The sequence below is a fragment of the Asticcacaulis aquaticus genome (assembly GCF_028550415.1).
In the GTDB taxonomy this organism is placed as follows: Bacteria; Pseudomonadota; Alphaproteobacteria; order Caulobacterales; family Caulobacteraceae; genus Asticcacaulis; species Asticcacaulis aquaticus.
The window spans coordinates 220,185-273,696 of sequence record NZ_JAQQKX010000002.1; the positions used below are offsets into that span (position 1 = coordinate 220,185).

The 53,512-nt window shown below is 62.3% G+C and carries 64 protein-coding genes and 1 riboswitch (2 of these 65 only partly in view); of the genes, 47 read left to right on the plus strand and 17 right to left on the minus strand.

Translation table 11 applies throughout. The features are described 5' to 3' along the window. From pheT to PQU92_RS04195, 6 genes are all read left to right on the plus strand, one after another. Positions 1–1,521, plus strand: the 3' portion of a protein-coding gene (gene pheT / locus PQU92_RS04170; RefSeq protein ID WP_272746944.1) for a phenylalanine--tRNA ligase subunit beta. 900 nt of this gene lie to the left of the window's left edge; only the last 1,521 of its 2,421 coding nucleotides appear in the window; its start codon lies beyond the left edge, outside the window; it ends in the stop codon at positions 1,519–1,521. A gap of 139 nt (positions 1,522–1,660) precedes the next feature. Further along, the gene (locus PQU92_RS04175; RefSeq protein ID WP_272746945.1) at positions 1,661–1,876 is read left to right on the plus strand and encodes a flagellar basal body rod C-terminal domain-containing protein; all 216 of its coding nucleotides are present in this window, start codon (positions 1,661–1,663) and stop codon (positions 1,874–1,876) included. Between the two features lie 106 nt (positions 1,877–1,982). After that, positions 1,983–2,351, plus strand: coding sequence for an EF-hand domain-containing protein (locus PQU92_RS04180; RefSeq protein ID WP_272746946.1), 369 nt, complete (start codon positions 1,983–1,985; stop codon positions 2,349–2,351). Between the two features lie 65 nt (positions 2,352–2,416). After that, a complete protein-coding gene (locus tag PQU92_RS04185) occupies positions 2,417–2,758 on the plus strand; it encodes an EF-hand domain-containing protein (RefSeq protein WP_272746947.1) in 342 nt (113 codons plus the stop codon). A gap of 12 nt (positions 2,759–2,770) precedes the next feature. Next, positions 2,771–3,325 carry a sigma-70 family RNA polymerase sigma factor gene (locus tag PQU92_RS04190; protein ID WP_272746948.1) on the plus strand — a complete coding sequence of 185 codons (555 nt, stop codon included), beginning with the start codon at positions 2,771–2,773 and terminating at the stop codon, positions 3,323–3,325. After that, positions 3,318–3,611, plus strand: a complete 294-nt coding sequence (locus tag PQU92_RS04195) for a hypothetical protein (RefSeq protein ID WP_272746949.1) — start codon at positions 3,318–3,320, stop codon at positions 3,609–3,611. The genes PQU92_RS04190 and PQU92_RS04195 overlap by 8 nt, the downstream gene beginning before the upstream one ends. A 6-nt stretch (positions 3,612–3,617) precedes the next feature. Here the strand turns inward: PQU92_RS04195 and PQU92_RS04200 are convergent, their stop codons facing one another. After that, a complete protein-coding gene (locus PQU92_RS04200) occupies positions 3,618–4,082 on the minus strand; it encodes an Lrp/AsnC family transcriptional regulator (RefSeq protein ID WP_272746950.1) in 465 nt (154 codons plus the stop codon). Between the two features lie 196 nt (positions 4,083–4,278). Between PQU92_RS04200 and PQU92_RS04205 the strand changes: the two genes are divergently transcribed. From PQU92_RS04205 to PQU92_RS04215, 3 genes are all read left to right on the plus strand, one after another. Then, positions 4,279–5,556 (plus strand): tetratricopeptide repeat protein, encoded by a 1,278-nt coding sequence (locus PQU92_RS04205; RefSeq protein ID WP_272746951.1) that lies wholly within the window; start codon positions 4,279–4,281, stop codon positions 5,554–5,556. An 89-nt stretch (positions 5,557–5,645) separates the two neighbouring features. Beyond that, positions 5,646–6,149, plus strand: a complete 504-nt coding sequence (locus tag PQU92_RS04210; protein ID WP_272746952.1) for a GNAT family N-acetyltransferase — start codon at positions 5,646–5,648, stop codon at positions 6,147–6,149. Positions 6,150–6,291: 142 nt separating this feature from the next. Continuing rightward, positions 6,292–6,798 (plus strand): GNAT family N-acetyltransferase, encoded by a 507-nt coding sequence (locus tag PQU92_RS04215; protein ID WP_272746953.1) that lies wholly within the window; start codon positions 6,292–6,294, stop codon positions 6,796–6,798. On the opposite strand, the gene PQU92_RS04220 is transcribed toward PQU92_RS04215, so the two are convergent. Then, positions 6,795–7,274 carry a CPBP family glutamic-type intramembrane protease gene (locus tag PQU92_RS04220; protein WP_272746954.1) on the minus strand — a complete coding sequence of 160 codons (480 nt, stop codon included), beginning with the start codon at positions 7,272–7,274 and terminating at the stop codon, positions 6,795–6,797. The genes PQU92_RS04215 and PQU92_RS04220 overlap by 4 nt on opposite strands. Before the next feature lie 197 nt (positions 7,275–7,471). Between PQU92_RS04220 and PQU92_RS04225 the strand changes: the two genes are divergently transcribed. Genes PQU92_RS04225 through PQU92_RS04235 form a run of 3 tightly spaced genes read left to right on the plus strand, consistent with a single transcriptional unit; the run spans position 7,472 to position 9,641 of the window. Then, positions 7,472–8,104 carry a LemA family protein gene (locus tag PQU92_RS04225; RefSeq protein ID WP_272746955.1) on the plus strand — a complete coding sequence of 211 codons (633 nt, stop codon included), beginning with the start codon at positions 7,472–7,474 and terminating at the stop codon, positions 8,102–8,104. A gap of 21 nt (positions 8,105–8,125) precedes the next feature. Further along, positions 8,126–8,944: a TPM domain-containing protein gene (locus PQU92_RS04230; RefSeq protein WP_272746956.1), complete on the plus strand. Its 819-nt coding sequence runs from the start codon at positions 8,126–8,128 to the stop codon at positions 8,942–8,944. Positions 8,945–8,948: 4 nt separating this feature from the next. After that, entirely contained in the window at positions 8,949–9,641 is a 693-nt protein-coding gene (locus tag PQU92_RS04235) for a TPM domain-containing protein (RefSeq protein WP_272746957.1), read from the plus strand. 32 nt (positions 9,642–9,673) lie between these two features. Here PQU92_RS04235 and PQU92_RS04240 read toward each other — a convergent pair whose 3' ends face one another. Continuing rightward, positions 9,674–9,949: a hypothetical protein gene (locus PQU92_RS04240; protein WP_272746958.1), complete on the minus strand. Its 276-nt coding sequence runs from the start codon at positions 9,947–9,949 to the stop codon at positions 9,674–9,676. 172 nt (positions 9,950–10,121) lie between these two features. Between PQU92_RS04240 and PQU92_RS04245 the strand changes: the two genes are divergently transcribed. Beyond that, positions 10,122–11,360, plus strand: coding sequence for an Hsp70 family protein (locus tag PQU92_RS04245; RefSeq protein ID WP_272746959.1), 1,239 nt, complete (start codon positions 10,122–10,124; stop codon positions 11,358–11,360). A gap of 3 nt (positions 11,361–11,363) precedes the next feature. Here PQU92_RS04245 and PQU92_RS04250 read toward each other — a convergent pair whose 3' ends face one another. Continuing rightward, complete coding sequence (locus PQU92_RS04250) at positions 11,364–11,651, minus strand: hypothetical protein (RefSeq protein ID WP_272746960.1); 288 nt, start codon at positions 11,649–11,651, stop codon at positions 11,364–11,366. Between the two features lie 150 nt (positions 11,652–11,801). Between PQU92_RS04250 and PQU92_RS04255 the strand changes: the two genes are divergently transcribed. The 12 genes from PQU92_RS04255 (at position 11,802) to PQU92_RS04310 (ending at position 20,818) form a co-directional block, all read left to right on the plus strand. Continuing rightward, complete coding sequence (locus PQU92_RS04255) at positions 11,802–12,107, plus strand: YerC/YecD family TrpR-related protein (protein ID WP_272746961.1); 306 nt, start codon at positions 11,802–11,804, stop codon at positions 12,105–12,107. Positions 12,108–12,119: 12 nt separating this feature from the next. Beyond that, complete coding sequence (gene hisG / locus PQU92_RS04260; RefSeq protein WP_272746962.1) at positions 12,120–12,998, plus strand: ATP phosphoribosyltransferase; 879 nt, start codon at positions 12,120–12,122, stop codon at positions 12,996–12,998. Between the two features lie 53 nt (positions 12,999–13,051). Continuing rightward, on the plus strand, positions 13,052–14,350 hold the full coding sequence (hisD, locus tag PQU92_RS04265) for a histidinol dehydrogenase (RefSeq protein ID WP_272746963.1): 1,299 nt from the start codon (positions 13,052–13,054) through the stop codon (positions 14,348–14,350). Between the two features lie 2 nt (positions 14,351–14,352). Beyond that, positions 14,353–15,855, plus strand: coding sequence for an imidazoleglycerol-phosphate dehydratase HisB (hisB, locus tag PQU92_RS04270; protein ID WP_272746964.1), 1,503 nt, complete (start codon positions 14,353–14,355; stop codon positions 15,853–15,855). Continuing rightward, positions 15,852–16,445, plus strand: a complete 594-nt coding sequence (gene hisH / locus PQU92_RS04275; protein WP_272746965.1) for an imidazole glycerol phosphate synthase subunit HisH — start codon at positions 15,852–15,854, stop codon at positions 16,443–16,445. The genes hisB and hisH overlap by 4 nt, the downstream gene beginning before the upstream one ends. A 130-nt stretch (positions 16,446–16,575) precedes the next feature. Continuing rightward, positions 16,576–17,307, plus strand: a complete 732-nt coding sequence (gene hisA, locus PQU92_RS04280) for a 1-(5-phosphoribosyl)-5-[(5-phosphoribosylamino)methylideneamino]imidazole-4-carboxamide isomerase (RefSeq protein ID WP_272746966.1) — start codon at positions 16,576–16,578, stop codon at positions 17,305–17,307. Positions 17,308–17,310: 3 nt separating this feature from the next. Further along, on the plus strand, positions 17,311–18,078 hold the full coding sequence (gene hisF / locus PQU92_RS04285; RefSeq protein ID WP_272746967.1) for an imidazole glycerol phosphate synthase subunit HisF: 768 nt from the start codon (positions 17,311–17,313) through the stop codon (positions 18,076–18,078). 180 nt (positions 18,079–18,258) lie between these two features. Then, positions 18,259–18,489 (plus strand): hypothetical protein, encoded by a 231-nt coding sequence (locus tag PQU92_RS04290; protein WP_272746968.1) that lies wholly within the window; start codon positions 18,259–18,261, stop codon positions 18,487–18,489. Further along, positions 18,489–19,136, plus strand: coding sequence for a bifunctional phosphoribosyl-AMP cyclohydrolase/phosphoribosyl-ATP diphosphatase HisIE (gene hisIE, locus PQU92_RS04295; protein WP_272746969.1), 648 nt, complete (start codon positions 18,489–18,491; stop codon positions 19,134–19,136). Before PQU92_RS04290 ends, hisIE begins: the two co-directional genes overlap by 1 nt. 71 nt (positions 19,137–19,207) lie before the next feature. After that, positions 19,208–19,732: a DUF805 domain-containing protein gene (locus PQU92_RS04300; protein WP_272746970.1), complete on the plus strand. Its 525-nt coding sequence runs from the start codon at positions 19,208–19,210 to the stop codon at positions 19,730–19,732. A 4-nt stretch (positions 19,733–19,736) separates the two neighbouring features. Beyond that, the gene (locus tag PQU92_RS04305) at positions 19,737–20,180 is read left to right on the plus strand and encodes a DUF805 domain-containing protein (RefSeq protein WP_272746971.1); all 444 of its coding nucleotides are present in this window, start codon (positions 19,737–19,739) and stop codon (positions 20,178–20,180) included. Positions 20,181–20,275: 95 nt separating this feature from the next. Continuing rightward, positions 20,276–20,818 (plus strand): DUF805 domain-containing protein, encoded by a 543-nt coding sequence (locus PQU92_RS04310; RefSeq protein ID WP_272746972.1) that lies wholly within the window; start codon positions 20,276–20,278, stop codon positions 20,816–20,818. Here PQU92_RS04310 and PQU92_RS04315 read toward each other — a convergent pair. Next, the gene (locus PQU92_RS04315; protein WP_272746973.1) at positions 20,815–22,221 is read right to left on the minus strand and encodes a hypothetical protein; all 1,407 of its coding nucleotides are present in this window, start codon (positions 22,219–22,221) and stop codon (positions 20,815–20,817) included. The two genes, PQU92_RS04310 and PQU92_RS04315, sit on opposite strands and share 4 nt — an antisense overlap. A gap of 308 nt (positions 22,222–22,529) precedes the next feature. Between PQU92_RS04315 and PQU92_RS04320 the strand changes: the two genes are divergently transcribed. The 3 genes from PQU92_RS04320 to dgcA all read left to right on the plus strand — a co-directional run bounded on the left by PQU92_RS04320 (position 22,530) and on the right by dgcA (position 27,222). After that, positions 22,530–23,225: a hypothetical protein gene (locus PQU92_RS04320; protein ID WP_272746974.1), complete on the plus strand. Its 696-nt coding sequence runs from the start codon at positions 22,530–22,532 to the stop codon at positions 23,223–23,225. Positions 23,226–23,449: 224 nt separating this feature from the next. Further along, on the plus strand, positions 23,450–26,260 hold the full coding sequence (locus tag PQU92_RS04325; protein ID WP_272746975.1) for a tipN: 2,811 nt from the start codon (positions 23,450–23,452) through the stop codon (positions 26,258–26,260). Continuing rightward, the gene (dgcA, locus tag PQU92_RS04330; protein WP_272746976.1) at positions 26,260–27,222 is read left to right on the plus strand and encodes an N-acetyl-D-Glu racemase DgcA; all 963 of its coding nucleotides are present in this window, start codon (positions 26,260–26,262) and stop codon (positions 27,220–27,222) included. Before PQU92_RS04325 ends, dgcA begins: the two co-directional genes overlap by 1 nt. Here the strand turns inward: dgcA and PQU92_RS04335 are convergent. The 3 genes from PQU92_RS04335 to PQU92_RS04345 are packed head-to-tail and all read right to left on the minus strand — an operon-like array spanning position 27,219 to position 29,065. Next, positions 27,219–27,563, minus strand: coding sequence for a type II toxin-antitoxin system RelE/ParE family toxin (locus PQU92_RS04335; protein ID WP_272746977.1), 345 nt, complete (start codon positions 27,561–27,563; stop codon positions 27,219–27,221). The genes dgcA and PQU92_RS04335 overlap by 4 nt on opposite strands. 3 nt (positions 27,564–27,566) lie before the next feature. Then, a complete protein-coding gene (locus PQU92_RS04340) occupies positions 27,567–27,788 on the minus strand; it encodes a ribbon-helix-helix domain-containing protein (RefSeq protein WP_272746978.1) in 222 nt (73 codons plus the stop codon). A gap of 59 nt (positions 27,789–27,847) precedes the next feature. After that, positions 27,848–29,065 carry an MFS transporter gene (locus PQU92_RS04345; protein WP_272746979.1) on the minus strand — a complete coding sequence of 406 codons (1,218 nt, stop codon included), beginning with the start codon at positions 29,063–29,065 and terminating at the stop codon, positions 27,848–27,850. Between the two features lie 108 nt (positions 29,066–29,173). On the opposite strand from PQU92_RS04345, the gene pip reads away from it, so the two are divergent. Continuing rightward, a complete protein-coding gene (gene pip, locus PQU92_RS04350) occupies positions 29,174–30,169 on the plus strand; it encodes a prolyl aminopeptidase (protein WP_272746980.1) in 996 nt (331 codons plus the stop codon). Between the two features lie 186 nt (positions 30,170–30,355). On the opposite strand, the gene PQU92_RS04355 is transcribed toward pip, so the two are convergent. Then, complete coding sequence (locus PQU92_RS04355) at positions 30,356–31,975, minus strand: sensor histidine kinase (protein WP_272746981.1); 1,620 nt, start codon at positions 31,973–31,975, stop codon at positions 30,356–30,358. Between the two features lie 222 nt (positions 31,976–32,197). On the opposite strand from PQU92_RS04355, the gene rpmH reads away from it, so the two are divergent. The 6 genes from rpmH to PQU92_RS04385 all read left to right on the plus strand — a co-directional run bounded on the left by rpmH (position 32,198) and on the right by PQU92_RS04385 (position 36,893). After that, positions 32,198–32,332: a 50S ribosomal protein L34 gene (gene rpmH, locus PQU92_RS04360; RefSeq protein ID WP_023461964.1), complete on the plus strand. Its 135-nt coding sequence runs from the start codon at positions 32,198–32,200 to the stop codon at positions 32,330–32,332. A 115-nt stretch (positions 32,333–32,447) separates the two neighbouring features. Beyond that, complete coding sequence (rnpA, locus tag PQU92_RS04365) at positions 32,448–32,786, plus strand: ribonuclease P protein component (RefSeq protein WP_272746982.1); 339 nt, start codon at positions 32,448–32,450, stop codon at positions 32,784–32,786. 24 nt (positions 32,787–32,810) lie between these two features. After that, positions 32,811–34,757, plus strand: coding sequence for a membrane protein insertase YidC (gene yidC / locus PQU92_RS04370; protein WP_272746983.1), 1,947 nt, complete (start codon positions 32,811–32,813; stop codon positions 34,755–34,757). Positions 34,758–34,954: 197 nt separating this feature from the next. Next, positions 34,955–35,617 carry a ribosome biogenesis GTP-binding protein YihA/YsxC gene (gene yihA, locus PQU92_RS04375; protein ID WP_272746984.1) on the plus strand — a complete coding sequence of 221 codons (663 nt, stop codon included), beginning with the start codon at positions 34,955–34,957 and terminating at the stop codon, positions 35,615–35,617. A 56-nt stretch (positions 35,618–35,673) separates the two neighbouring features. Further along, on the plus strand, positions 35,674–36,087 hold the full coding sequence (locus PQU92_RS04380) for a hypothetical protein (RefSeq protein ID WP_272746985.1): 414 nt from the start codon (positions 35,674–35,676) through the stop codon (positions 36,085–36,087). Beyond that, complete coding sequence (locus tag PQU92_RS04385) at positions 36,087–36,893, plus strand: heme-dependent oxidative N-demethylase family protein (protein WP_272746986.1); 807 nt, start codon at positions 36,087–36,089, stop codon at positions 36,891–36,893. The genes PQU92_RS04380 and PQU92_RS04385 overlap by 1 nt, the downstream gene beginning before the upstream one ends. A gap of 15 nt (positions 36,894–36,908) precedes the next feature. On the opposite strand, the gene PQU92_RS04390 is transcribed toward PQU92_RS04385, so the two are convergent. Together PQU92_RS04390 and PQU92_RS04395 are read right to left on the minus strand one after the other, a co-directional pair. Next, complete coding sequence (locus PQU92_RS04390) at positions 36,909–37,274, minus strand: hypothetical protein (RefSeq protein ID WP_272746987.1); 366 nt, start codon at positions 37,272–37,274, stop codon at positions 36,909–36,911. 81 nt (positions 37,275–37,355) lie between these two features. After that, positions 37,356–37,556, minus strand: coding sequence for a DUF3126 family protein (locus PQU92_RS04395; protein WP_272746988.1), 201 nt, complete (start codon positions 37,554–37,556; stop codon positions 37,356–37,358). A gap of 216 nt (positions 37,557–37,772) precedes the next feature. Between PQU92_RS04395 and PQU92_RS04400 the strand changes: the two genes are divergently transcribed. Next, positions 37,773–38,471, plus strand: a complete 699-nt coding sequence (locus PQU92_RS04400; protein WP_272746989.1) for a hypothetical protein — start codon at positions 37,773–37,775, stop codon at positions 38,469–38,471. Here PQU92_RS04400 and cysE read toward each other — a convergent pair. Then, entirely contained in the window at positions 38,468–39,295 is an 828-nt protein-coding gene (gene cysE, locus PQU92_RS04405) for a serine O-acetyltransferase (protein WP_272746990.1), read from the minus strand. The genes PQU92_RS04400 and cysE overlap by 4 nt on opposite strands. A 70-nt stretch (positions 39,296–39,365) precedes the next feature. Next, positions 39,366–39,992, minus strand: a complete 627-nt coding sequence (locus PQU92_RS04410; RefSeq protein ID WP_272746991.1) for an NUDIX domain-containing protein — start codon at positions 39,990–39,992, stop codon at positions 39,366–39,368. Between the two features lie 76 nt (positions 39,993–40,068). Between PQU92_RS04410 and PQU92_RS04415 the strand changes: the two genes are divergently transcribed. Beyond that, complete coding sequence (locus PQU92_RS04415) at positions 40,069–40,701, plus strand: nitroreductase family protein (protein ID WP_272746992.1); 633 nt, start codon at positions 40,069–40,071, stop codon at positions 40,699–40,701. Positions 40,702–40,778: 77 nt separating this feature from the next. Here the strand turns inward: PQU92_RS04415 and PQU92_RS04420 are convergent, their stop codons facing one another. Continuing rightward, positions 40,779–41,234, minus strand: a complete 456-nt coding sequence (locus PQU92_RS04420; protein WP_272746993.1) for a hypothetical protein — start codon at positions 41,232–41,234, stop codon at positions 40,779–40,781. 294 nt (positions 41,235–41,528) lie between these two features. Here PQU92_RS04420 and PQU92_RS04425 point away from each other — a divergent pair, with 294 nt between their 5' ends. Beyond that, positions 41,529–42,131, plus strand: coding sequence for a hypothetical protein (locus tag PQU92_RS04425; RefSeq protein ID WP_272746994.1), 603 nt, complete (start codon positions 41,529–41,531; stop codon positions 42,129–42,131). A 41-nt stretch (positions 42,132–42,172) separates the two neighbouring features. Here PQU92_RS04425 and queF read toward each other — a convergent pair whose 3' ends face one another. After that, on the minus strand, positions 42,173–42,634 hold the full coding sequence (queF, locus tag PQU92_RS04430; RefSeq protein ID WP_272746995.1) for a preQ(1) synthase: 462 nt from the start codon (positions 42,632–42,634) through the stop codon (positions 42,173–42,175). A 79-nt stretch (positions 42,635–42,713) separates the two neighbouring features. Between queF and PQU92_RS04435 the strand changes: the two genes are divergently transcribed. The 3 genes from PQU92_RS04435 to PQU92_RS04445 all read left to right on the plus strand — a co-directional run bounded on the left by PQU92_RS04435 (position 42,714) and on the right by PQU92_RS04445 (position 45,296). Next, entirely contained in the window at positions 42,714–43,658 is a 945-nt protein-coding gene (locus PQU92_RS04435; protein WP_272746996.1) for an NAD(P)H-dependent flavin oxidoreductase, read from the plus strand. A 136-nt stretch (positions 43,659–43,794) separates the two neighbouring features. After that, positions 43,795–44,529, plus strand: a complete 735-nt coding sequence (locus tag PQU92_RS04440; RefSeq protein WP_272746997.1) for a TorF family putative porin — start codon at positions 43,795–43,797, stop codon at positions 44,527–44,529. Between the two features lie 89 nt (positions 44,530–44,618). Then, a complete protein-coding gene (locus tag PQU92_RS04445) occupies positions 44,619–45,296 on the plus strand; it encodes a TorF family putative porin (protein WP_272746998.1) in 678 nt (225 codons plus the stop codon). Between the two features lie 47 nt (positions 45,297–45,343). Here PQU92_RS04445 and metC read toward each other — a convergent pair whose 3' ends face one another. Continuing rightward, on the minus strand, positions 45,344–46,510 hold the full coding sequence (gene metC / locus PQU92_RS04450; RefSeq protein WP_272746999.1) for a cystathionine beta-lyase: 1,167 nt from the start codon (positions 46,508–46,510) through the stop codon (positions 45,344–45,346). A 341-nt stretch (positions 46,511–46,851) separates the two neighbouring features. On the opposite strand from metC, the gene PQU92_RS04455 reads away from it, so the two are divergent. The 4 genes from PQU92_RS04455 to PQU92_RS04470 are packed head-to-tail and all read left to right on the plus strand — an operon-like array spanning position 46,852 to position 50,685. Continuing rightward, on the plus strand, positions 46,852–47,892 hold the full coding sequence (locus tag PQU92_RS04455) for a sulfate ABC transporter substrate-binding protein (RefSeq protein ID WP_272747000.1): 1,041 nt from the start codon (positions 46,852–46,854) through the stop codon (positions 47,890–47,892). Positions 47,893–47,904: 12 nt separating this feature from the next. Continuing rightward, the gene (gene cysT / locus PQU92_RS04460) at positions 47,905–48,798 is read left to right on the plus strand and encodes a sulfate ABC transporter permease subunit CysT (protein WP_272747001.1); all 894 of its coding nucleotides are present in this window, start codon (positions 47,905–47,907) and stop codon (positions 48,796–48,798) included. Beyond that, a complete protein-coding gene (cysW, locus tag PQU92_RS04465; protein WP_272747002.1) occupies positions 48,795–49,640 on the plus strand; it encodes a sulfate ABC transporter permease subunit CysW in 846 nt (281 codons plus the stop codon). The genes cysT and cysW overlap by 4 nt, the downstream gene beginning before the upstream one ends. A 10-nt stretch (positions 49,641–49,650) precedes the next feature. After that, positions 49,651–50,685 carry a sulfate/molybdate ABC transporter ATP-binding protein gene (locus PQU92_RS04470; protein WP_272747003.1) on the plus strand — a complete coding sequence of 345 codons (1,035 nt, stop codon included), beginning with the start codon at positions 49,651–49,653 and terminating at the stop codon, positions 50,683–50,685. Between the two features lie 39 nt (positions 50,686–50,724). Here PQU92_RS04470 and PQU92_RS04475 read toward each other — a convergent pair whose 3' ends face one another. Next, a complete protein-coding gene (locus tag PQU92_RS04475) occupies positions 50,725–51,444 on the minus strand; it encodes an SDR family NAD(P)-dependent oxidoreductase (protein WP_272747004.1) in 720 nt (239 codons plus the stop codon). A gap of 165 nt (positions 51,445–51,609) precedes the next feature. Between PQU92_RS04475 and PQU92_RS04480 the strand changes: the two genes are divergently transcribed. Beyond that, entirely contained in the window at positions 51,610–52,173 is a 564-nt protein-coding gene (locus PQU92_RS04480; protein WP_272747005.1) for a TetR/AcrR family transcriptional regulator, read from the plus strand. 183 nt (positions 52,174–52,356) lie between these two features. After that, positions 52,357–52,538: riboswitch (cobalamin riboswitch) on the plus strand. Between the two features lie 175 nt (positions 52,539–52,713). After that, on the plus strand, positions 52,714–53,512 hold the start of the coding sequence (locus PQU92_RS04485; RefSeq protein WP_272747006.1) for a TonB-dependent receptor plug domain-containing protein. 1,076 nt of this gene lie beyond the right edge of the window; 799 of the gene's 1,875 nt are visible here — the first part of the coding sequence; its start codon is at positions 52,714–52,716; its stop codon lies off the right edge, out of view.

Consider the following 53,512-nt stretch of genomic DNA (forward strand, 5'->3'; position numbering starts at 1 on the left):
GGCAAGACCTACAGCCTGACGCCCGACATGTGCGTCATCGCCGATGCCAATGGCGAGCGCCCCATCGGCCTCGGCGGCGTCATGGGCGGCGAATCCACCGGCGTCGATTTCGACACCGTGGATGTGTTCCTTGAAAGCGCATGGTTCGACCCGATCCGCACGGCGCAAACGGGCCGCACCACGACCATCACGTCGGACGCGCAGTACCGCTTCGCACGCGGCGTCGATCCGGACTTCGTCGTCCCCGGCCTTGAGCTGGCCACCCAACTGATCCTCGACCTGTGCGGCGGTGAAGCGTCCGAGATCGTGGTCGCCGGTGAGGCGCCGAAGGGCCGTCCGGACGTCAGCTTCGACCCGGCCTATGTGGGGCAACTGACCGGTCTCGTTGTTTCTGACGATGAGGTCGAGCGCATTCTGATCGCGCTCGGCTTCGGCGTCACGCGCGGTTCGCCGTGGACCGTTTCGGTGCCGTCCTTCCGCCGCGACGTGGACGGCAAGGCCGACCTCGTCGAAGAAGTCGCCCGCGTCTATGGCTTCAACCATATCCCCGCCACGCCACTGCCGGTGGTCGCCCCGAAAAACGGCGGCGTCCTGACCGCGCCGCAGGCCAAGGCCCGCGCCGCCCGCCGCGCGCTGGCCGCGTTCGGCTATTCCGAGGCCGTGACGTGGTCGTTCATGCGTCAGGACTGGGCCAAGCTGTTCGGCGGTGGCGATGACAAACTGCTGCTGGCCAATCCGATTGCCTCGGAACTGAACTGCATGCGCCCGTCGGCCTTGGCCAACCTGCTCGAAGCCGCCGGTCGTAATGCAGCCAAGGGCTTTGCCGGGTCGTGCCTGTTCGAAATCGGCCCGGTCTATCAGGGTCTTGAACCCAACGATCAGAAGACGGTTATCACGGCGCTCCGCGCGCCGGATAAGGCCCGTCACTGGTCCGCGACGGGCGAAGACGCCTTGTTCGGCCTGAAATCTGACCTGCTGCGCCTGCTCGAAGAAATCAATGTGCCTGTCGCCTCGCTGCAACTGGTGCAGGGCTCGAACGCATCACACTGGCACCCGGGCCGTTCGGCGCGCCTGCAACTGGGGCCGAAGCAGGTTCTGGCCGAGTTCGGCGAACTGCATCCGTCGGTGCTTAAGGCGATGGACCTTGATGGGGCTTATGTCGCGTTCGAGGTTCGCCTCGACCTGCTGCCGTCGCCCAAGGCGAAATCGGGCAAATCGAAGGGCGCACTGTCGCTATCCAACCTGATGCCGCTGACGCGCGACTTCGCTTTCCTCGTGGACGCCAACACCGTGTCGGGCGATCTGGTCAAGGCCGTCAAGGGCGCGGACAAGGCGCTGATCACCGACGCCAAGGTGTTCGACGTCTATCGCGGTCAGGGCGTGCCGGTAGGCCAGGTCTCGCTGGCAGTCGAGGTGACCCTGCAACCGACGGACAAGACCTTGACCGAGCCGGAAATCGATGCCGTCTCGCAGAAGATCGTTGCGGCGGCTCAGAAGGCCGGGGCGACGCTGCGCTCGTAACCTTTCCTCCCCCAGGCCTGCGGCTTGGGGGAGGAAAGAGGTTAACTTCGCTTAACCCTCTCTTTACGCACGCTTTTAAGCTTTGGCGCGCATTATCCACAGACCGGTCATCACAACCGGCTTTAGTGGAATGCGTACCATGATTGCTTTCAACACCGCCGCAATGGGCGCGATCAACGCCGCCCAGCGCTTCGACAAGGCTGCCGTCAAATCCGTGAGCGAGGCCAGCGCCGCCCGCGACGTGGTCAGCGCCTTTGTCGAGCAAAAGGACGCGCGTACCGCCTTCGAGGCCAGCCTTCAGGTTCTGAAAACCAGCGACGAGATGACCGGCCGCCTGCTGAATATAAAAGTATAAAAAAGCGATCCACCGTGCGCAGGGTAAACGATTGCATCCGCGTACAAATGAGTACCGTTGCCTGATGTGACGGGAACTCACTTTGGAAACACCCACGGAATCCCCCATGAAAACTCTGCTGATCGCTTCCGCGCTGCTGCTTGCCGTGCCTGTCGCCGCTCTCGCTCAGGACGCCCCCCCGCCCCCGCCGCCCGGGGGCGGCATGGGTCAGGGCGGTCCCGGCGGTCAGGGCCCCCGCATGACCCCCGAAGAACGCTTCGCCCAGATGGACGCCAACAAGGACGGCTTTATCGCCAAGGACGAATATAAGGGCCGCCGCCCCGAAATGTTCGACGAAATGGACGCCAACAAGGACGCTAAACTGACCAAGGACGAAATGGTCGCCTTCGCCAAGGCCCGCATGGGCCAAGGGGGCGGACAACGCGGCCAGGGCGGTCAACGGGGTCAGGGCGGCGAACAGCCGAAGACCAACTAAACACCTCCGGAAGGCGGGCGTTCCCACCCGCCTTCCCCCTGCCCCTTCTCCCCAAGGAATACGTCATGTCCCCTGCTTTTGTCAGGACCACCCTGATCGTCGCGGGCCTGCTGGTCGCGGCCGTCCCTGCCGTGGCGCAGAAACAAAACCCCGACCCGGTACAAACGACCGGCTACAAGGCCGATCGCAAGTCCGGCCCGCCCGAGGCCCTGCGCGAGCGCTTCGAACAGCGCTTTTTCGAGAAGCTCGACGCCAATCGCGATGGCGTGGTATCGCGCGAAGAGTTCCGCCGTCAGGCCGATGAACGCTTCGACCGGCTGGACGCCAACCGCGATGGCAAACTGTCGCGCGAGGAAATCCGCGCCGAGGTCGAGGGCCGCAAGGGTCCGGGCCCCAGAGCTCAGTAACCCGCCGCCCGGATGCTTGAGCGTACAGCCGACAACGAACTGGTCAGACGCATGGCCGCGGGAGATACCGCGGCCTTCCGCCACCTCGTTGACCTGCATATGCCCAAGGCGCATGCCGTCGCCTATCGCGTGCTGCTCAATCGCGAAGATGCCGAGGACGCGGTGCAGGCGGCCTTCACCAAGGTCTGGACCCATGCCAAACGGTTCGACCCGGCGAAGTCGGCCTTTTCGACCTGGCTCTATACCATCGTCACCCGGACCTGCCTCGACCGTCTGCGTCGGGCCAAACCCCTCAGTCAGCCGATCGACGACTGGTCCGAGCGCCTGAGCGACGACGCCCCCGACGCGCAGACAGGCCTGGAGACCCGGCAGCAGGCGCAAAAGGTGCGCGATGCCGTGGCGACCCTGCCGCCCAATCAGCGGATGGCCGTCGTCCTGTGTTATTTCGAAGGGTTCAGCAATGCCGAAGCGGCGCAGAGCCTCAAACTGAATGTAAAAGCGCTGGAATCTCTGCTGGTCAGGGCGCGCAAAAGTCTGAAAAACGTGTTAGGCTCCCCTCATGGATGACTTCTTAAAAACCCTGAAAGTATGGACCGCACCATCACCGTCCGCCGGTCTCAGCGACCGTATCGTGGCGCGCGCCATCGCTAAAACCGCGATCCGTCCGTCTATGCTCGCTGTCTGGCGCGAAGAACTGACTCTGTCCCTGACCGACTGGCGCTACGGCATGGCCTACAAGGCCGCGGCGCTGGCGGCCTGCGCCCTGATCGGCGTAGGCCTGACCCTGAACCTCGGGGAACCGGTGAACGAGGATACCAACCTCGAAGAAATCGCCTTTATCGTTGGGATATAGGCCGTCTCAGCCCATCTTCACGGTGCGGATCGAAAACTGCGACACCAGTTTCGACACGCCCGGCATGGACGACAGGACGTCGCGGTGGACGTCCTCATAGGACAGGCTTTCGCGCAGGACGATCTTGAGCAGATAATCCGCCTCGCCCGACATCAGATGGCATTCCTCGATGGCGGCGATCTGCACCACCGCCTTCTCGAACTTCTCGAAGGTCTCGCGCCGCTGATCCTGAAGCGTGACGTGGACGAAGACCATGCCCTGCTTGCCCTGCACGCTTTCGGCGATGACCGCGCGATAGCCGGCGATGACCCCGCGCTGCTCAAGCAGCTTCACGCGACGGTGCGCCGCCGACGGGCTCAGGCCGACCTTCTCCCCCAGTTCCGCCGCCGTGGCACGGGCGTCGTTGCGCAAAACCTTGATCAGTTCGCGGTCGAAGGAATCGAGATCGGAAAATTTATCGGAATTGACCATGGAATTGAGAATATATCCTGCAAACCACCGAGACAAGCCGCATAATTGCGAAAAAATCTTGTTTTAATTGATACAATTACCCTCCTTCCCTTCCGGGCAGGCCACCATTCACCGCGTGGGCTTCTCAGCTTGACTCGCTTTGAGTGCCGCGCTTAGCTGTCCCCAGCGGCAGGCGGGGCCGTACAGGGGGCGGATCATGCGGCATATCTGGGTAGCTTTAGGCGGATTGGCGCTGTTTTTGTGCGGGCCCGTCGGTGTGAGCCACGCGGCAGAGGTCAAACCCGCGACCAGGCCCGCCGCCATCGACTGGTCGAAAAAGTCATTCGACGAGATTCAGCAGGGCGCCTTTAACGGCGATGCCGAGGCCCAGTATCAGCTCGGCCTCCGTTATATGTATCAGGCCGAAATTCAGGACTATTTCACCGCCCTGCGCTGGTTCCAGAGCGCCGCCGATCAGGGCCACGGTCTGGCCACCTATTCCGCCGCCATCATGTACGCCCTGGGTCAGGGCACGCCGGTCGATTTCGCCCGCGCCATGGCCTTGTACAAGCTGGCCGCGGAACGCGGCATCGTGCGCGCCTATTCCGACATCGGCATTGCCTACCGCGAAGGCGAGGCGGTGGCAAAAGACCCGGCCGAAGCCGTCAAATGGTTCCGCAAGGGTGCCGAAGCCCGCGACCCGCAATCGGTCATGCTGCTGGGGCGTAGCTATATCGACGGGATGGGCGTTGAAAAGGACGTGGCCAGGGGCCTTGCCCTGATGGAAGAGGCAGCCGCGCTGGGGGATGTCCGCGCGCAACAATCGCTGGCCGCCTACTACTATCTGGGCACCCTCGTCACGACCGACTATGCAAAGGCTTTCCGATGGGCCGAAGCCGCTGCCAATGGCGGCAGCCTCTGGGGCCACTATTACGCCGGGATGATGCACGAACTGGGACGCGGCACGACCGTGGATTACATCGCGGCGCTTCAGCATTATTCCATTGCCGTCAAGCAAAAGCACGCCCAATCGCTGGTGCGCATGGCGGGGATGGCCTGCCGCGGTCAGGGCCTGAAACCGGACGTCCCCGGCTGCACGAAGATACTGTCAGGTCTGGCCGGTCAGGGGATGCCCGACGCCTTTTTCATGATGGGCGAACTGTACGAGACGGGCGGCGGTGTGGCAAAGGATCTGCCGCGTGCCTATGTGTGGAAACATTTCGGCATCATCCTGCGCGACGGCACGTCGAGCGAATGGCCGGACGAACTTAAATATCTTAGTGACGGCTTCACGCCAGAAGCGCGTGCGCGCCTACCCGGCCTGCGCATCGAGGTCGCCAAGGCCGTCGGTATTCGCATCGAAGGTGCCACAACCGGCAAGATATCGTGGAATGACCTGCGGCACCCTGCCGCACCCTCGGGCGCCTCTTTTTCCGTCGGCACGGACTGGAAATCTGAAAACGCGCCCCTACATACAGCTTACCAGCCGGGCTGACGTCCCCCCCCTGAACGGTCCGGCTGAAGACCAGACGCTTAAGGCCCTCCCCCTGGCCTTAGGCGTCTTTTTTTTGCTATGAGATCGGTATGACCTTCACCATTACCCGCATCGACACCGCCGAACGGCACCGGGTGACCGCCTTGGCCGAACGCATCTGGCCGGAGTGCTTTGCCGGGATCATTGACGCCGAGCGCATCCCGCATATGGTGGCCGAAATCTATGCGCCGGATACCCTGCGCGCCGATATCGAACAGCGTGGCCACGTCTACTGGCTGGCGCAGGTCGATGGCGAAGATGCCGGTTACGTGTCCGGCTTCATTGAGGGCGACCGCCTGTGGCTCAAGAAGCTCTATACGCTCGACAGCGTGCGCGGACGCGGTCTCGGCAAGGCCCTGATGCAAACCGTGCGCGACCATTTCAGCGGCGCGAAGACCCTGTCGCTCTATGTCTATTCGCTTAATGCCCCGGCCATCGCGTTTTACCAATCGCGCGGTTTCACCATCGAAGCCAAGGTTCCGGTACAGATGGGGCCTTACCGTTTCGAGGACTACATCATGAATCTGGACCTCACGAAAAGTGACAGGGCCTGAAATAAAAGATCGACTTTCGTGATTTCTGTGGCAAGTTATTAACAGGCCATGACCCGATGGCCCCTGAGGAAATGCCCCGGAAGACGCCAAAACGACGCTCCGGACCGACCATGCCGCCCCTTGCCCCACCCGGAGGTCCGCCATGTCCCATACCGCGAAAATCCGCCGCATCCGCGTCGACGAACTGCCGATCGTGCGTGAACTGGCCATGATCATCTGGCCGCGCCTGTACCGCAGCGTCGTATCGCCTGTACAGATGGACGCTATCCTCAGCGACCTCTTCGACCTCGATACGCTCGAAGAGGACATGGAAACGCGCGGCCACGTCTACTGGATCGCCGAAGTCCACGGCAAGCCGGTGGGATTCCTGTCGGCCAGCGCCGAAAGCCGTCACGTCAGCATCTACAAGGTCTATGTACTGGCCGACTATCGCGGCGCGGGGATCGGCAAGGCGATGATGCAGGCCGCGCTCGATCATTTCGACGACGCCCGCACCCTGTCGCTGATCGTCCCCAAGGACCACGACCACGGCATGGGCTTCTCGCTGAAATCAGGCTTCAGCTTCGACAAGGAGGTCCCCACCCGCGTCGGCGGTTATGACCTGACCAACTATGTGATGCAGAAGTCGCTGGTCGAGACAGTGGCCTAACCCATCAGTTCCGCCAGAGACGGCCCGCCGAGATACGCTTTCCATGCCCAGACCAGAACGGCATGGAACAGGACAGCGGGCCATAGCGATCCGGTGAGATATCGCATCAGCGCGCACCCCAGCCCGATCAGACCCGCACACAACAGAAAGGCGGGCTCAAGGAACAGGGTCGCGCCGGGCAGAAAGAGTTTCGCTTCGACCACGTGCCACAGGACGAACACCGCCAGACCGACGGCGATGATCAGGACCGGGCGTTGCGTCTCGCCGCGTTCCGGCACCAGCAGGCCGCGAAAGAACAGCTCTTCCGTAAAAGCCGGAACCACCAACACGCTCAGAAACAAAAGAGGCAGGTTACCACTTGCCGGTTCCCATTTCAGAATGCCTGACGCAAAACCGACACCGGCGACCGTCGTCGCTACGAGGCCGCCGATCAGGAGGCAAAAGCCCCACCCCCGAAGTCCGGGCCAGCGAAGCAAACACCGCCCCAGACTTCGAAATCGTTTGCGTGTCTCAGTAGCGACATTCATCCGGTACAATTCCCATTCTGTCGAATAAGTAATCCTCGCGACCTCTTTTGCACAGGCGGATTTTATCCTATGTATAGGGCCTGTGTGCGACCCTGAAGCGCCTGATGGCAGGCGACGGCGCACCCATTCGAGGGAGCTTCATTGCGATGAACCTTAAGCGTATTACCGGTCTGCTGGCCGTTGCCGGCGTGGCCCTGTCTCTGGTCGCCTGCGACGTCAACCGCATCCCGACCCAGGAAGAAGCCGCCAAGGCCTCGTGGTCCGAGGTCCAGAACCAGTATCAGCGCCGCAGCGATCTGGTCGGCAATCTGGTCGCCACGGTTCAGGGCGCCGCCATCGCCGAACGCGGCACGCTCACCGAAGTGGTCGAGGCCCGCGCCAAGGCGACCAGCGTCAATGTCGATGCCTCGACGATCAGCGATCCGGCCAAGTTCCAGCAGTTCCAGCAGGCGCAGGACGGCATGTCCTCGGCGCTGGGCCGCCTGATGGTCGTGGTCGAAAAGTACCCGGAACTGAAAAGCCAGCAGGGCTTCATCACCCTGCAATCACAGCTGGAAGGTACGGAAAACCGCATCGCCATCGCCCGCAAGGACTATAATGCCTCGGCGCAGACCTATAACACCACTCTGCGCTCGTTCCCGCAGAACATCCTGGCCGGCACGATCCATTCGGGTTCCAAGCCGATGGAGTATTTCAAGGCCGCACCGGGCTCGGATCAGGCGCCCAAGGTCGACTTTTCGGGCGTCGCACCCCAGAGCGACACCGCCGCGTCTCAATAACATCAACTGAAAAGACCGCCCATGTCCCTGCCTCTTCCCATCCTGAAGATCAGGTCCTTATGGGCGGTCTTTATCTTTGCGACGCTGTGTCTGTTCGCCTCGGCGGTTCAGGCCGCACCACAGTTTCCGGCTCTGACCGGGCGCGTCGTCGATCAGGCCAACCTGCTGACGCCCGAGGTCGAGGCCGACCTGACGGCCAAGCTCAAAGGGCTTGAGGACGCCACCACCGATCAGGTCGTCGTCGTGACGCTCAACAGCCTCGACGGTTACGAGATCGCCGACTACGGCTATCAGTTGCTCCGCCACTGGGGCATTGGTCAAAAAAGTGCGCAGGCTTCTGCTACGGCAGGGTCCGAAGCCCTAGGGCAGTTCAAGAACAATGGCGTCATCCTCATCGTCGCCCCGAACGAGCGCAAGGTGCGTATCGAGGTCGGCTACGGTCTGGAACCGGTCATAACCGACGCCTACAGTTCACTGATTATCAATAATGGTATCATCCCGTCGTTTCGGACCGGTGACTATCAGACCGGTATCGTCAACGGTACGGACCTGATCATCGCGCAACTGGCCCAGGATCGCGGCGTCGCCATACAAAAGGCTCAGGCGGCCGCCGAGCCCGTTCAACACGGCAGGCAGCAACGCATCCCGCTGTGGATCATCGTGGTCGTCGTGCTGTTCCTGCTGATTTTCGGACGCGGCTGGCTGCCGTTCTTCATCCTCGACGCCCTACTGCGAGGCGGCGGGGGTTGGAGTGGTGGCGGCGGTGGCGGCTTCGGCGGGGGTGGTTTCAGCGGCGGCGGGGGTTCCGGCGGCGGCGGCGGCGCATCGGGGAGTTGGTAAGCACATGGCCTTGAACATCGACCACGCGCGCATCAATGCCGCCATTGCCCGCGCCGAGACACATACCTCCGGCGAGATCACCTGCGTCATCAAGAAACGCGCTCTCGACTATCCCGAAACCCCGCTGATGTGGGCGGCGGCGGTCGCCTTTATCCTGCCGCTGGTCCTGCTGGGTCTGGGGGTGTGGCCGCACGACTGGCTGGGGCCGGCCTTAAGCGCCGTCGCCGGCTGGAACGCACCGAATGTCACCGGCGAATTGATGGCCGCCGAAGCCATCATCTTCTACGCCCTGATGCAACTTATTCTGTTCGCGGCGGTCTATCTGCTGGTGTCGCTGCCCAAGGTCAAACTGTGGCTGACGCCGCGGTTCATCACCCGTCGCCGCGCTCACAAAAAGGCGATGGAGCAGTTTCTGGCGCGCGGTCTGCACCTGACTGCCGGGCGCACCGGCGTCATGATCTTCTGCGCGCTGGAAGAACACTTCGTCGATGTCATCGCCGATGAAGGCATCTATTCGCGCGTCGACAAGAGCGTGTGGAACGAGACGGTCACCACCCTGATTGCGCATATCAAAAAGGACGATCTGACGACCGGTTTCGAAGAGGCTGTGGCCAAATGCGGCGCAGCCTTAAGCGCGCACTTTCCGCCGGATGCGATCAATCTCAACGAACTGCCCGATGTGCTGATCGAGATTTAACTCTCCTCCCTAGGAAGTGAGGAGGAGGGCGTCTAACGCCAGCGCGTCTTAAGCAATGACAAGGCAATCAGTAAAAAAAACATTCCGATGATACCGCCCCTGAGATATCCGTCCCACGGGGCCAGCAGGTGTTTGAACAGGTTGTTTTGATTCAACAGAATGAAAATACCAATCTGAACCAGAAGGACGAGATAACCCTGCCATTTCACAGGCACCCAATACCCCAGCGGCCCAAATTTAAAGACAAACCACGGATCGCCGAATACCGACGCCTCGCGCGCTTGCCATAGGGGTGTGCGTCCGTTCATCCCGCCCTCCGCTGATGTTCGCAACGTCTAAGAGTATGAGCCTCTGTCCTACGCGACACAAGCCCCTCTTCTACCTCCCCGGTGTGCCGGGGAGGTAGAAGAAATCCATAGCCATCTCCGTCATTCCCGTGTAAACGCGCCGATCCTTTTTTGTGTGCAACGCGGTAAAGTCATGTCTCCCCGTCCCTATTGCGGTATCGATTTCGGCACCTCCAACTCCGCCGTCTGCGTCGGGCGCGGCGACGACCTGCATCTGGTGCCGATCGAAGGCGCCTCTGTGACCCTGCCGTCGGCGTTGTTCTTCAATACCGAGACCGAGCGCCTGACCTTTGGCCGTGAAGCCATCGCCGAATATCTCGACGGCTACGAAGGCCGCCTGATGCGGGCGTTGAAGTCAGTGCTGGGCAGCCGCCTGATCGGCGAAACCACGCAGATCGGCTCGAAACGCAAAGACTTCCGCGAGATCATCGGCAACTATATCGCCCACCTCAAACGCGCCGCCGAAGCCCATATCGGCGAGTCGCTCGAAGACGTGGTGCTGGGCCGCCCGGTCCACTTTGTCGACGACGATATCGAGGCTGACAACCGCGCCGAGGCCGAACTGCGCGGCATCGCCGAAGCGCAGGGCTTCAAAAACATCAGCTTCGAATACGAGCCTCTGGCCGCCGCCCGCGATTACGCCAGCACGCTCACCAGCGAAGAAACCGTGCTGGTCGTCGATATCGGCGGCGGTACGTCGGACTTCTCCGTCCTGCGCCTGAGCCCCACCACATCCGAAATTCTGGCCAATGCCGGGGTCCATATCGGCGGCACCGACTTCGACCGTAGCTTAAGCCTCAATACGGCGATGGTCGATATGGGCTATCAGTCGAAGCTGAAAAGCGGGCTCGACATGCCGCTGCTCAACTACCATCAGCTTTCGACCTGGCACCTGATCAACTTCCTCTATACGCAGAAGGCGATGCTGGGCATCCGCGAACTGCACTATCTGGCCGAGCGCCGCGACCTGACCCAGCGCCTGATCACGGTGGTCGAGGAACGCAAGGGCCACAGCGTCGCCAACCGCATCGAAGCCGCCAAGATCGCCCTGTCCGAACACGACCTGACCTCGGTCGACTATACCGACATCGAAAAGGGCTGGGTGTCGGAAATCCACCGCGACACCCTGATGCGCTCAACCGGCAACGACGTGGAGAAGATCGTCACCACGGCAGGCGAAACCGTGGCGCAGGCGGGACTTAAGGGCGCCGACATCCATACCCTGTTCATGACCGGCGGCTCGACGGCCATGCCGGGGTTCGAAGCCGCCATGCGCGCGGCCTTCCCAGAAGCGCAGGTCAATTACGGCGACCGTTTCTCGTCAGTGGCCTCGGGTCTGGGGCTGGCGGCGAAGGCGCGGTTTGCGGCTTGAGGATTAGTCCCGGCGTGTCTTAAACAGGCCTATAATAAACAGCACGGCAAACACGGCAACACTACCCATGCGCACATATGGCCCGAGTGGATCGCCGCGTTCAGAAAGTATCTCGCCATATTCCAGCCCGCCAACAAGGCAAATGAGCTCCGCCATCAGCAAAATCAGGCCCTGCCAACGCACCGGATAGATATAGGGCAACGGGGCGAATTTGATCAGAAACCACGCGCCGGGTATTTTCGGGATCCGGCGTTTTTGATCCCATATGGGCTTGGGGGCGATCTCAGTCATAACGCAACCATCCGTTCAGGTTGCAACCCTGTCAAGCTGAACGCTTTACAGGACAGGCGGGTTGCGGCATGTGGATCACAAACCAAATAAAGCCTTGCCTTCCCTCCCGCGTCGCTGTATTAGCGCGCTAACACATTAAAACAGACCCCCATGACCGACACATCGCCCGAGAGATACGCCGCCGACGAGGCCGAACTGGTGAAAGCCCTGCTGACGCTGGAAACGGCCGAAGAGATGCGCGCCTTTCTCGACGACCTGTGCACCCCGTCGGAACTGAGGGCCTTTGCCGAACGGTTCAAGGTGGCGCGGCTGCTGGACGAAAACCAGTTGTCCTACCGTGACATCTCCGAAAAGACCGGGGCCTCGACCACCACGGTGACCCGCGTGGCGCGTTTCCTGCGCGACATGCCGCATAAGGGTTACCGACTGGTGATCGACCGCCTCAAAAGCCAATAAGAAAGTAAGACCATGACTTCCCGTCTCCGCATTGCCGTTCAGAAATCGGGCCGACTGGCCGACCGCTCGCTGGAACTGATCTCCGGCGCGGGCCTGCGCGTCATGAAGGGCGCCAACGAACTGCTCTATCGCATCGAGAACCAGCCGATCGACCTGCTGCGCGTGCGCGACGACGACATCCCGACCTTCGTCGCCGATGGCGTGGCCGAACTGGGCATCGTCGGTTACAACGTGCTGGCCGAACACTTCCCTGAAGACGACCTCGAAGAGCGCATCGTCATGCGCCTCGGTTTCGGCAAGTGCACGCTGAAAATCGCCGTGCCGGACACCGCCACTTATGAAGGCCCGCAAAGCCTCGAAGGCAAGCGCATCGCCACGTCTTATCCGAACATCCTCGGCAAGTGGCTGAAAGACAAGGGCGTCACCGCGACCATCGTCGAGATGCGTGGTGCGGTCGAGGTCGCGCCCCGCATGAAGATTGCCCACGCCATCTGCGATCTGGTCTCGACGGGTGCGACGCTGGAAGCCAATGGCATGAAGGCCGTCGATCTGGTGCTGGCCTCCGAAGCCGTGCTAATCAAGGCGCCGCATGCGCCGCCCGCCGATCTGGAACACGTCTATGACATGCTGCTGCGCCGTTTCGACGGGGTGACGGCCTCGACGGGGGCCAAGTACGTCATGCTCAACGCCCCGCGCGAGCATCTGGACGAGATCATCGAGCTGATCCCCGGCGCCGATTCCCCGACCATCATGCCGCTGGCACACCGCGAAGACACGGTCGCCGTCCATGCGGTGTGTCAGGAAAACGTGTTCTGGGACACGCTGGACAAGCTCAAGGCGGCAGGCGCTTCGGCGATCCTGGTCCTGCCGATCGAAAAGATGATGAAGTAGGTGTCGCGGACACCCTTGAAATTGGTCCGCGCGGCTGCGGACAGGTGCGTATCATGAAGACCTTTATCTGGAACGATCTCAGCGCGGCGGAACGCAAGACCGCGCTCGCGCGCCCCGAAAACCGGCGCGACGAGAGCGTGCTCGACACTGTGCGCACGATCTTCGACGACGTGGAATCGCGCGGCTTCACCGCCGTCAGCGACTGGGCCGTGCGTCTGGACGGTCACGCCCCGGTGCGCGTCGAGTTGAACCCGTCGCTGGTCGATGAGGCCCGTGCGCTCCTCACCGCCGACGATCTCGAAGCCATGGAACTGGCCGTCGAACACGTCCGCGCCTTCCACGCCGCCGAACTGCCCACCACAGGCCCCGTCATCGCGCCCGCCGAAGGCCTGAGCCTGCAACGCGTTTTCCGCCCGATCTCGACCGCCGGTCTCTACGTCCCCGGCGGCACTGCGCCGCTGTTTTCGACCCTGATCATGACCGCCGTTCCGGCCCTCGTCGCCGGTGTGCCTAACCGAGTCTGCGTCACCCCGCCTGCCAAGGACGGCTCGCTGCACCCGATGATGATTGCCGCCGGGGCCGCGGCCGGGCTCGACGCTATCTGGCGCGTCGGTGGGGCGCATGCCATTGCGGCCATGGCCTTGGGCGCCCTACCCGACGTTCCGGCGGCCGACAAGCTGTTCGGGCCGGGTAACAAGTACGTCGCCGAAGCCAAGCGCTACGCCACCGAGCGCCTGTCGGGCATTGCCATCGACATGCCCGCCGGGCCGTCCGAACTGATGGTCATCGCCGATGCGACCGCCAATGCGAAACTGATCGCCGCCGACCTGCTCAGTCAGGCCGAACACGACGCCGACGCGCAGGTCGTGCTGGTGACGCTCGACCGCGACCTGATCGAGGCCGTGGGCGCCGAACTGGAGGCGCAACTGTCGACCCTGCCGCGCGCGGCGATCGCCCGTGCCTCGCTGGAACAGGCGCGTTTGTTCGTTGTCGACAGCCTTGAGGCTGCCGCCGAAGTCGCCAATCTCTACGGTCCGGAGCACCTCGCCTTGCAGGTCGAAGACCTCGACGCCCTGATCCCGCAACTGACCGCCGCCGGCACCGTGTTTGCGGGCACCTATGCGGCGGAAACCTTCGGCGATTACGCCGCCGGCCCCAGCCACGTCCTGCCGACCGACGGCGCAGCGCGGGCCTGGGACGGCATCACTGTGCGGTCGTACCTGACCAGCTTCGTCGTTCAGCGCGCCACCCGTCAGGGCGCGGCCACCATTGCGCCCGCCGCCGCCCGTCTGGCTCGCCTCGAAGGTCTCGAAGCGCATGCGCTGGCGGCAGACTTCCGTTTAGAGGTGTAACCATGTTCGCGTCCCCTTTCACCGCCCTGAACGCTCAGGGCTCCGGCCTCGAAGCTTCGCCGCCGTCGTTAGAGCCGTTGCGCGAGCGCATGGCCGAGATCTATGGCGTCGAGCCCTATCAGCTGATGGTCACGCGCGGCGCTTCGCACGGGACCGAGATCCTGATGCGCCGCCTCAAGGTCAATGGCTATGAGAACGTCTTCACCAATCCCTGCTATTCCGAGCGGCAATATCACCTGCAAAGCCTCGCCGACGCCTACGGCCTGACGCTGAAACAGGCGACCAAGCCGCTGATGACGCTCAAAGGCGCGGGCATGTACCTGATCGATAACCCCAACATGCCCGACGGCAAGGTGTGGGATTTGATCGCCGCGCGGACTCTGGCCGTCGAAATCTTCCCGGCCCTGCTGGTCATCGATGAGAGCTATTTCGACGCCTGTGACGGGACAAGCCTCGTAGAACTCACCAAATCCGAGTCGAACGTCGTGGTCCTCAAAAGCCTGTCGTTCCTCTACGGCCTGTCGGGGGCGCGCGTCGGCGCGCTGATCTCGTCGCCCAAAACGCTCAACGGTCTCAGCCGCTTCTGCGAGCCCACCCCCTTGCCGACGCCCTCGATCAAGGCCGCCGAAGCCGCCCTGGCCCCGTCGCGCGCCCTGAACGTGCAGTCGCGCATCGACCTGATCCGTGGAGAGCAGGCCCGGGTGCGCGAGGCCCTGACCGACGCGCCGTCGACCCTGCAATTTCACCTCGCGGACGGGCCGTTCCTGTTCATCAAGCCGAAGGACCTGATCCGCACCCAGACCGCGCTCAAGCGTTTCGGCGTGGTGGCCAAGAACGCCTATGAAGGCCTGATCATGGCCATCGGCGACAAACCGTATAACGACCGCCTGCTCAACGCTCTGGGCGTCGCGACCGATGCCGGTCGCCCGGCGCGCCGCGGCGAAACCCTGCGCGACACCAAGGAAACCAAGATTTCGGCCATCGTCGATCTCGATAATCCGAAGCCTGTGAAAATCCACACCGGGGTCGGCTTCTTCGATCACATGCTCGATCAGGTCGCCACCCACGGCGGTTTCTCGCTGCAATTGTCGTGCGAAGGCGATCTGGAAATCGACGCCCACCACACGATCGAGGACTGCATGCTGGCCTTCGGTGCGGCGTTGAAAAGCGCTTTGGGCGACCGTATCGGTATGGCGCGCTTCGGCTTCGTCCTGCCGATGGATGAAACCGAAGCGAAGGTCAGCGTCGATATTTCCGGCCGCGCCTACTGCGTGTTCAAGGGCGAGTTCGATGCCTCGCACATCGGCGACTACCCGACCGAAATGACCGGTCACGCTTTCCGCTCGCTGTCCGAAGCCCTGGGGGCCTCGATCCATATCGAGGTCACCGGCGAAAACGACCACCACAAGGTCGAGGCCTGTTTCAAGGCTTTGGGCCGCGCGCTGCGCATAGCCACGCGCATCGAAGGCGACGCTTTGCCCTCGACCAAGGGGATGTTAGCGTGAGTAAAGTCGCCGTTATCGAAATCGGTTGCGCCAATACGGCATCGGTTCTGTTCGCGCTGGAACGTCTGGGCGCGGAAGCCGTGCTGTCGTCCGACGCCAATGAAATCGCCGCCGCCGAGCGCGTGGTGTTACCGGGCGTCGGCGCGGCGGGCTTCGCCATGAGCCGCATCCGTGAGCTTGGCCTCTACGATACGATCCGTGCGTTGACACAGCCGCTGCTTGGCGTCTGTCTGGGCCAGCAACTGCTGTTCGACTCGTCCGAAGAGGGCGATGTCGATTGCCTCGGCCTGATCCCCGGCAAAGTCGTGAAGATGGACGCGCCCAAGCCTCTGGTCGTGCCGCATATGGGCTGGAACCAGCTGGAGGCCGTCGCCGACGACCCGCTGACGGCAGGGCTGAACGCGGGTGACTACGCCTATTTCGTGCACAGCTTCGTCTGTCCGGTGACCGAACACACATTGGTGCAATCGACCTATGGTCACCCGTTCGCGGCCATGGTGCGCAAGGACAATGTCTGGGGGTGTCAGTTCCACCCGGAGCGCTCGTCCGCCGCCGGTGCGAAAATACTGGAGAATTTTCTCCGCATATAATTAAATCCCCTCGCCCCTTTGGGGAGAGGGTTAGGGTGAGGGGGAAAGCCCCGCGCTCTTCCGTTGACACCCCCTCACCCGGCCCTACGGGCCACCCTCTCCCCTCAGGGAGAGGGGGAGATTACCGACCATGATCCTCTACCCCGCCATCGACCTGATCAACGGAGAATGCGTCCGCCTCGCGCAGGGCCGTTTCGACGCCGTGACGAAATACGACTCCGATCCGTTCAAGCGCCTCAGCCTGTTCAATGACGAATTTGCCCAGTGGGTGCATATCGTCGATCTCGACGGGGCCAAGGCCGGTTCACCACAGCAGCACGAACTGATCGGCCGTCTGGCGCAGGCCTCGCGCGCCAAGATCCAGACCGGCGGCGGCGTGCGTACCCGCGAGCACGTACAAACCCTGCTCGCTCAGGGCGTCTCGGCCGTCGTGGTCGGCTCCGCTGCCGTCAAGAACCCCGAAGAGGTGCGCGGCTGGCTGCGCGACTTCGGCAAGGACAAGATCACGCTGGCGCTGGACGTCCTGCCGACCAAAGACGGCGATTTCGACGCCGCCCTGCACGGCTGGGTCGAAGGCTCCGGGATTTCGTTGTGGGACGTGCTTGACTACTATCCGGTCGGCGTGGCGCAGCGTATCCTCGTCACGGACGTGTCGCGCGACGGCATGCTGATGGGGCCGAACATGGACCTGATGCGCGCCCTGCGCCAGAAGCGTCCGGACCTTGAAATTCAGGCCTCGGGCGGTGTGAAGTCGATCGAAGACCTGTACGATCTGAAGGCGCTCGGCGTCCACGGCGCCATCGTCGGCAAGGCGATCTACGAAGGCCTGATCGACCTCAAAGCCGCTTTGAACGTAGGATAGACCATGCTCGCCAGACGCATCATTCCCTGTCTCGACGTCAAGGACGGCAAGGTCGTCAAGGGCGTGCAGTTCGTCGGTCACGAAGTGCTGGGCGACGCCGTCGACATGGCGCTCCGCTACCGTGACGAAGGTGCCGACGAGCTGGTCCTGTACGACATCACCGCCTCAGCGGAAGGCCGCACGGTCGATTACAACTGGGTGCGCGACATCGCCCGCGCCCTCGATATTCCGTTCTGCGTGGCCGGCGGCATCCGTTCCGGCGAACAGGCGGTCAAATGCCTCAATTCGGGCGCTGACAAGGTGTCGATCAACTCGCCGGCGCTGGAACGTCCCGACCTGATCAACGAACTGGCCGAAATGGCCGGATCGCAGTGCGTGGTCGTCGGGGTCGATTCGCGCGAACTGGACGGGGACTATTATGTTCATCAGTACAGTGGCGATCCGGACAAGATCCGCGCCGCCGGTCGCCGGACGCTCGACTGGGTGGTCGAAGCCCGCGACCGCGGGGCGGGTGAAATCGTGCTCAACTGCATGAATCAGGACGGCGTGCGCAAGGGCTACGATATCCGGCAACTGAAGCTGGTGCGCGACCTGATCGACATTCCGCTGGTCGCCTCAGGCGGCGCAGGCGCGGTCGAGCATTTCACCGAGGTCTTCGAGCAGGCCGACGTATCGGGGGCTCTGGCCGCCAGCGTCTTCCACAAGAAGATCATCCATATCCCCGACCTGAAACGCGACCTGCAAACGGCGGGAATCGCGGTTAGACTGTAAAGCAAGACACCCCACCACCATTCGCTCCGCGAACGGTCCCCCTCCCCGCCAAAGGCAGGGAGGTATAGGATAGAGCAATACCTTCATACCTCCCCAGTTTACTGGGGAGGGGGACCGCACGAGATCGCGAAGCGAGCGAGATGTGGTGGTGGGGGTTCTTACTTGCGCAGGAACGTAGACATGTGGCGAAAGCTGATATTCTGGCTGATCGGTCTGGCAGGTTTTCTGCTGTTTGCCGTAAGCGGATTAGTGCTTTATTCCGTTGTCCTCGACCGGTTAGCCGTCGGTGATCCCGAAGGCACCAACCGGCTGACCTTCCTGTCTCTTCTGGCCACCATGTGTCTTGGTGCGTTTATTGCCCGTCCCGCCTTCCTGAAACTGATCGCTCTCATAAAGTCACAGACCCGATAATGGCCCAATCTCATAAACTGCCCAACCCCCTCACCCTCGCCGACATCGACGCGCTCGATTTCACCAAGGGCGACGGCCTGATCCCCGCCATCGTGCAGGACGCCGATACGCTTCAGGTCCTGATGCTGGGTTATATGGACAAGGCCGCCCTGACCGAGACCCTGACCGCGCGTCAGGTGACCTTCTTCTCGCGCTCGAAGGGCGGGCGCTGGCGCAAGGGCGAGACCTCGGGCGACTTCCTCAATCTCGACCACATCCTGACCGATTGCGACGAAGACGCCCTGCTGGTCATGGCGCGTCCGGTCGGCCCGACCTGCCACACCAAGACCACCTCGTGCTTCGGGCATGAAACCGCGCCGGGGATCGGCTTTATGGGCCATCTGGCGCAGGTCGTGAGGGAGCGCGCCAAGGCCCCGCCCGCCGACAGCTATACCGCGCGCCTGATGCAGAAGGGCGTCGCCAAGATCGCCCAGAAGGTCGGTGAGGAAGGCCTGGAGACCGCGCTGGCCGGTCGCGCGGGCGACCTCGACGAACTGCATGCCGAAGCGGGCGACCTGCTCTATCACCTGTCGGTGCTGCTGATGGCGCGCGAAACCACGCTGGAAGCCGTACTGGAGGTTTTGCGCGCGCGTCACGCCGGGCGCTGAATCGCGTTTACATTGCTGCGCGCCTGTGCTCTGCTACCGGGACGATAATCGCCATTCCGGGGGGAAAAGCCGTGGCGGCAAAATCATACAGATGGCTGGGGGTACGCGAGTTCCTGTCGCCGAAGGGGCGGTTGAACCGCCTGACCTATTTCGCCAACAGCGCCGGTATCAACATCGCCGCCTTTGCGCTGCTCATGATCGTCGGCGCCTTTGCCGACAGCCTGTTCAACGACCTCACCGCGCCCGCGGGCATCGCCCTGACGATCGGCGTCATCCTGATCTACAGCCTGCTGAACTATCTGTGGTTCTGTCTGGTCGCCAAGCGGCTGCACGACCTCGGCCTGAGCGCCTGGCTGGGGCTGGTTCTGTTCATCGACTATGGGCCGTGGCTGCTGAGCATGACCATCGGCCTGTTCGACCTGCTGCCGCTCGCTTTCTATGAGTTTTACGAGAGCTTAAGTCAGGTCACGACCTGGTTCAATCTGGCGGCTGGCCTGTGCCTGCTGCTCATCCCCGGCAAGAAAGGCGATAATCGCTACGGCCCGGACCCGCTGGCCTATCTGCGCCCCTCAAAGCCCCATGTGCTGGAGGGATAGGCGCGTGATAACCGCACGGATTCATGAGCCTGATTTAGCGGACATCCTGTCACCACGCGGCCGCATCAATCGCGCCACCTACCTCCTCTATTCTCTGACGTTTTTACCACTGGAGCGTCTTTTTCAAGGCATTGCCAGCAGTGATACCTCGTGGCTTGAACTCTTGGGCATAGCCGTCGCGCTGCCCTTGATCTGGCTATGGGCCTGCCTGACGATCAAGCGCCTGCATGACCTGAACCTGAGCGGTTGGTGGTGTCTGGCGCTGCTTCTGTTTCCTGTCACGTCGGCAGGTGCAATGGTTCTGATTTATTTTCTTGAAGCCGGAAGCGTTATACCTGTCCTTCTGGCCGTCATTGCCGGGATTCCCGTTCTGCTGGCCTATATACTCCTGACCTTTGTTAAAGGCACCGTGGGCGATAACCGGTTCGGTCCCGATCCCCTAGCATAAAAGCCAAGATCGGCATTATTTGTCCGATTTACGGTTCGCCAAAGGCCAAAGCGGTGTTAACCTTTACGGACCTGCCCCGAAATAGAGCCTTTCCGATGACGACCGCCGACTCCCCGCTGCATACCGGACGCCTGACGCGGCGCGGTTTCATCCTCTGCGTCGTCGTTCTGCTGGTCCTGTCCTATGCGCCGGATGCGATTGCGCTGATGGTCGAGACGCCGCAGTGGCTGATCGAACTGCCGGTCTTCGCCGTTCTGGCCATCGTCCTTTTACTGTTCGCGTCGCGACGGCTGCGCGACAGCGGGAAATCGACCGGCCTTCTGTGGCTGGCCCTGATGGTGATTACGCCGGTTTATCTGTTGTTCGCCTCACCGCTGGCCGGATTTCTGCCGGTGCCGAGCCAGCTATCGACGCTGGCCCTGATCGGGGCCAACGGCATCGTCTTCGGCGGGCTGATCTATCTCGCCCTGCAACCGTCCTATGCCCCGCCCGCGCCAAAGGTTCTGGCGCCGGAACCCGATACCGGCCCGTCGGTTCCCGTCCTCACCGATCCGGAGGTCGGCCTCACGCCTGACGCCCCTGACGTATCGGCATCTGACGCGTCAGCGTCCGACTCTTCGTCATCGTCTTCGGATTAATAGATCGGACAGGCCTTCCACTCATAGGCCACCGCCATCAAGGCCCGACCGCGCCATTCGATCAGGTAGCCGCGGCCTTCCGCCGGACGGTTGGGCATATCGTTGCAGCGATTGAGCCAGATCGAACCGAAGACCTGCTGCCCCTTGCGCTCGGCGACGTATTTGCCGTTCTCAAAACGCACCTTGGCGGTCTCGTAATTCTGCCACACCGTCTCGCCGTCGCGCACCGGGCGCGTCAGCACCACCACGTCCAGCGCATTGTGGTTGAAGGCCTTCATATAGGCGACGACATCGGCAAAGCACGCCCCCGCCGTCAGCAGCAGGTCGGGCGGGCAGTCGCGGCGCACCGTCGCCACGGGCCGCGCCTCGCCATAGGCCTCATAGATATCGGTCGGCACGGGCGCCAAAGGCGCACCGCAGGTGGCCAGCACCTCTTCGGTGATCAGCAGGTCACGGTTCTGTTCGTGGACGCGGAATCCGACCGCGCCCGCCGCCCCGCATCCCGCCGGCAGGGTCAGCATCGACTTTTCGAACCAGCGTTTGTCGGCCTTGTAGCCCTTGGATTGCCGCTTGAGGACCAGTTGCTCGATATCGTCGTCGTGCAACAGATCGCCGTCCTGCGCCGGACGCTTGGCGGCGATCATGTCGACCTCCTTCTTGTCCGGCGCGCCGTCAAGATAGGCGATACCCGAACGCGCGCAATAAAGCTTGCGCACCAGATGGGTGTCCGGACAGCCCGGCTCCGGCACGGCCAGATAACGCCACGCCCCTTCGGCGCGAATCGTCCCCGTCCGCGCCCAGACCTCGCCGCCGATATTGACCGCCGCGCCGACCGAGGGCGGATCGAGCGGGATCGAAGCGCCCTCCGGCTGATAAGGTCCCTCCGGACGGGCGGGACCGCCACCGCAGACCACCGTCTGACGCTCCTGCGCCACGTCCTGATCGCCGCGACGCTCGACCGTGTAGAACACGCCCTCGCCTTTCAGGGCGTAGCAATCGCGCGGCACGGTCACGTCGGAGATCGGTAGTTCGACGGCGTCCCAGCGCACGTCCTTGCCACTCAGTTCGACGTCGTAAAGCCGCGCCTGTTGGCCGTAGGGCCCGCGAATCGCTTCGCCCGCCGCCGCCGGATGCCGAACCCCCAGCACCCGGGCGCGGGTCTGGCCCGCCGCCTTCAGCCGTGCCACCACACCGTCGAGGCAGGGACCGCCATCACCGGTCGCAAAGGCTTGAGGGCATTGGCTTTTCGGTTGCGCCAGATAGCGCGCCGCTCCCAGCACCTCGCGCACCGTGCCGATGCGGGCCTGTTCGATCAGACGCGGACTGCGGGTCTGGGCCTGAGCGGCCTCAGGACCCGCGAGCATGGCAAATATTACCGCAACCGTGGAAAGTGTCCGCTGCATGAAGGCCCCCTGTTTTACACATCTTGAGCCTATGTAACGCGCCGCGCCGCCGATAGGCAAGCCACACCTTGGCCGCAATTCGCATAACGGCTGCGTGGCCGTTTTATCGCAGTGGGACGTCCATCGTCGTGCACCACGACGGATTTGCGGTTTTGGTTGCACAGGTGACCGTTTTAAGGCATGATGGCTGCATATTTGTGACCGTGCGTCAGAAGGTATATGACCAATCTGACTCAGGTGAGCGCGTAAAGGCTCAGGGACGTTTGGGACGCCGCTCGACCGGCTGGGGAATTTGGACGCGCACACCTATGTCATCGCTGTTTGACATTATTATCGGCTTTATCGCGGCGCTGGTGTCCGCCGCCTTCCTGCATTTCGGTGCCGGCGGCAGCGCCCCCGTCCGCAAGGCCCCCGCCCCTGTGCCCGCGCCCGAACCCCGCACCGAGGTTCAGGTCCCTGCTGAGACTCATGACATCGCCGAAGCCGATGCGCCGGACGCCGAAGACGCTGTGGCGGCACAGGATGTCCGTGCCGAGGTCGAGCCTGTCGCCAAGATAGCACCGGTAAAGGTCGTGGCCGACGAAGCCCGTGACGTCGCCGTCGCTTCGCCGTCGCCGCGTCCTCGCCCCATGCCCCGGCCTCACCTGATCGCGCCTCCGGCGCCGCCCGCCGCACCGGCACCGCCGGTCATGCGCTTTTCGCTGATCGTCGATCAGGATACCCGGCTGGAGATGGAACGGCGCCTCGAAGCCGACCTTGAACGGGAAATGGCCGTGCACGCACAACGCATCGAGCACGACGCCGAACAGGCGGCTCAGGTCGAGGCGGCTCAGGCCGAGGCTCACAAGGTACGCGCCATCGAAGCCGCCGCAAAGATCGCGCGCAAGATCGTCGTCAAGGCGCAGGTGGCCGCCACGGCGGAGCCGGTGTCCGGTCCCGACTGCCCTCAGCAGGACGAAGGCCGCGACCGTCCGGAAAATATCCGGACCTTTACCGCGCACTAAGGCTTTTTGCCTTAAGGCTCGCCTCAGCGGAAATCCCCAAGGAAAATCCCCAAGGAAAGTCCTCTGGGAGAATCCTCTGGGAACACCGCAAATCTAAATTCAGAATCTAAATTCCCGGCGCAACAAATATTTGCGTTAAGGACGATCTGCGGCTAGCGTTTCGCCTAATGGGAGAACCCCTGCCCTTCGCGTCGCGAAGGGTGACGGCGCAGGACACAGTATCGATGAAATCACGCATTCGCCCCCCTCTGAATCTGACGTCTTCGGAGATTCGCGGCCGCGTCCGTTCCCGCCGACCGCAGGACCTCGAAGCGCCGGAAGCGGAGCTGTCGGACACCGAGGGTGAAGACGACCTCGACATCCCGGAGTCGCGCCTCGGTGACGAAGACATCGTGGGTACAGCCACCACGGCGTCCGAAACCGCTGATACGCCCCCCGAAGCGACCCTGCCCGAAGCGACCCTGATCGCCGAGCCGGACTATGCACCGGACGCCGCTCCCGCAGCGGAAGCCGATGCGCCCACGGCCTATGACCCTCTGCCGGAACCCGAATATGGCCCCGAGCCGGTGGCGGTCGAATCCGCGATGGCCCCTGAACCGGAGTTCATGACGCTTACCCCGCCGCCGGAACCGTCCGCGCCGGTAGCACAAAAGCCCGGTGCCTATCGTCCGCAGGTCAAGACCGAGACGCCGACCGACGTCGCCGCCATCAAGGTCAAGCCGGAAGGCGTGATGAAGGTCTCGGGCGGCTCCGGCGGCCTGTTCTGGGGCGGTGTCACGGTCATCAGTCTGGGTTGGGCGCTATGCCTGACGGCCTTCGTTCTGGGGGCCGAAAGCAACCTCGCCGCCTTTACGACGCAGCCCTTCCGTCTGGTGATCCTCGGCGCGCTGGCTCTGTTCCCCATCGGCCTGATCGTCGCCACCGCTTTTGCCCTGCGCCACGCGGCTGCCCTGTCGCGCGAAGCCCGCCGCACGGCGGCTCTGGCCGACGCCATGGTCGCCCCGGCCTCTATAGCCGCGTCCCAAACCACGGCATTGGTCGATTCGCTACGCCAACAGGTCGAGCAGGCCGTGCGCGCCGTGCGTCTGGCGCATGGCGACCTCGATGACCTCAGTCAGCGCCTGAAGACCGAGACCGAGGCGCTGCTGGCCGCTGCCGAACACGCGCGCGGGTCGACCCAGCATATCACCGGCACGCTGGCCAGTGAGCGTCAGGCCGTCATCGCCATGGGTCAGCAGCTCGACGTGCAGGCGCAGGGCGTTATCGAGGCCGTCGACCGTCAGGCGCGCATGGTCGCCGATGCGTCGGACCTCGCGCAAACCCAGCTTCGCGAAGCCGAAGCGGCGCTGGCCGCCCGCGCTGCCGATCTGGCCACCGCCGCCTCGGACGCCCACAATACCGCCCGCGTCATTACCGAAGACCTCGACCGTCAGACCCTGCGCCTGGAAACCGCCGGGGCTGGCGTCGCCGATCAGATCCGCAGCGTCGAGGAAGGCCTGTCGCAGCAACGCGCCGGACTGGTCTCCGCCGCCCTCAGCCTGCGCGCCGATCAGGAGGATTTCGCCGTCCATCTGGAAAACCAGCGCGCCCAACTGAGCGAAGCCCTGACCGTCACCCGCACCGCCACCGTCGAGCTGGGCGAAACCTCGTCGCGCGGCGTCGACGTCCTGCGTGACCTCGTCCTCCACGCGCAGGAGCAGTTCCGTCAGGTGCTCAACGGCGCCGAAAACGAGCGCACGGCGTTCGAAACGCGCATCCATTCGACCCTGTCGAACATCTCGGTCATGGCCGCCGATGCGCGCGACGAGATGATCAACGAAACGCGCCACGCGCTGGAGCAACTCAACCTCGCCGCCGAAGACGCCCGCCGCGCCGCCGATGCCGCCGCCATCACCGCGCAGGGCCGCGTCGATCGCCTCAACGAATCGCTGTTCGAAGCGGGCAAGAAGGCCGATGAGGCGTTCGATTCGCGCTTCGTCGCCGCGCGACGCCTGATCGAGGATTCGGCCAATCTGATCGACGACGCCGGAACCGTGGCCGCGGACCGGCTGGATCGGTCGTTTGCCCACGCGCGCGAAGGCATCAAGCAGGTCGATGCCGCGCTCAACGAACTCAATGCCCGCGCCGACGAGCTACCGATACAGGCCAAGTCGCGGCTGGAGGAAATCCGCCGCGCGGTCGAAGACGGCCTGATTGCCATGACCGAAGCCGCCAAAAAGGCCGCTCAGGAAACCGAAAGCGTCGATCAGGCGTTCCAGGATCGCGTCAAGCGTAACTACGAAATGTTGACCGAGGCCGTGCGCCTGATGGGCGTTCTGGGCTCGCAACCGTTGCCGACCGCCCCCACCGCGCCGAACCCTTACGTCGAGCGCTTCGACAAACCGAAGGACATGCCGCGTCAGGAACGCCGCAATCTGGGCACCGAACGGCCTATCGAGCGCTCGCGCCCGCGCGTCGGCCTCGATCCACTCGAAGCGCCGCTAACGCCCAACCCGACGCCGCCCTCATCGCGGCCTTCGGTCGCCCGTCCGGCCAGCGTGCAGGAAGGCTGGTCGTGGCGCGACCTGCTCAACGGCATGGAAGGCCGCGAAGGTCAACCGACACCGCAACCGGCTCCTGTTTCGCGCCGCGCGCCGCCGATCCCCGATCCCGAGCCGGTGGAACCCGAAGGCGATTACGACAATCTCGACGACCTGATGATCGGCGAAGTCGCGGCCATGGGCGTCGATACCAATGCCCTGCTCAACCGCGCCCGCGTCGATGAAATCATCGCCGCCATCGTCGCCGACGACAATGAAGGGGCGCGTCTGGTCATCCGACGCATCGCGCCGGCCGCCATCCGCCGCCTGAGCCGTCGCCTGACCACCGACATGCCCCTGCGCGAACAGGCGCAGGAGTTCGTCACCTTCTACGACCGTCAGATCAATATCGCCCTCCTGACCCGCGATCCGCGCACGGCTCTGGGCGAGGTGCTGGCTACCGATGTCGGCCGCACCTATCTGCTGTTCGATGCGGCCATCAGCGACCTGATCTGATGAAACTGAACATCACGACCGAAGCCTGGCCCATCGCCGGGAAATTCAGCATTGCCCGCGGTTCAAAGACTGAGGCGCACGTGCTCTATGTCGAAGTCTCCGATGGCACCCACACCGGTCGCGGCGAGGCCGTGCCCTATGCCCGGTATGGCGAGACGCTCGACAGCGCGGTGGCTGAACTGGAAGCCGTCCGGGCGCAGGTCGAGGCCGGGATCGAGCCGGTCATGCGCCCAGGGGCCGCGGGCAATGCGCTCGACTGTGCCCTGTGGGATCTGCGCGCCAAGCAGTCGGGCATCGCAGCCTACAAGGCCGCCGGTTTGAAGAGCTTGTCGCCGCTGAAAACCGCCTTTACCCTGAGCCTCGACACCCCCGAAGCCATGGGCGCGCAGGCCTATGCCAATGCGCGCCGCCCCTTGTTGAAGCTGAAAATCGGCGGACCTGACGACTTGGCCCGCGTCGAGGCCGTGCGTACCAATGCCCCGAATACGCGCCTGATCGTCGACGCCAATGAAGGCCTGACGCTGGCCGACCTGAAAGCCATCGCGCCGGAGCTGAAACGCCTCGGCGTCGTCCTGATCGAACAGCCGCTCAAGGCCGGTGAGGACGAGGCACTCTACGGTTACGACTGCCCGGTGCCGCTGTGCGCCGATGAAAGCCTGCATACCCGCGCCGAGCTCGACCACTGCGCCGGGTTATATAGTTGCGTCAATATCAAGCTCGACAAGACCGGCGGCCTGACCGAGGCGCTGGCCCTGAAACAGGCCGCAAAAGACAAGGGCCTGATGGTCATGGTCGGCTGCATGGTGGCGACGTCACTCAGCATGGCCCCGGCAATGATCGTGGCCCAGGGCGCGGATTTCGTCGATCTCGACGGCCCTCTGCTCCTGGCGCGCGACCGCGACCACGGGCTGAAGGTCACCGGCTCGATCCTGTCACCGCCGGAACCGGCGTTGTGGGGTTAGGGTTGTCGCAAAGCATCCAGTTCCGCCTTGCTGCGCCGTTTTATATCTTCCAAATGTGCAGGGACATCCATTCGCTCATGCAGTAAGGCGAGAATTGCTACCCGATCCTCATCAAGAACCTGATAGACGGCATAGTGGTGACGAATGCGAAATATATCCAGACCGCTGAGATCATCTCGACGTGAACGAACGCGTCCCGTTGACGCGCCGAGGGTTTTGAAGCCTGCTTCAAGGCTCTCAATGTAGCTGTAGGCTTGCGCCTTGCCCCATTGCCGCTCGGTCCATGACGCAATCGTCCGAACTTCACGAGCAGCGTTGCGCGTCAGAATGTATTGCCCCACAGCCTATTTATACTCGGCCTTGAGTTTTTCCAAAAAGTCTTCGGGTGCGAAGTCCCCCCGCTCGGCCTCGTCCACGCCGCGCAGTATCGACTGATAGACTTCGACGCGTTCCATATCCTTGCGGATCAGGTCGCGGATGTATTCGCTCGGTGTCGCAAAGGACGCGCGTTTATCAACGAACGCGCGCATAGTTTCCGGAAGGCTGACGTGCAGGCTGGCGGCCATGGGAATGCTCCTGTCTAAGCTCCGATTTTCCACTCAAACGCCTCTTATGTCAATAAATGTCACGCCGTCATAACCTGCTTGCGGTAAAGCCAGATGGCGATCGCGAACCCGCACGCCGCCAACCCGCCCATGACGAAATAGCCCCCGCCGCCCAGCACGTCGTAGATCGGCCCGGAACTCAGCGTCGACAGCCCCATCATCACGCCGGTCACATAGGCGGCGTTGAGGGTTTGCGCGAGGCTTTCCGAACCCTTAGGGGCCATGCGGTTGACGAGGTCGAGTCCGGCCAGATAGCAGGCCGCAAACGACGCCGCGTGCAGGGTCTGCAATGGCCACAGCACCCATAAGGGCGGCGCAAAGCCCATCACCACCCAGCGCAGGGTGCTTAACGCCCCCGCTGCGACCAGCAGGGCCCATGAGCCGAAGCGATTGCGGATACGAAACCCCAGCGCCAGAAAGACGACCTCTGCTGCGACGCCCGTCGCCCACAGATAGCCACAGGTGGCGCCGTCCAGTCCCTGCCCTTTCCAGATGATCGTCGAAAAACCATAATAAAATCCGTGCGCTGCCTGAATGCAGCCCATAGCAATCAACAACAAAACAAACACAGGATTGCCGATCAGCGCCCTGATCTTGGTCCAGCCCGAACCCGCCGGCACCGCTGCGGCCTCGGTTACGGGCCCATCGACATGGCGCACGGCCTTCGGCAGGACATAGGCCGCCGCTAGCATGGCCGCGAAGCACAGGCAGACGACCCAGACCTGTATCAGATCGACCCCCAGCCAGTTCAGGCCGTAACCCACGGCGATATTGGCGGCGATGAACGAGGCCGAACCGATGGCGCGCGGCCAGGTATAGTTGAACCCCTCACGCTTCGACATCTGGATCGTCATGACGTCGAGCAGCGGGCTGATCGAGGTGATGCAACTATAGCCGAGGCACCAGACCAGCGCGAAGACGACAAACCGCCCGTCCTGAAACAGCGGCCACGCCCCCAGAAGCCCGTAGAAAATCCCGCCCAGCGCCGCCAGATAGATCACGGGGGTGCGAAACAGCGGGAACTTTTCCGCCCATACTCCCATGATCGGCCCGGTCACCGCGCGCAGCAGCAGCGGCAGGGCGAGGATAAAGCCGATCTGCGCCCCGGTCATGCCCTTGTCGGCGAACCACAGCGGCATATAGGGCAGACTGGCGCCCGAACCGATAAAAATGAGGGCGTAAAAAATTCCCTGCCGTTGCAGGGTGGTCAGGGGAAAAAGGGTTGAATCCTTGCGCATAATAAGTCTTTGATCGCCCGATACTTCCCAAGCGATATGTCGAAAAGTGGGAACCGGTTTTCGACTACAAATATCGCGATCACTAAAATCTTGTCCAAAGCGAACCCGATGACCGATCAAGCCCTCGCCGCCCAGACCAAAGGCCTCTATCCCGAGATAGAGCCCTATGATTACGGCTATATGCCCGCGGGGGGCAAACATCAAATCTATTATGAGCAAAGCGGTAATCCGCAAGGGATTCCGGTCGTCGTCGTCCACGGCGGTCCCGGCGGCGGAACCAGCCCGAACCTGCGCTGCTACTTCAACCCCGACGCCTATCGCATCATCCTGTTCGATCAGCGCGGCTGCGGCAAATCGCGCCCGCATGCGTCTCAGGACATGTCGCTGGAGGACAATACCACCTGGCATCTGGTCGCCGATATGGAGGCCTTGCGTGAAAAGCTGGGGATCGATACGTGGGTCGTCTTCGGCGGTTCGTGGGGTTCGACCCTGTCGCTGGCCTATGCGATCCGCCATACGGATCGCGTCAGGGCCCTGATCCTGCGCGGGATTTTCCTTGTCCGTAAGGCCGAACTCGACTGGTTCTATCAGGGCGGCGCGGGCCAGATATTTCCTGACGTATGGGAACGCTTTGTCGCGCCAATCCCCGAAGCCGAGCGCAACGACATGATGGCCGCCTATATCAAGCGCCTCAACGGCGACGACCGCAACGAGCAGATGCGCTGCGCGCTGGCCTGGGCCGGCTGGGAAGGCGACACCCTGTCGATCGAAGGGCCGTCCGAAAACCCGACCAAGTTCGCCGAACCGGACTTTGCGGTCGCCTTCGCGCGCATCGAGTCGTGGTATTTCAAAAACGGCGGCTTCTTCGAGACCGATAACTGGCTGCTGGAGAACGTGCATAAGATCAGGCACATTCCCGCGTGGATCGTTCAGGGCCGCTACGACGTGGTGACCCCAATGGCCTCGGCGTGGGACCTGCACAAGGCGTGGCCCGAAGCGCGGTTCAATCTGGTGAAGAAGGCCGGGCACTCGTCATCAGATCCCGGTATTCTCGACGGGCTTGTCCGCGCGGCGGACGAGGCCGTGGCTGTGTTGACGGCTTAACATACCTCCCCAACTTGTTGGGGAGGGGGACCGCACGAGATGACCGAAGGTCAGCGAGATGTGGTGGTGGGGGTTCTTGCTTTCTTAAGACAGCCTACGCTGAACCGCCGCAAGATACCCCTCCACCATCTGCGCTTCGCTTGATGGTCCCCCTCCCCAGCAAAGCTGGGGAGGAGTGAGAAGAGGCTACCCCTTCTGCGGGATGCGTATCTCGAACGAGGTCCCTTGCGGACCGGTCTCGGTCAAGCGCACATCGCCGCCATGCGTCTGCGCCAGTTCCCGTGCAATCGCCAGCCCCAGCCCCGAACCGCCCGGCGTCACCGACCCGGAAAACGGCTGGAACAACTTGTCGCGGATGCGCTCCGGTATCCCCGGACCGTTGTCGCTCAGCACCAGAATAACCTCGTCCGCCGTCTTGACCGCACTCAGGGTCACGCGGCCCAAGGTCTTGCGGTTCGGCTGGCCCTCGATCGCCTGACGGGCATTGCGCATCAGATTGACCAGCATACGGTGCAGATGGTCCGGGTCGGCCTCGAAATAGAAACCCTGCGCCGCCTTGAGCGAGAAACGCACGCGTTCCGGCGTCTTGTTGTTCAAACTCAAACCGGCGTCCTCGGCGGCGGCTTCGGACAGGTCTTTCAGACGGATAATCTGGATACGCGCCGGGATTTCGTCGGTCTTGCCGTAGTTGAGCACATTCTGCGCCAGGGTCAGCGCCCGGTCCAGCGCCCGCTCCAGACGCGGCAACGCCTTAGTCACATTGGGATCGCCGGAATAGGCCAGACGTTCGGACGCCATCTGGGCGGCGGTGAGCATGTTGCGCAGGTCATGATTGATCTTCGACACCGCCTGCCCCAGCGCCGCCAGCCGCGCGCGCGATTTCAACGCGTGGCGGACCTCGGCCTGCATGGCGAACAGCTCTTCCTCGATCTGCCCGATCTCGTCGCGACGCCCGGACAGTTTGGGCGCGACGGTCACATCCTCGGGGTTTTCCTTGAAGCGCGATACCGATTTGGTCAGGGTGCGGATCGGGCGCACGATAAAGAACGACAGGGCCGCGAAGACCAGTGCCCCGGCGACCAGCGAAATGGCGATCGACATGCGCAGGATCGAGCCCAGATGCGCCTTGAGTTCCTGCTTCAGCGGCTCTGCCGGCACGTCGATCTGGATCAGGTCGGTGCCCTTGCGCACCTTGGGCGTCGCTTCGGTGCGGATCACACGGTCCGGACGCGAGAAGAAGGTCTTCCACGGGCCCCACAGATAGGCGGCGTCGTCGCTCAGGCCGCGGTCGATGTGGCGGATGTCGACCGTATCGGGCTCGACGGTGACTTCCGGATCGCGGAGGACAAACTGGATGCCGTTGCTTTGCAGGGCGAGATACGACGCCCCGACGCTTTCCAGCAGTTGTGACGACAGGTCCTTCGATACCGCCCCTTCGGCGGAGGCATCGAGCGCCAGCGAGGCGATTTCGGCCTGACGTACACGGTCGATCAGCCAGCGCTCCTGATAAGAGGCCAGCGACGGGACGAGGATGATCATCACCATCACCGCCACGAACAGGGCCGTCAGCAGCAGCAAATGCCCTGACAGGCCGCCGAAATAGGATTGCAGGCTTTTCAGAAAGCGGCGGAAACCCGGACCCGACGGCGTCAGGCGCTCACCCAGCGCACGCCGCCATTGGCGGAAATTTTTGCGTCGCTTGCCGCCGGGCGCCGATGCCGGCACCTCTTCACGCGCGGCGACCCGTACCCTCAACCGTGAGACGGGGCGTTTCAGAGCGGAAGGCGCGATGTCGGACAGGTCCATAAATATGTCGGCGGAGGTGTTTTCAGATTATTGGAAACATTGTAACACGCATTCGTGAAGCCGCGCGTGGGAAATTGCACCGGGCGCATAAGATTCCTCTCGGTAGAGACGAATCCCGGCACACAGCCATTGACAAGACCTGTCTGGCGGTTTATCGACGCGCCTCTTTTTAAACGATAGCTCGTCAGTTAGGGCTATTGCACCTAACCCCGGAGTTCAACCGTGAAACGTACATTCCAGCCGAGCCGCCTCGTTCGCGCCCGTCGCCACGGCTTCCGCGCCCGTATGGCTACCAAGAACGGCCAAAAGGTCGTCGCCCGTCGTCGCGCCAAGGGCCGCAAGCGCCTGACCGCCTAATCGCGTCTGCGCCAAAGCTTTAAAAGAGGCCCTTGAAGCGATTCGAGGGCCTCTTTTGCTGTTTGTCCCTCAATCATACCGCCCCAAGTTGTTGGGGAGGTATAAGAACAAACCCATGTCCCTGCCTCACCTGAAAAAGCGCAAAGAGTTTCTGGCGGCCAACAAGGCCCCTTATCAGGCACGGCCTTCGGTCGTGGTGCAGTGCCGTGCGCGCAGCGATGGGACCGAGGACATGCGCATCGGCTTTACCGCCACCAAAAAGACCGGCAATGCCGTCGCCCGCAACCGCGCCAAGCGGCGGATGCGCGAAGCCGCCCGCGCGCTTTTGCCGCAACACGGTCGTCCCGGCCACGACTACGTTTTCATCGCCCGCGACGCGACCAAATCCTGCGACTGGCAAGGTTTGCTTGACGATGTCAAACGCGCCCTGATAAGGCTGTCGCCCAAAGTTTAACCGCTATTTAGAGTGCAGCCGTCCATGAAGCGCGACGACAACCGCAATATGTTCATCTTCCTCGCCCTGTCGCTGGCGATCCTGTTCGGATACCAGTATTTCGTGCAGGGTCCGAAGCTGGAGAAGGAACGCGCCGCCGCCATGGCCGCGAAAAAAGCCGAGGCCGCCAAGCCCGCCGCCGTCGCCACGCCGGAAAGCCTGTATGTCGAGGGCCGGTTGCCGCGCGACCAGGCGCTGGCTCAGACGCCGCGCGTTCAGATCGATTCGCCCGCGCTCAAGGGCTCGCTGTCGCTGTCCGGCGCGCGCATCGACGACCTGTATCTCAAGTCGTACAAGGATACGCTGGACAAGAATTCCCCGCTGGTCGAGCTGTACCGGCCTCAGGGCGCCGAACACGCCTACTATGCCGAATCCGGCTGGGTGGGTCAGAACGTGGCGGGCGTCCCCGCCGGCAACAGCGTGTGGACGGTCCTGTCCGGCACGGTGCTCAGCCCCGGCAAGACCGTCGTGCTGGGCTATGATGCGGGCACCGGCCTCACCTTCGAGCGCACCCTCAGCCTCGACGACAAGTACATGATCACGGTGACGGACAAGGTCATCAACGGCACCGCCGCTGCCGTGACTCTGGCCCCCTACGCCAATATCATCCGTCAGGGCGCACCCGCCACGCTCGGCAAGAACATGATCCTGCACGAAGGCGGCATCGGCGCGTTTTCGAAGGACAAGGGCTATACAGTCCCGGAGTTCAAGTTCCATAACTGGGAAAAGGACGCCAAGAAAAAGGCCTACAAGGCCGATTCGACCGGCGGCTGGATGGGCTTGACGGACAAGTACTGGCTGGCCGCGGTGATCCCGGATCAGACCACGAAGATCCACGCCGCGATGAAGGCGACCGACCAGACCCCGGCCGACGAGAAGGACTTCAACTTCCTTTATCAGGCCGGTTACGTCGCCGAACCCGTCACGATTCAGCCGGGTCAGCCGGTTTCGATCAGCTACAAGATCTATTCCGGCGCCAAGCAGGCCTCGCTCCTGTCGGCCTATCAGGAACAATACAAGCTCCCTGCCTTCGACAAGGCGATCGACTGGGGCATGTTCTGGTTCCTGACGCGCCCGATGTTCTGGGTGCTCGACCACCTGTTCGGCTTCCTCGGCAATTTCGGCCTGGCCATCCTCGGCCTGACCGTCATCGTGAAACTCATCTTCTTCCCGCTGGCGCATAAGTCCTACGAGTCGATGACCAAGATGAAGCTCCTCCAGCCCAAGGTCGAGGAGTTGAAGAAGAAGCACGAGGGCAATGCCCAGCAGATGCAGATCGAGATGATGAACCTTTACCAGAAGGAAAAGGTCAATCCGATGTCGGGCTGTCTGCCGATCTTCGTGCAGATCCCGGTCTTCTACGCCCTGTACAAGGTGCTGTTCGTCACCATCGAAATGCGCCACGCGCCGTTCTTCGGCTGGATTCAGGACCTGTCGGCGCGCGATCCGTCGACCCTGTTCAACCTGTTCGGCCTTCTGCCCTACGACCCGGCGACCATACCGCTCATCGGTGGCCTGATGGGGACGTCGCTGCACATCGGCATCCTGCCGATCCTGTATGGGGCGTCCATGGCCCTGTCGCAGAGCATGAACCCGCCGATGCCGGACCCGATGCAGCGCCGCATCTTCCAGCTCATGCCGATCATGTTCACCTTCATCATGGCGCCGTTCGCCGCGGGCCTGCTGATCTACTGGATCTGGAACAACGTCCTGACCGTGGCGCAGCAATACGCCCTGATGCGTCAGATGGGCGTCGAAAACCCGATCGACACCTTCCTCGGCAAGGTCGCCAAAACCAAGCCGAAGTCGGAGGCCGCCCACACCATCGAGGTCGCCGAAGAGGTGATCCACGAAGGCGAGGTGATTCAACCTTCGAAGCCGAAAACGGCTGGCGGCACTAAGCGCGCCCGCACGACGCCGAAGAAAGACTAACGGATTCATTCCTCCCCAGCTTGCTGGGGAGGGGGACCGCACGAACCACGCAGTGGTGAGATGTGGTGGTGGGGGTTCTTGCTTTATCAGCCTCCCCCCGCTGAACTTCCACAAAGACACCCCACCACCACGCCTTTCAGGCGCGGTCCCCCTCCCCGCCAAAGGCAGGGAGGTATATGTATTTTAAGGCACCCGCCATGACCGACGAACCCCAAGACGCTGCCCTGTATTCCGAAGAGACCCTCGAATCCGGGCGTGTGCTGTTTGCCCGTCAGGCGCGCTTCATGATGGGCGCGGCCAAGATCGAGCAGTTGCCGCCCGACGACCTGCCCGAAGTCGCCTTCGCTGGGCGCTCCAATGTCGGTAAATCGAGCCTGATCAACGCCCTGACCGGTCACAACCATCTGGCGCGCGCCTCCAACGAGCCGGGCCGCACGCGCGAGGTCAATTTCTTCGTGCTGGACGAAAAGCTGCGCCTGGTCGACCTGCCCGGCTACGGCTGGGCGCGCGCGTCAAAGACCACCGTCAAATCGTTCCAGAACCTCGGCCGCGACTATCTGCGCGGTCGCCCTCGCCTCAAGCGCGCCTATCTGCTGATCGATGCCCGCCACGGCCTGAAAGAGGTCGACAACGAGCCGATGGACGCGCTCGACAAGGCTGCCGTCAGCTATCAGATCGTCCTGACCAAGGCCGACAAGATCAAGCCGCACGAGCTTGCGGCCGTTATCGAGAAGACGCAGGCCCAGATCAAGAAGCGTCCCGCGGCCCACCCGGTCGTGCTGGCGACCTCGTCGGAAAAAGGCTTCGGCATCCCCGAACTGCGCGCCGAGATCATGACGACCTGCGAGGTCTTGCCGTAGCCATCTGTTGCAAGCTAGTCGCCCATGTTAGACTTGCGCATAATGGGGGAGCTATCATGCAAAAGGTGCTTTGTATCGCCGCCGGTCTGGCCCTGATGACGACGACTGCTCATGCTGGCAGTTTTCGCGTTTACGACCTGAATGCAGATCAGAATTGTGAATGCGACTGCTTCACTGGCCTGCATCGCCTTGACGCCAGGACGGATGCCGATGGTCATAAACCCCTGCTCTACTATACCACCGGCAATTATGCCGAAATACGTATAGATGGCGTGCCGGTCGCCCTGAAAAGCCGCGCGGGTACGCAGGCCATGCTGTCCGATGATGGACAAACGCGCGTAACGACCCGGCTTAAGGAAACAGATGTCGATGGCGACGGATTGACCGTCGTTCATTTATCCGGAACCTTGACCGTTACGCATAGGGGGATGCGCAAAACCGTGCATGTAAAGGGCTTCGACGTCTGCTGATGCACACCCCCTACGACGGTTCGCAGCCCCTTTTCCGCATCGGCCTGTCGCCGCTGAGGGATACGCCGTGGCTGGAGCGGGACGAGCGGTTACCGATCTATCTGGCGGAGAAAGCGCGCCTGTTCAAGGATACGCGTGACGCCGTATGGGGGGCGGAACCGGGATCAGAAGCCGCGCAGACCGAAGCCTACGACCTGATCCGCGCCACGCTCGGTTTGTCCGCAGACACGCCCAACGAACCACCGCTGCTGGCCGCCGCACGGGTTGTCGCCGAAGACCTCGCCCTCCTGCAAAAATCACCCGAAGGGTGGCGGCTGATGGCAGGCGCGATCTGTTTCCCCTCCTCGTGGTCGATTACCGAGAAACTCGGCAAGGTTCTGCACGAGGTCCACACCCCGGTGCCGGATTTCAGCGAAGGCACGCGCAATGCCGCCGTCATCGAGCGCATCTTCGACAACCTGCGCCCAGATGAGCCGGTGATCCGCTGGAACTGGTCGCTTTATGGCAACGACACCCTGCATCACCCGCACGTCTCACCGCCACAGCGCTTCGGCGACGGCCCGGACGCCGACACTGTGTTCATCCGCGTCGAGCGTCAGACCCTGCATAAGCTGCCGGACACCGGCGCCGTGCTATTCACTATCGGCATCCATCTGACGCCGCTGGAGGCCCTCGACGCACACCCCGACCGCGACGCCATCGCTCAAAGCCTGATCACTCAGATCGAAGCCCTGATAGACACGCAGTTGGATTACAAAGGGCTGACGTGGGAACGCGAGCGACTGTTGCGACGGTTGCGGGGTTGACCCGTTTGCGGGGGATTACTTCTTCAGATCGCAGGTCATCTGATAGAAATTAGCCTCCGGCTTCGACGTCAGACCGACCTTGGTCGGGCCGATGACCTTGGCGTAGAACCCGGCCCACGGCCCGTTGGTAAAGGTCATCAGGCCGTCCTTCGAGACCGTATATTTGCCCGACTTGCCCTGCTCGTTGCTGTAACTGTTGCCCGCTGCGAAATTGAGCTTAAGGTTCCCGCCTGCCCCGCTATAGCACTGATACTTGCCGTTGGGCGGGGTCATAGCGGCGGCCTTGACGCCCGGTTGCTTCTTTTGCTGCGCCGTGGCCGTGTGAGACAGCAAAACGCCGCCGGCAAGCACTGCGGCGGCGATAAGGCTTTGACGGATCATGGTTTCCTCCGATGGTGCGGTTTCGGTAATCCTAGACCTACACCCCCGGAATGACAACACGTCGTTATGTTAAAAAACCTGTTAGAGGTCTTCCTTGATGATCGGAACCTCGAAGGTGTAGGAGCCTTCTTCGTCCTCGTCGACATAGACGACGCCGACAAATTCTTCACCAATATAGACCTCGGCCGAATCCTTCTGCTTGCGCGCGCGGACATCGAGGCCCTTGGTGCCGAAGGTCTTTGTCAGGTAGGTCTGCACCTTGGTCAGTTCAACGGGGTTCATGGTTAGCCCTTCTGTGATTGGTTCCTGAGCGCTGCGATCAAAGCACGAAAACGCCCGGTGGGGGATAAATTCTGCGTGTGGTCTTACCCGCTAAGCCGTTTGAGCGCAAACGGGAAGGACCGATATTCCCCGAGAATCTCCCCGCTTGCAAAAAGGATAAGCTGCGGCCTTAATTCCGTTCCAGTGCCGGTGCAGGGTGCACCATCGGAGTATGTCATGATCCTGTCGCGCCTGTCTGCCGTTGTCTTTAGCGCTGCCCTGCTGTCGGGCGCGGCGTCGGCTCACGCGGACAGCGACGAGGCCGTGGTCACCGCCACGCGCACGCGCCTGCCGACCGAAGCCGAGATCGCGGCCGCAAAGGCCGACGCCACAACCACCCCCATCAGCCTTGAAACCCGTATCCTGGATCAGGTGGAGGCCCTGCCCGTCATCGAGCGCCGCATCCGCACCGAGATGGGCGTCAGCATCGGCACCAGCGGTTACCGCAGCGGCTATGTGGCGACCGAAATTCCCATCGGCGAAACCGGCACGCTGGGTATCGCCATCGGTCAGACCGACTTCGGCAGGAACGGCGTCCTTGTCTATGACGATTACGATTACGGTTACGGCGGCTACGGTTACGGTTACGGTTACGATAGCTACGGCGCACCCTATGACGGCGGTTATGGCCGGTACGGTGCGTCCTATGGGCCGGGCTATGCCTATGGTCCCGGCTACGGCTATGGTCGTCCCCGCCTGATGCGCGGCGGCAAAACGCAGTCCATCGCCATTTCGCTCGATTTCAGCGGCGACAAGACGAACAGCCGCTCCCGCAAGGACTGCGAAGGCTTCTACGACGGCAGCCGTTATATCGAACCGCTCTGGGCGACGCAGATGCGCGGCCCGGGCAAGTGCGCAACGGACGAGAAGCCCTAAATCACGTAGTCGTACACCACATCCGACAGGGTCTGGTCCATCGACTTGGCCGGGTCGGCGCAGGTCTGGCAGTTGACCAGACGCGCCGGCACACCCGCCGCCGTGCAGTGCGACGGCACGGGCTTGAGCACCACCGAACCCGCCGCGATCTTGGCATAATCGCCGATCTCGATATTGCCGAGCACCTTGGCCCCGGCGCCCAGCAGCACACCCTTGCCGATCTTGGGGTGACGGTCGCCTTGTTCGGAGCCCGTCCCGCCCAGCGTCACGCCGTGCAGCAGCGACACGTCGTCGCCGACCACCGCCGTTTCACCGATGACGATGCCGGTGCCGTGGTCCATGAAGATGCCCTTGCCCAGACGCGCCGCCGGATGGATATCGATCTGGAACAGCTCCGACACGCGGCTTTGCAGCAGGTGCGCCATGGTGATGCGATTGTCCTGCCACAGGCTGTGAGCGATGCGGTACACCTGAATTGCCAGATAGCCCTTGAAGAACATGAAGGCCTGAAGATAGCCCTTGGCCGCCGGGTCGCGTTCATAGATGGCCTGAAGATCGGCTTCGGCAGCATCGACCAGCGACGCATCGCGCTCGTAATAGCGCTGCACCATTTCACGCACGGTCATGCCGCGCATGGTGTCGTCGCCCATCTTGCGCGCCACATGGTACGACAGGGCCGAGGCCAGATCGTCGTGCGACAGGATGGTCGAATGCAGCAGCGAGGCCAGACCCGGCTCCGCCGCGATGGCGTCGGACGCTTCCTGACGCAGGCACAACCAGATCGGCGTGTCGGCGGGGGTGATGACTTCGAACGGTTGCGCCATAAGGGGCCTCAAATTACCAAAGCGCATCCCGAAAAGTGGGAACCGGTTTTCGGGCCGGATGCGCGACCTACTACTTAATCAGACGTGCCAGCGCTTCCGGCAGCGCGCCTGTTACCGCCATATGGTACACCCGTAATACCGTCGCAACGGTTAAGGAGTCCCGTATCTGCCCTTTTATAACAGCTTCCAGCACGTCTTTGAAGGGAATGCGCACGATTTCGAGCTTTTCGGTATCGTCGGGCTCGGCCTCGGTAACGGTTAGACCAGTTGCCAAATAGCAAACTGCGACCTCGTCAGCGACCGAATTGGTCACGTCGAAATTGAGAATTTCCTGCCAATGGGCGGCGATCAGGCCAGCTTCCTCACGTAGTTCGCGTTTGGCGCCATCGAGTGGACTCTCACCGAACGGCACTCCGCCTTCGGGCATTTCCCAGCTCCAGGCGTCGAAGGCAAAGCGCATCTGCCCGACCAGAGTCACCGTGCCGTCGTCGTGCATCGGCAAAACCCCTACGGCCCGGTTAGCGAAATGGACCAGCCCGTAAAGCCCCGGCTTACCCGTGGGTGCGATAACGTCGGCGCGCTCGACCCGGATCCACGGTGTCTCAAAGGCGATCTCGGACGTCACACGGGTCCAGCGCGGACGCAGGGCGTCACGCTCGACCGAGTCCCACGGCGGTAAAGGGCGTTCGATGGTCATGAGGCATTTCTCCTTACCAAATCCGATAGCACGTCCTATATGTCGATCATCTGTTTTTTTCACCGAGAGTCCCGTCATGACCGCCAAAGCCGATCTCAGCGCCCTGAACCTCGCCCGTATCGACTTCGGCACCCCCTTACCGGCAAAGGTTTCGACGGAAACGCTCGATCTACTGCTCAACCGCCGCTCGGCCCCGGCGCCAACTCTGGGCCTGCCCGCCCCCTCCGAAGACGAGATCGAGGTGCTGATCAAGGTCGGTTTCCGCGTCCCCGACCACGGCAAGATCGGCCCGTGGCGCATCGTGCGCTTCACGCCAGAGTCGAAGGCCGCTCTGGTCGGCAAACTGCGCGCTTTGGCCGAGGCGCGCGGCGACAAGGCGCAGGCGGGCGCGCTTCTGAAACTGTCCACCCCGCCCGAAGCCCTGCTGGTCATCTATTCCCCCGTCCAGCCGCACAAGATCCCCCTGTGGGAACAGATCGGCTCGGCCATGGCGGTGTGTCAGAACCTGCTGATCGCCGCCGGGGCCATGGGCTATGGGACCAACTGGATCACCGACTGGTATTCTTACGATGCCGCGGCCAAGGCTATCCTCGGCCTGAAGGATGGCGAAGAGGTGGCGGGCTTTATCTTCCTCGGCACGCCGACCGAAGCGCCGCTGGAACGCGACCGCCCGGATTTTGCCGAGCGCGTGAGTTTTTGGGAGGGCTAAGAGTCTCAATAGAATAGGGCCTCCGGCGGGCAGGGTCGCAAGTCTTGGTTTTTGGCCCTACACCCGATTTCTACCCGTCACGCGGCATGGCGCATATTTCTGAAAATGCCCAGCACACCAAAGGCAATGGCACCAGAGACGACGGCCATACCTATGTATATGACCGTCGCGCGTAGCAGATCGTTGGGTACGAGTTCATTCAAACGTTCGACCGGGATTGCCAAAATCCATTCCGCAAAAGGAATGAAAAAGAAGACGATAGCGTAAACCGCATAGGTCAACGGTTTGAATGGCTTGCGCCGGTATGCGCCGATCGCTTCAGCAATGATAAAACTGGGCAGTAAGGCTATAGGCCAAATCAATGCGGCCAGTATCTGGGCGCGCAAATCGTAGAGTATGGGCGTATCCCACCATGCCTTGAAAAGGTCAGCCGCCACCAGCGCGCTTTCAATCTGAACGGTGACGAAGACCGATACGGCCCCGCAAAGATAGATCACTAATCCTCGCTTCCACCAACGATTCCCCACTGACATGATCACCCCTCCTTCAGGTCAGTTATCGCTCGTGGATGTCGCCCGTCAAGCGCGCATCAAATCATACGGGGACCGCACGAGCTACAAAGTAGCGAGATGTGGTGGTGGGGGTTCTTGCTTACTGGCGACAGTGGCCGCTGAAACTTGGTAGGACACCCCACCACCGCTCGCTCCGCTCACGGTCCCATCGCTTGCGAAAGCTATACTTTCGCTGGCGCTATACCCCACATAAATGCAGGGAGGCACAAGAATAGACTTATCCCCGCGCTCCAGACTTGCCCCATGCTTATCCGCATGACGCAAGACCCCGCCACGCCCGATGAACGGAATATCCGCGATCTGCGAAGAGCGCGGTTGCGTGCCTTTGGCGACCGGATGCTCGACCGCCTCGAAACCCTTGCCGATCCCAAAAAGATGGATGAGCTGGACCACGCCATCCGCATGGCCATGTGCATCGAACGCCTGTTCGCGCGCTGCGATGCCGCCGAGGCGCTGGCCCCGAAACTGGCCGCCGAAACCATTGTCGGGCGCGTCTCCTATCACGCCAAACGTCAGTGGGAAGACCGGCTGGAAGCCAAGGGCGAACTGCCGCCCTTGCCAAAGATCACCCTGCCCGTCGTGACGCAGCCTGCCGCCGAAATCGACGCGGATGAGTGCGGAGAAGATGACGAGGGCGAAGCACCTCTTAAGGTCGGCTTCGTATCGCCCGCCCGTTTCGGTCCGGTCGACCTGATCCCGCCTGAGCGGATGGAAGAGTTTCTCGCCCATCCCCGTATGCAGGCCAGCCTCGCCAAGGGCTGTACCCGCGAAGGCCTGACCGCCATACTGCGCGCCCTGCCGCTATGCGATTTGCAGGCGTGGTTCCCGGACAAGTTTCCGCCGCCCACGCCCACATGACATCCGCCCCCCAGCCGAGCCCTTGAGTCTGGAACGTCAGATCAGCCCCGCCCGCGATAGGTCGCGACACCGAAGTCCGGCACCAGCACACCTTTTGGAGGCTCGGTCGTCTGCCAGAAGACGTCGATCGGGATGCCGCCGCGCGGATACCAGAAACCGCCGATGCGCAGCCAGCGCGGTTCCAGCAGATCGCGCAGGCGCTTGGCGATATAGATCGTGCAGTCCTCATGGAATGCCCCGTGATTGCGGAAGGCGGTCAGGAACAGTTTCAGCGACTTCGATTCGACCAGCCACTCGCCCGGCACGTAGTCGATGACGATGTGCGCGAAATCGGGCTGCCCGGTCACCGGGCACAGCGAGGTGAATTCCGGCGCCGTGAAACGCGCCACATAGTCGATATCGGTGTGCGGATTTGGCACGCGTTCCAGAACCGCGCTTTCGGGGTCCGTCGGCGCGCCCAACTGCTGACCGAGCTGCGTCAGATTATCCGTATAATGCGCCATCGAAAAACGCCTTCCCTTCCCGCTCGAACTGAGCAATACTCAAACAATAACAACAATTTACCTAAGGGCAAGAACGACCATGGCCATTCCCGACAGCCTCAAGGCTGGCCTGACCTTTCCCGCCATCGCCGCGCCGATGTTCCTCGTCTCCGGCCCGGAGCTGGTCGTTGAGACCTGCCGCGCCGGCATGATCGGCACCTTCCCGGCGCTGAACCAGCGCACCACCGAAGGCTATGCGCAATGGCTCGACCAAATTCAAGAGGCCCTGACGCCCGATGACGCCCGTTTCGGGGTGAATATGATCGTCCACCCCACCAATTCAAGGCTGATGGCCGATATGATGGTTACCGTCGAGAAGAAGGTGCCGCTGGTCATTACCTCGCTGGGGGCCGTGCGCGACGTGGTCGACGCCGTCCACAGCTATGGCGGCGTGGTCTTTCACGACATCGTCAATGTCCGCCATGCCGAAAAGGCCGCCGACGCCGGGGTCGACGGGCTTATCCTCGTCTGTAACGGCGCAGGCGGCCACGCCGGGACGCTCAACCCCTTCGCGCTTCTGGGTGAGGTGCGCAAGATATTCGACGGCACGATTATCCTGTCGGGGTGCCTGTCGACCGGTTCCGACGTCGCCGCCGCCGTGATGATGGGGGCCGACCTCGGCTATATGGGGACGCGCTTTATTGCCACACATGAGGCCATGGCCAGCGACGGCTACAAGACCATGCTGACCCAGTCCTCGGCGAAGGACATCGTCTATACCCCGGCCATTTCCGGTGTCCCGGCCTCGTTCCTGCTGCCCTCGCTGGAAAGCCACGGCATCACTAAAGACATGCTCAAAGACATGACGACGAAGATCGATATGGACCACGAGATGAGCGACGACGCCAAGGCGTGGAAGACCCTGTGGTCGGCCGGACAAGGCACGGGCAATATCCGTGATATCTTGCCGACGGCGGAACTGGTAGCGCGGCTGAAGGCCGAATTTGCTGTTGCTCGTGAATGCTTTGAGACAATGAGCATCTAATCCGCCCGTTCGATAGGCTTAAATAGGCGCAAAAACGATACGGAATGTCACACAACTGTCATGTAACTGTAATAACAGCGCGCCTAATGCTGTTTTGTGACAGTTCCATATCGATTTGATGACAAAAGAGATGCTCATGTCCATCCGCTACCTTGTCGCCGCCGTCACCGCCGTTCTGCCGTTGAGCGCTCAGGCCGCAGAGCCGCGCGAAAACTATATCGCCGACTGGTCGGACGAGTGGGTGGAACAGGTCACACACGGCTGGAAACTGTCCGGGCAATTGACCGTTGCCACCGATTCGACCAGCAAGGGCATTTCGGAAACGCAAGGCAACGGCCAGATCGGTGGTGCCGTGACGGCGACACGGGGCTGGTTCTATGCCTCAGCACGATACAAGAATTACAAGGGCTCGGACGGCAGCGATCATCAGTCCGGTCTGGCCGTCGGCGGCAAGTGGAAACTGGGTCAGGTCAACCTCAACAGCCAGATCATCTACAAGGTCAATACCGGCGCCCGCTCCGGCAGCGATAACGACTTCTATGAATGGCAGACCGAGGCGTCGCGCACCTGGGGCAAGACGACGCTGAAGGGCCTGTCGATCTGGTCGCCAGATTCGTCGGGGACGACGAAACGCGCCGGTTACTATGAAATCGGCGTCGCGCAGAAGGTCGCCAGCAAATGGACGGTGTCCGGCGGCATCGGCATCCGCAGACTCCAGCCTGCGCGCGACTATACGGCGTTCAACCTAGGCACAGCCTATGCGATGACAGAGAAAACCGGCCTCGATCTGCGGTATTACACCACCGACGCGAAAGACTATTCCAAGGTGCATGGCGACCGCCTGGTGCTGTCCCTGACGCAAAAATTCTAATCTTTCCACCACTTAACTATATATTTCAGGTTTTGACGTAACATGGCTTTCACGGGACATCCCCGAAAGTTATGTGAGTAGAGTCTGAAATGTTGAAATACCTGCTGATCGGCGCCTGCGCCCTTGCCACCACCACCGCCGCGCATGCCGAAGGCCTCAAACTGTCCGGAAGTCTGGGTGTTGCCTCTCAGGGCACCTCGAAGGGCCTCGGCCAGACCGATGGCGACCCGCAATATACCGGCATCGTCGAAGTCGCCGCCAAGTCGGGCCTCTATGCCGGGCTAAAGGTCTTCAATATCTACGCCAATGGCGGCCACACCAACGAGAACCATTCGTATGTCGGTTACAAAGGCAAGAAGGGCGATTACAGCTATAACGTCTTTGTCCTGTACCGCGTTCAGGACAACGCCCCGAACGGCTACGACAACGACATCTACGAATTCGACGCCACGGTGAGCCGCAAGTTCGGCGACACCACCGTCAAGGGCCGCCTGATCATGTCGCCGGACGGCTTCGGAGCCGCCGAACGTGCCGACTGGTACGAGATCGGCGTGGCGCAAAAGCTGAACGGCAAATGGAATGCCTCGGCAGCTCTGGCGACACGCCAGACCGAAAACGCGCCGGACTATCTGGCGTGGAACTACGGCGTGACCTATGCGGTGACGGACAAGCTGTCGGCAGATCTGCGCTATTACGACACCGACCACCACGAACGCGGCGAACGCTACGAAGGCCGCACGATCTTCGGACTGGTGCACAAGTTCTAGGACTTGAAGGCTCCATACCTCCCCGTCTTTGACGAGGAGGTATGGCCTCAGGCGATCTGAACCAGCGCCTGTTCGATATCGGCGATCAGGTCGTCGGGGTCTTCGAGGCCGACATAGAGCCGCACATAGCTGCCCTCTAGCGGTGCGTGGTCTTCGGGCGTGATCTTGTGCCGCCCCAGAAACTGCGGTTCGCAATTGACCGCCAGACTCTCATAGCCGCCCCAAGAAAAGCCCAGCCCGAACAGTTTGAGCGCGTTCAGGAACCGGTGCGAGGTCGCCTCGCCGTCGCCTTTCAGCACGACGAGGAACAGGCCGTTCGGCCCGGTAAAATCGCGGTTGAAAACGTCCGAGCCCTTGTGGCTGTCGAGCGCCGGATGGACGACGCGTAGCACTTCGGGACGATCTTCCAGCCATCTGGCGACTTTGAGCCCTGACTCGCCCGACCGCTGCAAACGCAGGTGCAGGGTGCGCAGACCACGGATCGCCAGATAGGATTCATCCGCCCCCGTGAAGAAGCCCCAGGCCTTGATGGCGTCGTAGATCAGCTTGGCCAGCTTCGGGTCGTTGACCGCCACCGAGCCCATCAGGACGTCGGAATGGCCGCCGACATATTTGGTCAGGGCCTGCATCGAGAAGTCGCAGCCATGTTCCAGCGGCTTGAACAGCACGCCGGCGCCATAGGTATTGTCGCACAGGGTCAGGATACCGCGCGCCTTCGCCAGTTTCGCAATCGCCGGGATATCCTGAATCTCGAAGGTCAGAGAGCCCGGGCTTTCCACATAGATCAGGCGGGTGTTATCCTGCGCGAGGGCCAGCACCTCTTCGGCTGACAACGACGGCGCGTACCACGTCACCGAAATGCCATAGCGCTGCATCTGGCTGTCGAGGAACCGACGTACCGGGCGATAGGCGGAATTGACGGCCAGTACGTGATCCCCGACCTTCAGCGCTGCAAAGATCGGCAGGGTCTGCGCCGCCAGTCCGGTCGGCAGGATGAAGGCCTCATGCGCCCCTTCGAGATCGGCAATCAGGCGACACAGTTCGCGCTGGGTCGACAGGCCCTCGGTGCCGTAGGTCGGTTTGATGTCGTCATCATAGAGGACTTCCGCGCTTTCCATCAGCACGGTCGAGCCGCGTTCGACGCCGACATTGACCGCGCGGCGGCTGCGGGGCTTGTTGAAAGTGGCGGAGGTCAGTCGGGTGGTTTCGCGCATGGTCAGTCATCCAAAATGGTATACGGCTGCTTGCCGCCAAACGGCGACATTGGCAAGCGCATAATCGAAAACGACCACTTTAGCCGCGCTAATCGATATTCCGAGAAATCGTCGCATGACCTGAGGCCCGCATTTGGCATATGAGGGAAAATGCGTTAGGTTTTGGCGTCGCGTAACCGCGATCCAGAGCGCATTCCAAAAAGTGTGAAACGGTTTTTGGATTAAATGCGCGACCAAGCAAAAATATTTAGATCATGTACCGATCTGATAAGATCGGAACGTGATCTAAATTCCTACTATTTTGCGTTTATAACCGCCTAATTCAACGACGGGGAATTTCGATGACCGACCGCACTACGCTTTCGCGCCGCTGGCTGCTCAAGGGCGCCGCCGCCACGGGCCTGGCCGGTTCGGCCCTGTCGCTCGCCGCCTGCGGCAGTGCGGGCAAGGGGGCGGCGACGACGCTGCTCAACGTCTCCTACGATCCGACGCGCGAATTCTACGTCGCCTACAACAAGCTGTTCGCGACGACGGCTGAGCGCCCGGTCACCGTCAACCAGAGCCACGGCGGCTCGGGCAAGCAGACCACCGCCGTCATCGAAGGCCTTGAGGCCGACGTGGTGTCGCTGGCTCTGGCCCACGATATCGACGCGATTGCCGAAAAAGGCCTGATCGCCGCCGACTGGGCCAAGCGTCTGCCGTACAATTCGACGCCCTACTATTCGACCATCGTGTTCCTGGTCCGCAAGGGTAACCCCAAGGCGATCAAGGACTGGAGCGATCTGGTCAAGCCGGGCATCGGCGTCATCACCCCGAACCCCAAGACCTCGGGCGGGGCGCGCTGGAACTATCTCGCGGCCTACGGCTGGGCGCTGAAGGCCAATGCCGGCGATGTCGCCAAGGCCGAGGCCTATATCGAGCAGCTTTACCGCAACGTGCCGGTGCTGGACACCGGGGCGCGCGGTTCGACGACGACCTTCGTCCAGCGCGGTCAGGGCGACGTCTTGCTGGCTTGGGAAAACGAGGCGCTGCTGGCCCTGAAGGACAGCGCCGCCGAAGGCTTCGAGGTCGTCTATCCGTCGTGGTCGATCCGCGCCGAACCACCCGTCGCCGTGGTCGATAAGAACGTCGAGAAGAAGGGCACCAAGGCACTGGCCACCGCCTATCTGGAAGGCCTGTTCTCGGACGAGGCACAGAAGCTGGTCGCCGAATACCATTACCGCCCGGCCAATCCCGAAATCGGGAAGGGGTTCACGGATAAGTTCCCGGAACTGCCCCTGTTGTCAGTGGACACCGACTTCGGCGGCTGGAAGAAAGCCCATGCGGACTTCTTCGCGGCGGGCGCGGCCTTCGACAAGCTGCAAGCGCGCATCAACAAGTAACCCAGAGTGACAATGACGACCGACGCTACCCGAGATGCGGGCGCGCCTCCGTTTGTGACGGAAGGGTACAAGCCGCCGAAAGCGACGCACAAGGCCCGGGTCCTGCCCGGGTTTCGTTTGTCGCTGGGCATCACCATCACCTATCTGTCGCTGATCGTCCTGATACCGCTGGCGGCGCTTCTGGCGCGGCCGTGGGAGCATGGCCTCGACGGCGTGTGGCAGGCGATCAGCGATCCGCGCGTCGTCGCCTCGCTGCGCCTAACCTTCGGCACGGCGTTCGCCGCCGCCGTCGTCAACCTGTTCGCCGGGCTGGTGGTTGCGTGGGTGCTGACGCGCTATGAGTTCCCCGGCAAGAGCCTGCTCGATGCGCTGGTCGACCTGCCCTTCGCCCTGCCGACCGCAGTCGCCGGGGTGTCGCTCTGTTCGATGTATGCGGCCAATGGCTGGATCGGCAGCCTGTTTGCACCGCTCGGTATCAAGATCGCCTATACGCCGCTCGGCATCTTCGTCGCCCTGATCTTCGTCGGTTTGCCCTTCATCGTGCGTTCGGTGCAACCCGTGCTGGCCGAATTCGACGCCGAGGTCGAGGAAGCCGCCCAGACGCTCGGCGCCTCGCCGATGCAGACCGCCATTCGCGTCATCCTGCCGTCGCTGCTGCCCGCGCTGCTGACCGGCTTCTCGCTGGCCTTCGCCCGTGCCGTCGGCGAATACGGCTCGGTCATCTTCATCGCCGGCAATATGCCCTTCGTGTCGGAAATCACACCGCTGCTCATCGTCATCAAGCTGGAAGAGTTCGACTATGCCGGGGCCGCCGCCGTCGCAGTCGCCATGCTCGCCCTGTCGTTCCTCAGCCTGCTGGTGATCAACGGCATTCAGTTGCTGCTGTCGAAACGAGGCCGCGCATGAAGGTTCGTGCCCCCGAAGCTCCCAAGTCCTTTCCAGCCTTCGTCCTGCTGGCGTTTGCGGTTCTGTGGATGGCGCTGGTCATCCTGCTGCCGCTGGTCAATGTGCTGGCCGAAGCCTTCAAGCAGGGCGTGGCCCCTTATCTGTCGTCGATCGTTCAGCCCGACGCCCTGAGCGCCATTCGTCTGACGCTTCTGGTCGCCGCCATCGCCGTGCCGCTCAACGCCGTGTTCGGCATCGCAGCGGCGTGGTGCTTCACGCGCTTCGACTTCCCGTTGAAGGGGCTGCTGCTGTCGATCCTCGACCTGCCCTTCACCATCTCGCCGGTCATTTCGGGCATCGTCTGGGTGCTGCTGTTCGGGGCGCACGGCTGGTTCGGCGCGTTCCTGCAAGCCAATGACATCAAGATCATCTACGCCCTGCCGGGGCTGGTCATCGCTACCATCCTCGTCACCCTGCCCTTCGTAGCGCGCGAACTTATCCCGCTGATGCAGGATCAGGGCACCGACGAGGAAATCGCTGCGGTGACTCTGGGCGCCTCAGGCTGGGACGTCTTCTTCCGAGTCACCCTCCCCAATATCAAATGGGCCCTGACCTACGGCGTCCTGCTCTGTACGGCCCGCGCCATGGGCGAATTCGGTGCCGTCAGCGTCGTATCGGGCCACATCCGCGGCCTGACCAACACTTTGCCCCTGCATATCGAGGTGCTGTATAACGAATACGACAGCGTGGGGGCCTTTGCCGCCGCCACCCTGCTCGCCGGTCTCGCCCTCGTCACCCTTGTTCTGAAATCGCTGCTCGAATGGCGCTTCGCCGACGAACTGGCCGCCCATCGCAGACACTGATTGAATTTCCATGTCCTTAGTCGTCAAAAATATCACCAAATGCTTCAGCGACTTCGCGGCGCTCAACGACGTGTCGTTTCAGGCCGAACCGGGAGAGTTCCTGGCTTTGCTCGGTCCGTCGGGCTCCGGCAAGACGACCTTGCTGCGTCTGCTGGCCGGACTCGATCAGCCCGATACCGGTTCGGTCGAATTCGATGGCGCGGACTATCTGAAATTGTCGGCGCGCGACCGCCGCATCGGCATGGTGTTCCAGTCCTACGCCCTGTTCCGTCACATGACCGTGGCGCAGAACATCGCCTTCGGCCTCAATGTCCGCCCCGCCAAGGAGCGCCCGTCGAAGGCCGAAATCGCCGCAACCGTGCAGCGTCTTTTAAAACTGATCCAGCTCGAAGACCTCGGCAAACGCTACCCCAGCCAGTTGTCCGGCGGTCAGCGTCAGCGCGTGGCGCTCGCCCGCGCCCTCGCCATCTCGCCGCGTATGCTGCTGCTCGATGAACCCTTCGGCGCGCTCGATGCGCTGGTGCGCAAGGACCTGCGCCGCTGGCTGCGCAAGATCCACGACGAGACCGGCGTCACCACCATCTTCGTCACCCACGATCAGGAAGAGGCGCTCGACCTCGCCGACCGCGTGGTGGTGCTGAAAGACGGCCAGATCGAACAGATCGGCAAGCCGCTGGAGCTTTACCGCCATCCACAATCGGCCTTTGTGTTCGAGTTTCTGGGGACGTCCAACGAAGTCCCCGCCACCGTCAGCGACGGCGTGGCATCGTTCGACGGCTTCACCGCCCCCGCCGTCAGCCCCAAGGCTTTGTCGGGCGCGCAGACCGTACGCTTTCGCCCGTTCGATGCGCAACTGTCGCCGACCGGCCCCGGTTTCGAGGCAAAGGTCCTGTCGCTCCTGCCCGCCGGATCGAGCCTACGTCTGGAACTGCAAACGCCTGATGGTAAGGTCTTCGAGACCCAGCACGCGCACGAATCCGAAGCTTCCGACCTCAAGCTGGGCGACACAGTCTTCGTGCGCCCCAGCAAGGTCTATGTGTTCTAAAAAATATCCCTCTCCCTTAAGGGAGAGGGAGAATACGCCTTACTCCGCCCCCGACATGGCCGCTTCGAGACCCGGGGCATTGGTCCGCCAGGTGTGGCCGATATGGTCCGACACGGGATCGGTGAAGATGTATTCTTCACCCGCTTCCAGACCCGCTACAATGCGGGCCGCGGCGGTTTCCGGCGTCGCTTTTTCCAGCGGAATGTCGCGGGCCAGATCGGTGTCGATCGGGCCGGGGAAGATGCCCAGAACCTTGACGCCTGTGTCTTTCAGACCCGCACGGGCCGACTGCGTGACCGACAGAAGCGCGGCCTTCGAGGCCGAATAGCCACCCAGTGAGGCGACGGCGACGAGGCCCACGACGCTGATCACATTGGCGATGGTGCCGGAACCCCTGGCGACCAGCTTCGGCGCGAAGGCCTGCATGACGCGCAGCGTGCCATACAGATTGGCGTTGAAATCACTGCCGATCTCTTCCAGCGGGCTGTTCAGGACGTCGGTAAAGATGGCCGTGCCGGCATTGTTGAGAATGACGTCGGCGTCGCTGGCGGTCTCGGCGGCGGCCTTGACCTGAGCGTCATTGGTGATGTCGAGCGTCAGCGGCACAACGCGCGGGTCGTTGAAGTCCGGCAGCGAGGCGGTGTTGCGCGCGGCGGCATAGATTTTCTTGACGTCGCGGGTCAGAAGTTCACGAACCGTGGCGGCGCCGATGCCGCGATTGGCGCCGGTAACGACGATAACTTGGTTGGAAAGCGACATGGGAGCCTCCTTGGGCTTTGGGATTTGAAACTCGAAAAGTAAACCGATCTGTTTACATAACGCCGATGTAAACCGTTCTGTTTACTTTTGCAAGCGCCTGTGCTAGAAATATTTTCGATTTTTGACGCCTGCGCGTCCCGAACCTTGCCGTCAGAGTGATCCGTCATGAGTAAAATGCAGAAGAAACAGGATATTATCGACCACGCCTTCGAGCTCTTTTACGATCAGGGCTTCAATACCGGCGTCGATGCGATCATGGCCGATACGGGCATTTCCAAGCGCACCCTCTATAAGTACTTCCCCTCAAAAGAGGTGCTGATTGCCGAACTGGTTGAGCATTATCGCGTGAACGTCATCCCGCTGCTGCGCGCCGAGGTCGAACGCGTCAGCCCCGATCCGAAGGGCCGCCTGATCGCGCTGTTCGACGTGCGTCAGGCGAAATTCACTGAGGGCTGTTTCCGCGGCTGTTTCGCGGTGTCGGCCAAGCTGGAATATGCTTGCCGCAACGCTCAGATCGAGGCGGCGTCGGAAGCCATGATGGCCGATATGAACGGCCTGATGCGCGCGTTTTGCGAGATGACCGGGCATCCGGACCCCGACACCCTGACGGCGCAAGCCATGGTGCTGTTCAACGGCGCGGTCGTCGCCGCTCAGGCCAGCCGCAGTGCTAAACCGTTCGATACGGCGAAAGGGATATTGCGGGTGTTGCTATCTTTCCCTCTCCCTTGAGGGAGAGGGTGGCGTACGAAGTGAAGCCGGGTGAGGGGGAAATGCCAATTATGCGCTCGGTCCAACCCTTTCCCCCTCACCCCAGCCCTCTCCCTCAGGGAGAGGGGGGTATTCGTGTCACACCGGCTTCCTATCCTCATTACAATACAACCAAAGGCTTGACGCACCCGCCTCTCCGCCCTACCTGCCGCCATGTGCAACCGGTGCCGCAGCGATGTGGCTTAATAGGGAAGCGGATGAGATGTCCGCACTGTCCCCGCAACTGTAAGCGTCGAGTATCCTCTACAGGCCACTGGTCCAACCGGGAAGGCGGAGGATGCGTTCGAGACGCAAGTCAGGAGACCTGCCGCTGCTGTCGTCCTTCGCGTGGTCGGGGTGTGCCACAAGAGCGGATAAGCCTTCCCCAAAGGCCTTCCTCAGAGACGATCTCCAGCCTTATGCCGAAAAGTGGCTTCCACTTTTCGGATATACATAAGGCGTCTCGGATATGTGCACGCCGGAGACGGTGCGCTCGTCCTGTGTTCTATGAAGGTTGATACCTTGCTGAAATCGCTCCTCACCGGCGTCTCGTTCGCCGCCCTCCTCGCCTCGCCGGTTCTGGCGGACGACGCTGAAAACCCCAAAGAGATCATCATCACCGCCACGCGCGCGCCGACGCCGGTCATCAAATCCGGCGTCAGCGTCGATGTGCTCGACGCCGAGACCATCCGCAACAAGCAATCCCTGTCCGTCGTCGACCTGATCGCCACCACCCCGTCGGCGACGATTTCGCAGAACGGCGGGCTGGGCACCGTGGCCAATCTGCGCATCCGCGGCGCCGAGGGCGATCACACCCTCTATATCCTCGACGGCATCCGCCTGGCCGACCCGACCCAGATCGGTGGCGGCCTCAATGCCGGTCTGCTGACCACCGGCGACATCAGCCGTATCGAAGTCGTGCGCGGCCCACTGTCAACCCTGTGGGGCTCGCGCGCGCTGGGGGCCACGGTCAATCTGACCACGGTTCAGGCCACCGATGAGCTGTCGGGCGACGTCTCGGTCGAAGGCGGCGAAGCCTATGGCGCCATCCGCGCCGGGATCGGCGGCACCTATGATAAGCTGTCGTGGCGCGTCTTCGCGGCCTATCTGGGCGACGATAATGTTTCAGCCTACAGATATGGCGCGGAAACCGACAAGTTCACACAGAACCACGTCCGCGTGGCGCTCGACTACAAGCTCAGCGACGCCCACAGCCTGAAACTCCGCGCCGCAAAGACCCGCAGCCACAACGATTACGACGGCTTTGCGCCGCCGACCTACGCCTTTGGCGACACGAAGGACTACGGCAACACGAACGAAG

Bases quoted from the DNA above. Each gene is read 5' to 3' on its own strand.
- PQU92_RS04175 (WP_272746945.1), top strand. From the start codon at position 1,661: ATGATTGCTTTCAACACCGCCGCAATGGGCGCGATCAACGCCGCCCAG.
- PQU92_RS04180 (WP_272746946.1), top strand. From the start codon at position 1,983: ATGAAAACTCTGCTGATCGCTTCCGCGCTGCTGCTTGCCGTGCCTGTC.
- PQU92_RS04185 (WP_272746947.1), top strand. From the start codon at position 2,417: ATGTCCCCTGCTTTTGTCAGGACCACCCTGATCGTCGCGGGCCTGCTG.
- PQU92_RS04190 (WP_272746948.1), top strand. From the start codon at position 2,771: ATGCTTGAGCGTACAGCCGACAACGAACTGGTCAGACGCATGGCCGCG.
- PQU92_RS04195 (WP_272746949.1), top strand. From the start codon at position 3,318: ATGGATGACTTCTTAAAAACCCTGAAAGTATGGACCGCACCATCACCG.
- PQU92_RS04200 (WP_272746950.1), bottom strand. From the start codon at position 4,082: ATGGTCAATTCCGATAAATTTTCCGATCTCGATTCCTTCGACCGCGAA.
- PQU92_RS04205 (WP_272746951.1), top strand. From the start codon at position 4,279: ATGCGGCATATCTGGGTAGCTTTAGGCGGATTGGCGCTGTTTTTGTGC.
- PQU92_RS04210 (WP_272746952.1), top strand. From the start codon at position 5,646: ATGACCTTCACCATTACCCGCATCGACACCGCCGAACGGCACCGGGTG.
- PQU92_RS04215 (WP_272746953.1), top strand. From the start codon at position 6,292: ATGTCCCATACCGCGAAAATCCGCCGCATCCGCGTCGACGAACTGCCG.
- PQU92_RS04225 (WP_272746955.1), top strand. From the start codon at position 7,472: ATGAACCTTAAGCGTATTACCGGTCTGCTGGCCGTTGCCGGCGTGGCC.
- PQU92_RS04230 (WP_272746956.1), top strand. From the start codon at position 8,126: ATGTCCCTGCCTCTTCCCATCCTGAAGATCAGGTCCTTATGGGCGGTC.
- PQU92_RS04235 (WP_272746957.1), top strand. From the start codon at position 8,949: ATGGCCTTGAACATCGACCACGCGCGCATCAATGCCGCCATTGCCCGC.
- PQU92_RS04240 (WP_272746958.1), bottom strand. From the start codon at position 9,949: ATGAACGGACGCACACCCCTATGGCAAGCGCGCGAGGCGTCGGTATTC.
- PQU92_RS04245 (WP_272746959.1), top strand. From the start codon at position 10,122: ATGTCTCCCCGTCCCTATTGCGGTATCGATTTCGGCACCTCCAACTCC.
- PQU92_RS04250 (WP_272746960.1), bottom strand. From the start codon at position 11,651: ATGACTGAGATCGCCCCCAAGCCCATATGGGATCAAAAACGCCGGATC.
- PQU92_RS04255 (WP_272746961.1), top strand. From the start codon at position 11,802: ATGACCGACACATCGCCCGAGAGATACGCCGCCGACGAGGCCGAACTG.
- hisG (WP_272746962.1), top strand. From the start codon at position 12,120: ATGACTTCCCGTCTCCGCATTGCCGTTCAGAAATCGGGCCGACTGGCC.
- hisD (WP_272746963.1), top strand. From the start codon at position 13,052: ATGAAGACCTTTATCTGGAACGATCTCAGCGCGGCGGAACGCAAGACC.
- hisB (WP_272746964.1), top strand. From the start codon at position 14,353: ATGTTCGCGTCCCCTTTCACCGCCCTGAACGCTCAGGGCTCCGGCCTC.
- hisA (WP_272746966.1), top strand. From the start codon at position 16,576: ATGATCCTCTACCCCGCCATCGACCTGATCAACGGAGAATGCGTCCGC.
- hisF (WP_272746967.1), top strand. From the start codon at position 17,311: ATGCTCGCCAGACGCATCATTCCCTGTCTCGACGTCAAGGACGGCAAG.
- PQU92_RS04290 (WP_272746968.1), top strand. From the start codon at position 18,259: ATGTGGCGAAAGCTGATATTCTGGCTGATCGGTCTGGCAGGTTTTCTG.
- hisIE (WP_272746969.1), top strand. From the start codon at position 18,489: ATGGCCCAATCTCATAAACTGCCCAACCCCCTCACCCTCGCCGACATC.
- PQU92_RS04310 (WP_272746972.1), top strand. From the start codon at position 20,276: ATGACGACCGCCGACTCCCCGCTGCATACCGGACGCCTGACGCGGCGC.
- PQU92_RS04315 (WP_272746973.1), bottom strand. From the start codon at position 22,221: ATGCAGCGGACACTTTCCACGGTTGCGGTAATATTTGCCATGCTCGCG.
- PQU92_RS04320 (WP_272746974.1), top strand. From the start codon at position 22,530: ATGTCATCGCTGTTTGACATTATTATCGGCTTTATCGCGGCGCTGGTG.
- PQU92_RS04325 (WP_272746975.1), top strand. From the start codon at position 23,450: ATGAAATCACGCATTCGCCCCCCTCTGAATCTGACGTCTTCGGAGATT.
- dgcA (WP_272746976.1), top strand. From the start codon at position 26,260: ATGAAACTGAACATCACGACCGAAGCCTGGCCCATCGCCGGGAAATTC.
- PQU92_RS04340 (WP_272746978.1), bottom strand. From the start codon at position 27,788: ATGGCCGCCAGCCTGCACGTCAGCCTTCCGGAAACTATGCGCGCGTTC.
- PQU92_RS04345 (WP_272746979.1), bottom strand. From the start codon at position 29,065: ATGCGCAAGGATTCAACCCTTTTTCCCCTGACCACCCTGCAACGGCAG.
- pip (WP_272746980.1), top strand. From the start codon at position 29,174: ATGACCGATCAAGCCCTCGCCGCCCAGACCAAAGGCCTCTATCCCGAG.
- PQU92_RS04355 (WP_272746981.1), bottom strand. From the start codon at position 31,975: ATGGACCTGTCCGACATCGCGCCTTCCGCTCTGAAACGCCCCGTCTCA.
- rnpA (WP_272746982.1), top strand. From the start codon at position 32,448: ATGTCCCTGCCTCACCTGAAAAAGCGCAAAGAGTTTCTGGCGGCCAAC.
- yidC (WP_272746983.1), top strand. From the start codon at position 32,811: ATGAAGCGCGACGACAACCGCAATATGTTCATCTTCCTCGCCCTGTCG.
- yihA (WP_272746984.1), top strand. From the start codon at position 34,955: ATGACCGACGAACCCCAAGACGCTGCCCTGTATTCCGAAGAGACCCTC.
- PQU92_RS04380 (WP_272746985.1), top strand. From the start codon at position 35,674: ATGCAAAAGGTGCTTTGTATCGCCGCCGGTCTGGCCCTGATGACGACG.
- PQU92_RS04385 (WP_272746986.1), top strand. From the start codon at position 36,087: ATGCACACCCCCTACGACGGTTCGCAGCCCCTTTTCCGCATCGGCCTG.
- PQU92_RS04390 (WP_272746987.1), bottom strand. From the start codon at position 37,274: ATGATCCGTCAAAGCCTTATCGCCGCCGCAGTGCTTGCCGGCGGCGTT.
- PQU92_RS04395 (WP_272746988.1), bottom strand. From the start codon at position 37,556: ATGAACCCCGTTGAACTGACCAAGGTGCAGACCTACCTGACAAAGACC.
- PQU92_RS04400 (WP_272746989.1), top strand. From the start codon at position 37,773: ATGATCCTGTCGCGCCTGTCTGCCGTTGTCTTTAGCGCTGCCCTGCTG.
- cysE (WP_272746990.1), bottom strand. From the start codon at position 39,295: ATGGCGCAACCGTTCGAAGTCATCACCCCCGCCGACACGCCGATCTGG.
- PQU92_RS04410 (WP_272746991.1), bottom strand. From the start codon at position 39,992: ATGACCATCGAACGCCCTTTACCGCCGTGGGACTCGGTCGAGCGTGAC.
- PQU92_RS04415 (WP_272746992.1), top strand. From the start codon at position 40,069: ATGACCGCCAAAGCCGATCTCAGCGCCCTGAACCTCGCCCGTATCGAC.
- PQU92_RS04420 (WP_272746993.1), bottom strand. From the start codon at position 41,234: ATGTCAGTGGGGAATCGTTGGTGGAAGCGAGGATTAGTGATCTATCTT.
- PQU92_RS04425 (WP_272746994.1), top strand. From the start codon at position 41,529: ATGACGCAAGACCCCGCCACGCCCGATGAACGGAATATCCGCGATCTG.
- queF (WP_272746995.1), bottom strand. From the start codon at position 42,634: ATGGCGCATTATACGGATAATCTGACGCAGCTCGGTCAGCAGTTGGGC.
- PQU92_RS04435 (WP_272746996.1), top strand. From the start codon at position 42,714: ATGGCCATTCCCGACAGCCTCAAGGCTGGCCTGACCTTTCCCGCCATC.
- PQU92_RS04440 (WP_272746997.1), top strand. From the start codon at position 43,795: ATGTCCATCCGCTACCTTGTCGCCGCCGTCACCGCCGTTCTGCCGTTG.
- PQU92_RS04445 (WP_272746998.1), top strand. From the start codon at position 44,619: ATGTTGAAATACCTGCTGATCGGCGCCTGCGCCCTTGCCACCACCACC.
- metC (WP_272746999.1), bottom strand. From the start codon at position 46,510: ATGCGCGAAACCACCCGACTGACCTCCGCCACTTTCAACAAGCCCCGC.
- PQU92_RS04455 (WP_272747000.1), top strand. From the start codon at position 46,852: ATGACCGACCGCACTACGCTTTCGCGCCGCTGGCTGCTCAAGGGCGCC.
- cysT (WP_272747001.1), top strand. From the start codon at position 47,905: ATGACGACCGACGCTACCCGAGATGCGGGCGCGCCTCCGTTTGTGACG.
- cysW (WP_272747002.1), top strand. From the start codon at position 48,795: ATGAAGGTTCGTGCCCCCGAAGCTCCCAAGTCCTTTCCAGCCTTCGTC.
- PQU92_RS04470 (WP_272747003.1), top strand. From the start codon at position 49,651: ATGTCCTTAGTCGTCAAAAATATCACCAAATGCTTCAGCGACTTCGCG.
- PQU92_RS04475 (WP_272747004.1), bottom strand. From the start codon at position 51,444: ATGTCGCTTTCCAACCAAGTTATCGTCGTTACCGGCGCCAATCGCGGC.
- PQU92_RS04480 (WP_272747005.1), top strand. From the start codon at position 51,610: ATGAGTAAAATGCAGAAGAAACAGGATATTATCGACCACGCCTTCGAG.